Source organism: Altibacter sp. (genome assembly GCF_019913785.1).
GTDB lineage: Bacteria > Bacteroidota > Bacteroidia > Flavobacteriales > Flavobacteriaceae > Altibacter.
Genome location: NZ_JAIOHK010000040.1, coordinates 1 through 52,646 on the forward strand (window position 1 = coordinate 1; position 52,646 = coordinate 52,646).

Consider the following 52,646-nt stretch of genomic DNA (forward strand, 5'->3'; position numbering starts at 1 on the left):
CCAGATTCGGTTCCATAGATTTGCAAGCCGTTGAATACCTGACGGTAATACACGTGGCTTATGTTACTTACTCGGCTTACATTTTGATCTGTAATTGCCCATTGCGCATCCTGTGGAGTAAGTAACGTATTCTCCAAAAGTTGCTCCATTTGATTGTCAATGCTTTGCACTGCGTTTTGAGCTATCAGCTGTCCTGAAAAGACAAATAATATTCCCAAAAACAACCTGAAGGTAATTTTTTTCATTAGAATTTATAGTTAAAAGGTTAGTAATAAGTAGGTATTAATTTCTGTAAATCTATTAAATTAACACTAGTTCACAAACTTTTACAAGCAGATATCTCAATTTTAACAGTAATATACTGGCAAAAGTATAACGCAACCAATGTTCATTCTTATTGCATTTCACACAACTTATTTTTCCCTACTTTAGCAAATCAACAAGAGTTTTCTACATGGAACAACCCGATGCACTTATACTTAAAATGCAAAATAAAAATGAGATTGCATTTTCAAGAATTTATGCAATGTATTCTGATGCGACCTACGGTATTATACACAGTATTGTCTTAGATGAGGCTATTTCACAAGAGGTGCTGCAAGATGTTTTTATAAAAGTTTGGAACAATTCCGGGTCCTACGATAGTAAGAAAGGACGGTTCTTTACGTGGCTTCTCAATATTGCGAGAAACGCTGCTATTGACAAGACCCGATCCAAGGCGTATAAGAACAGTAAGAAAAACCTAAGCACTACTAATTTCGTAGATATACTGGCTACTAGTGATAGTTTAAATCAAAAAGTAAATGCGATTGGAATACAGAAATTTGTAGCTGCTTTAAAACCTGCCTGTATTAAAATAATCGATCTCCTTTTTTTTAAAGGATATACGCAGGTGGAGGCCGCAAAAACCTTGGATATTCCATTAGGGACCTTAAAAACTAGAAATAGAAATTGTATACAGGAGCTTAGAACCTTGGTTTTAGGGTAATTTAAAGATATGAGTGCAGAAGAAATTATAGCATCTGGCAAACTAGAATTATATGTATGTGGAACACTTCCTTCTGAAGAAATTTCAGAGGTAGAAGCAGCCATTGCAACCTATCCGGAAGTACAGCGCGAAATAGAAGCCATTGAAGCTTCCTTGCTTAGCTTGGCCGAAGCTGTGGCACCTACCTTGCCCGCTATGATATGGTCGTATATACTGGCTGCTACCCGTTCGGTTCGGAAAATAGACGGTAGTGCTCCGCGTACCAATTGGTCGGCCATCACAGGCTGGGCAGCTGCCATTCTTTGTATAGTGGGGCTATTTTGGATGTGGAAGCAGCATAATGGGTTACAAGATGATATTCAAATTACAACTACTGAAAACACCCAATTAAAAGAAAGAATACGTTTTACTGAAGGAGAACTCACCGATGCGAACAACTTATTAGCTGTGATTCGCTCTAAGGATTACAAAACCATTACGCTTCCGGGAAACCAGGCGGTGGCTCCCGAAGCATTTGCCAAAGTGTATTATAATCAAAAGGATAAGATCGCCTATATAGATGCCGGGGGGTTGCCCGTAGCGCCAAGTGGAAAAGTATATCAGGTATGGTCCTTAATATTGGATCCGCTGACCCCAACTAGTGTTGGATTGTTAAGTTCTGCAACAGGGACCGAAAATGGGGTCTTTAAGTTTGAGAATATCCCCAATCCGGAAGCCTTTGGAATTACCTTAGAACCTGAAGGAGGAAGTGAAACACCTACCTTATCACAGTTGTACACCTTAGGGGCTGTATCTCCTTAATTTCAATTTGAATACCTATTAATGCTTCTGAAAAAGACATTATGAAATCAATTATACTATTGATATTCCTATTTGTAGCGAATTCTACCTTGTTGGCACAACCGGAAAGCTATATAGGAAACTATACAAAACGAAGTGAGTCTACACAATCAAAATCTATTCTTGAATATTCGCTCACCCTAAATTCAGATAGCACCTTCCTAATTCATATTTATCGAAATCTAGACCCCAGTCAACCCGAAGAAAATTGGTTCGGAAAAGGAACTTGGAAACTCGAAGGAACGCACACACTTGTATTCTATTCGAACGAACAATCAGATTTGGACGAAAAGTATACCTTAAATTGTACTAACACCAAGGCTCGTAGTAATCGCAAATCACCCAGAAACACATCTTTGAAAGTGCAAAAAGAATCGCTTCGTTTTTTCCAATCTGAAATTTTATGGCTAAAAGGGCTGGAGCTTTTTAAAACTGAGTAAATCCGTTTGGTTTAGGCATTAAAAAGAGCGTCCTCCAATGGCAGACGCTCCAACTAACAAAAAAACTCTGAAACCGGTACCACCGGTTGTCAATTAGCTATCGGCTGTCGATAACCAACCGTTATACATTATATACGAAAAACCAAGTGGGATGGTTTTCAGTTTTTATAATTTTTCAATTTTCTCTGTAAGTACGGGTCCTAATTCAAACGCAGCCGTCAAAAGCTCCTTTTTAAGAGGCTTCACCATATCCGATTTTCCATTGGCTTTATACACCAAAGCCGAATAATATTGAGCCATGGGCTCAAACGTTTTGCCTGCAACAAAGTTTTCAATGGTCTGAAGTGCTTCGGCATTCATTCCCGCCATAAGTTGTGCATAAGCCAATAGTGAATAGGTTTCGGGAGTTGCTCTATTTTGAATTTCCTGAGTGGCCAAGGTTAGCGCTTTTTCAGGTTGGGATTCGGCATAGATTTCAATAAGGTAGGCATTGTACATATCGCCGTAATCGGCTTCGGAAGCATTATTTACAAAACTATCTATAAACACTTCTGCTTCGGAAAGTTGATTGTTAAATTCGGCCATTTCAGCTTTCAGCAAAAAATAATCGGGAACCTGGTGATGCACCATAACCGAATCTAATATCCGATTTGCCTCGGTCGTATTTTTTTCAGCAGCATAAGCAATCCAAGCTATTCCTTTTTTTGCGTAGGCATTATCGGGCTGTAACTGCAGTGTTTTTAAATAATGTTGATAGGACGCTTCAAGACGTCCGGCATGACCATAGAAATCGGCTAAATTCGAATAAGTCCACACTTTTAGAGCAATGCTTCCTCTGGACTCGGCAATGCTTTTGGCCTGTTCCATATACTTGATGGCGGCCTCGAGATCACCTTTGTAATCACTCCATTTTGCCAAACGAATTAAGTAATTATAGTCATTGGTATTTTTGATCTTTCCGAGGAAAGCATCTGCTTTATCATAATCTCCCAGCTCCATATATATATCGAAGAGCATCATTTCGGTAGCTCGCTTATTCGAAACACCGGCATAACTTTCCTCTAAAACAACCATTGCCTCCTTAAATCGGTGTTGTGAAATATACGTACGGGCCAAGCCCCTCGCATAATTATCCTTATTATTGGCAGAGATCTCCATCCCCTTTTTGTAGAGAGCTTCGGCTTTTTTAAGATTCTCAACAGCTCCGCTTGCTTCAAATATCCTTGTATAGGCCCCAGCCAGGGGACCAATTTCACCAACTCCAGACGTATCCGGTTTGAGTCTATTGTTCCAATAGTCTTTTTCAGAAATAGCACTTTTAAGACTTTCGTTATTGGAGGTATCCAAAAAAGTATTGTAATGGGCCGGATTGGTAATGACTAGCTTTTCCTCTTTTTTACAGGATGTCAAAAGCAGTACTAGCATACATAATATCAATGCTTTCATACATTTTCAGTATAAAAAAGAAAAGAGCAATTGCTTGCCCTTTTCTTATGATTAATTTGTTGTTTATTCATTGGGGGTTTCTAAATAAGGAAACCCAAGGGAGAAGTCTCGATCGCCCGCATCAACACCATCACTTGTAAGTTGTGGCGTTCCGTTGTTTCCGTCAAAACGTGTTCCACTGGTTCCTCCAAACATTAGGGTAAGTGAAATGTCTATCACATCGTCACCTAAGTTTCGACCGGTTAGTGCATTGGTACCGTCAAAATAGGTGGTTGGACCATTTGGAGCTACTTGTAGCGCATCGAATTGTGCCAATACCGTGGTAAAGGTTGGCGCATCCAATCCTAGAATGTTTGTCTCATAATCGAGGTCGGCAGGATCTATCCCCAATGATTGTGCATAGACATCGTGATATAGTTCTAACGTAGCCTCGAATGTAGGCTGAAAGGATGCTCTGTCACTTACGATACTCGTATTAAAATTATTCTTTACGTTGTCGCTTCCGCTGAACACGGTATTCACACCGGGTCTTCCCATGATGTCTTCTTGTGTATAGGTACCGCTAAAGTCCAATGTAGTGTCACATGGCGCACAGGCGGTTCCTCCACAATCCACACCTTCCTCATCTCCATTTTGGACACCGTCGTCGCAGGTCACTTGCATAATGATATTTCCATTATCGTCGTCGTCGGCACATTGCACAAACAACAGCGAGGTACAGATTGCAATAAATAAGATTCTTAATTTATATGTTTTCATGGTCTTTTCTTTTTTGAATTAATTATTGCTTTCTTTTTGTAGTTACCCATACATTGTATGCAGGAGGCAATCCGTTTATCCCAACCGCAGCACCAACATGTGGGGGTGCAGTTCCCAGCATCGAGTTTGGGACTTCAACGATTACGGCCAATACATTTAGTTCTTCAAAAAAGTCCTCTGCTTGACCGGGAGGTAAAAACCCTTCGGGGGCCACGGCTCCGGAGATCACCTCATTAAAACGGTTAAAATCAAAATAAAAAGCATCTCTACGAGGACCAGCAAAAAAGGTCATTCCATTATTTGAACTGGTTTGCACATCGGCACTGGTAGAAATTTTAACACTATTTCGTGCTACGGAAGTTTCAACAACACTTGAAAGTCCTGTTTGCGTAGGGCCTACCGGACCAAAGAAATACATAGAATCACCTCTTTTGATCGCCTGAATGACCAGATCTTCCACAAAATCACCGGTATTGTCAATATTGAACTCAACCATCACATCTTCATCAAATTGTGCATTATCGGTTACAGCACCCGGAATTAGGGGACCCTGTAAGGTTGCAATGAATACGGTTTTATTAGGATCATCACCTTCAAACGCATAGAAGTCGGCTATATCGGTAGTAGTACCGGCAACATCAGGTGCATCAATGTGATCTGCAGCAATGAGAAATACCGCAAGCATGGCTAATCCCAAGCCTCCGATTGCTGCAAAAAGTTTTGTTTTTTTCATAATTGAAGTTCTTTTTATTAATTATTTTTACTTGTTCATATTCATTTACGACGAAAGTACATAGTTGGTTTTTTTACAACAGTTAATCTTTTGTTAATGTAAATTTACAATTTAAAACCAACGCAAAGTTATCAAAACTAATGAACCCATCAGCAACCGATTGGATTCCGAAGTTTTTAAGTGGTTTAGAGAGGGTTGATCTCACAACAAAATTTAAAAACAGAACGAACTTTTATACCTACCTTAAGGAAACCGGATTTATATACGGTGTTTCTGTCAAGGCTATCCTGGACGAAACGGTGAGTAATTTGGATCTCACCAAGGAGGAATACACCAAGATCAATCTGTTTCATGCACTGCTCTATTTTTACTTTCAGTCCAATCCAAAAGGTTCTTTTGACGATGCCATCGGCTCTATTAATGAATTCTATAACAAGATAGACAAGGGAAAGACCGGGTTTTTAAGGAAGCTGACCCTTTCTCAGAGTAACAGTCAGCATTTAGAAAGTGTTTTGTCGTCACGCCTACAAGAGACCAATACGGCGCTCAAAAAAAACAATACCTCGATTCTTACCTATGCCCTGCTCTTTGTAGATGTGTTGGCCTATATTAAATGGCTGTCTAAACCCAGAGCGATAAAATCTTATGCCAAACAATTGGAAAACTCGGTGATCACCTGTTGTTTCTTTGCACTGAAGGCCAAACAGAATAAGAACAAATACGATCGATTGCTAATTGATCTATTCGAATCTTCCACAGAATATCTGATTGCCGATACATCGGCGCAGGATATTACCTCTTTGCAACAATTAAAGCGTATTTCAAATCGTAGTGATCTCGAAAAAAAATACATTCTGGATATCTGTATTATCGCCGTATGGGATGATCATGAAATGGACGCGAGCGAGTTTAACTTTTTACAAAATCTTACAACCAAGCTTAAACTACCCGAAAAGGAACTCACGACAAGTTTACAAGATCTTACTTCGTTTTCGGACAAGTACACCGAGACCATTCAACTTTTTGAATATTCCAATCCGGTAAAACTATTTTATAAGCAATCTGCTGCTACGGTAAAACTGCTTATACTTCGCAATAAAAAACGATTGATACGTGAATTAGAGGAAAGCGGTGAATTACTGGTGTTATTATCTCAGTCAACACTCAGAGACCTGAATCCGGAAGAAAAGCACAAAGTAAAGGAGCAATTGTTGGATGTGTGCAAAACGATCCCTTCGTTGACCATTTTCCTGCTCCCGGGAGGTACTGTGCTGCTGCCGTTATTAGTAAAGTTTATTCCAAAACTGTTACCTTCAGCCTTTAACGAGAATAGAATTCAGGATAAAAAGAATTGAAACTTTCCCAGGCATATAAAACATCCTTTTCGGCAGTACTGCATATTGCCGTACTATTGTGCTATCCATTGGTCGTTGTGGCAAGTTTGGGTATCGTGTTAATTCCATTTTTCAGGGCGTATTTGAAAGAGACCATTGGGTTTGGCCTGCTTACCGGATTGTTTATCGCTGTATTTTTTTTAGTGAGCAATACATCTTTTCGAAGGACTTTTTTAATCGTGTCATATTTGGTATTGGCTTTTTTAGCCTTTCTGAAACTTAGTTTTTATTATCATTATGGTGTAAAATTAAGTGCTTCGGCCTTATTTGTTATTTTTGAAACCAATACAACCGAAGCTTCCGATTTCTTATCAAATTACTTCGATTTAAAGATTATTTTGTTGTTGATACTGTTCTTATTACCATTGTTTTTCCTGCGTAAATTGTTCAGTTCCAAATCGAATCTTTTTAAGTTTAGGGAAGCATTCCAACTACGAACAAAATCATTAAAATTCAGGATACCCATACTCCTCCTAATAGTAATTCTTGGTTACGGAATTCAGTCAAAGTTTAAAGCTGAAAATATCTTTTTAACCTCTTTTAGTTCATACGAAGAGTATGTAATTACCAAAAATATCCTTAAAGACAATCTCGCAAAAAAGCATAGTGATGTTTTCTCGGATGTCACATCGGAAAAGGGTCGTCAAACCTATGTGATTGTGATAGGTGAATCAACTTCCAGTTGGCATATGCAACTTTACGGCTATCACCGGAACACCAACCCCTTATTGACCGAGATTAAAGATGAACTAACTATTTTCGACAGTATCATTACACCCGATGTACATACCATCTTGGCACTTGAAAAGATACTAACGCTTTCCGATGCAAAAGAACCCAATAAAAAAAGCAATGGTTCCATTGTACAATTGGCCAACCACGCAGGTTTTACTACCTATTGGTTATCCAACCAGAGACCTGTTGGCTTGCATGAGAGTGTTTCTACACTTATAGGCAATGCGGCAACTCAAAAGAATTTTATCGCCACGGATAACTATAACTACGATATCCACGATGAAAATTTATTTCCCTTTCTGGATCAAATTCTTAAGAATTCTATTGAAAAAAAGGTGCTTTTTATTCACCTAATTGGAACACATGGAACCTATAAAAAACGATACCCAGTAGCATACGAACGCTTTACTGAAAAGAGTCCCAATCTAAAGTATCATCATAAAAAGGCTATTTCCACAACGAATGATTATGACAATGCTGTTTTGTATAATGACTTTATTGTTCGAACCATAATTGAAAAGGTAAGAAATGTAGACGATAAGAGTTATGTTGCTTATTTCTCCGATCACGGTGATGAAGTATACGATACCATGGATTTAATGGGCCATAATAGTTATCACGCAACACCGCCCATGCACGAGATACCCTTTATCGTCTGGTTTTCTGAAAAATATAAGGCAAATCGGTCTTTCTCAACGCCAAAGGATTCGTTGTCCAAGAGGCGGTATAGTCTTGAAGATTTTATACATACGTTTTCGGAGATTAGCGACATTACCTTTAAAGAATTTGATCCTTCTAAGAGTATTTTTAACACCGAATTCATAAAGCGTACACGTTTTATAAAAACAGATGTAAATTATGATAAGCGGTAAAAAGTGGAAGTTTTTATTGGTGGGCACAGTATTTGTAATTAGCTGTGTCTTTCTATATCGGTTTAGTCCTCGAAAAATCGAATTTTTAGGATATTATCATAAAATTGGCGCGCATCGTGTAAACAGTCTCGAAAAATTGGAATCGGCACTTTGTTACTTCGATGCTATTGAATTGGATTTGGAATATATTGAAGGGCAAGATTATCTTGACGTAAATCATCCTCCTGCCTCGTCTATTCAGTTAGATTTTGAAACGTATTTGTCTCATTTTGAAATTGAGCAACAGCCTTTTATTTGGTTGGACATCAAAAATTTGAATTCAGGCAACAACAGACAAATTCACGACAAACTAATAGCGCTGCTGCAAGAGAAGTCATATCCGCTAGACAAAATATTGATTGAAACTCGCTATCCTGAAGCCCTGCCTATTTTTTCGGCCTCGGGATTTAAAACAAGTTTTTATCTACCTCAACATTTGTCGGCTAAGGATTCGCAGGTATTACAACAGGAAATAGTTAAAATTGAAAAGGTGTTGGAAGCGCAACCCGATCTTGGAGTTTCAACCACTTTTTCAGAATATGCTATTTTAAAGAAGTATTTTCCAGCTCGAACAAAATACATCTGGTCAATTAATCACTCAAAGCTTAAGGATTATCGTCTTTTACAGGAAATTCTGAAAGACGAATCGGTTCAATTAGTCTTAGTGAGCTATCGCGCTTTTAGAGGAAACAGATAATTGATAGCACAATTATTCCAACCAAATTTTAAAGTCCTTTACCCTCTCACGGGCTACAATGACCTCCTGTGCTTTGTAAGTGGTAAGTTTTAGCTGAAGTCTGGAATTTGTATACGAGATAATATCCTTGATTGCGTTTATATTGATATAATATTTCCGACTAATTCGGAAGAAGGTTTTCGGTTCCAGTTCGTCTTCTAATAGCTCTAAAGTGGTATCGAGTAAGTAATCACGACCATCAATTGTATGGGCATAGGTCCCTTTATTTTCGGAATAAAAACACTCAATTTCATCAACCGAAATCATTTTAATATGCTGCCCGATCTTTGTTGTAAAACGCTTTTTGTATTCTCGCTCTAGAGGGTTGGTCAACAGCTTCCTGATATCGTCGAAGTTAAGCTGAACGTTCTGAGTGGGTGGTTTTAAAGCTCTGTATTTTTTTACCGCAACCTCCAATTCGTCATCATCAATGGGTTTCAACAAATAGTCGATGCTATTCAACTTAAAGGCTTGCAGCGCATACTCGTCGAAAGCCGTTGTAAAAATAATAGCACTGCTCACCTCCACTACGTCAAAAATCTCGAATGACAAGCCGTCGCTTAGCTGTATATCCAAAAATATAAGATCGGGATGCGGGTTGTTTGAAAACCATTCGATCGCTTCAGTCACACTGTGCAGCATTTCGTGCGTACGAACGTCTAATTTTGCTAGCATCCGCTGCAATCGGCGAGCAGATGGTTTTTCGTCTTCGATGATGAGTACATTCATAGGTAGTGGGTTAATCCCATTTATTGGTTCGTTTTAAATCTTCTTCATCCTTCTCCATATACTCTTTGATCTTTCGCTCTTCCCAATTCTTAAAGAATGTGAATTTATCCTGAAATACATGCAACGCATGAAAGGCTAATCCAATACCCCAAAAGAAGGGTGTAGAGAGCATAGACCATGTGGGTGCCTCAAATCCAAATTCAAAAAAAGCCTTACTAAATAATCCCATTTGAATTAGTATCAGGAAAATATTTACTACCACATAGGCCGTCAGGTGTGAGTAAAACCCTTTTATTTCTTTGACCTTCTTTTTAGCCTTCTTGTATTTTTCATTTTCTATATCGTTCATAACTCTGTCTTTTAATTCCAACGTTGTTCGGACTCTTTTTCTTCTTTTTCTACCAAGTCTTTCACTTTCTTCTCTTCCCAATTCTTTAGTATTGTAACCTTATTTTGAAAAACCCATAAGCCATGGACTAGTAACACAATTCCCCATACAAGGGTAATTCCATAGGTATTCCAGTCCAGCCAACTTTGTATATTTGTATCTTCTGCGTTGATGTAGATAATTGGAATAAGCTCCAATCTAATTAGTAAGATGACCAAATTCACAATCAGGAAAATCGCAAGATGATTGTAAAATCCTTTTAGACAATTTACCTTTTTTTTGGCGCGTTCGTATTTTATAGTTTCCATATCTTTCATAACTTCTATTATTAGCTCCATCTATTCCCCGATGATGTATCGTTATCTTTATCCATAAACTCCTTGATCTTACGCTCTTCCCAGCTCTTGTTCATATACGGTAACCAGCGAAATGCCTTGAATGCCTGAATGACAATTCCTATCCCCCAACCAAATGCGGCCCATAAAAACCAGGGATAATCCCACCGATTGGTATAATAATTCAATGCAGCTAAAAAGCCTATAAACACTAAATAGAACATAAGGCTTGTGTAAAATTTCTTGATACAGGTAACACGTTCCTTGGCCTGTAAAAACTTGGCTTCTTTATCTAAATCTTTCATAATTAGTTCTCTTTATCCATAAATTCTTTCATCTTTCGCTCTTCCCAGTCCTTCCCTAAGAAGGGGTTGTAATTAAACACTTCCATCGCATGTCCCATCACCCCAAATCCCCAGCCTACGATTGGAAAGATAGCCCATGGGAACCCTGTCGATCTGAAATTCAAATAAATAAATACCGGGATCATGATAAGGTAGATGGTAATGTGAACGTAAAAGCCCTTTAACGCTTCTACTCTTTTTTTTGCACGTTGGTATTTTTTTTCTGAAATATAAGTTTCTTGTATTTGCATGGCAGTTGTTTCTTTAGTGAGCATTGGTATAGCAATGCTGAATTCTTTCTCGTTTTGCTGAATAGTAACCGGCCTGTTGGTCAATATATAATACCGCTGCCGAATATTCCGAAGCCCTACACCACTACTTTCCTTTAATACTTGTTTTGGTTGTACATTGTTCTTAATGACCAAATTCCCATTTTCTTCGGTAATGCTAATGTGTAATTTTTTTGAAGGGGTTACCTGATTGTGCTTTACCGCATTTTCCAGCAATAACTGAAGCGCCAGTGGTACTACCTTGGCTTCAGGATTTGAAATAGTATCGATAGTAAACACTATACTGTCTTCAAAGCGCATTTTTATAAGTGACATATATAGTTCGGCGAACTTCAATTCTTCAGCAACTGTCACCAAATCCTTGTTTTTTTGTTCCAAAACATAGCGATACACTTTGGACAATGAGGTGGTAAACTTGGTAGCAGCTTCCGGGTTTTCCTCTATCAAACTCGTTAACACATTCAAACTGTTAAATAAAAAATGTGGATCCAACTGATTTTTCAAGGCGTCAAACTTTGCCGAAGCCGTTCCGGCAATGATCTTCTGCTCCTTTACCTTTCGTTCCTGTGTGTATCGGTAGTAGTATACTCCGTAAAAAATCGCGGTTACCAAGGCCGATATAATAAAGGAAACATAATAGTATTGTATGTGTTCCCCGGCTACGAATTCAGAAAGGCTTTCCCCCTCAATGATTATCTCGGTAAATAACCGAAGGAAAAATAAACTCGCCACGGTGATGGCGATTCCACCTAAAATTCCTTTTGATAAATTATTCGTTTTAAAGAGCTCTCCTTTATATCGTTTTAGCAAGAAAATGATGAACAAGGCATTGGCCATATACAGTACCACCGAATACATTTGGTTGTACCCAAATTCGATAAGCAGTTGTTTCCCATCGGTGATTCTGTAGCCATTCATGTATCGGATAATACCCAACACAATAAAGACCAGTGCCCCTAAGGTCAATGCTTTACCAAGCTCTTTTATAAATAACTTTATACTCATTATTTACAGGTTTTTTCGGCGAGTTCTTTGGCGCGATTTTCACCATAACTCGGGTGAAACTCGGTCTCTGGTTTAAAGGTACTAAATAGTTCGATCGCTCTTTGCAAATCGGCACAGTAGGGGTCCAAAGGTTGTCCAAAAAAGCGAGCAGAACCCATATCCCATTCCGCCTTCCCGAAGACCACATGCGGATTGTCCGGCGCCAATTGTAAGGCTTGTTGGTACAGTTGTGCCACTTTCCCGGAATATTTCATTCCGTATTGCTGTCCGTCGTACGCAATCCACACGGTATGCCACAGGGCGTCTAGTACAAGAAGCTCGGCGTTGTCTTTGGAAATTCCTTTGGCTAAGTTTAAAAATTCCAGTGCCTTATCCATTTGTGCCTTCAATTTTGTTGCATCTTTCTCTTCAAAACTGTAGATCACGTTAATTTGCGCTACATAATAGGCCGGCAACCAGTTATCAACTTCGGCGGTCGAAATTCTCTCGAAAAGATTGGCGGCTTCCCATGGTTTTTCAGATCCCCAAAGTTCAAATGCTTTGCGCATGCCATCTTCGTACTTCGATTGACTAATTCCTATACAGGAAATCATCATAAAACAGAATAGTATTAACTTCTTCATTGGTTGTAGGTTTTTTAGTTTACATATGTATAATCAGCTGGCGGGTTTCACCGTTCTTTACTTCAAATTTAGCATCTTCCCATTTTGGTGGACCAAACATAGTCGGTGGGTTGTTTGAGGTTCCGTAGGATTCGGTGGGAAACATTCCCATAAACATATTCAATTTGCCATTACCGTCTTCGTCGTGATAGCAGGAAATCGCGTAAACTCCATCGGGAATATCGGTAAAAGTGACGGTCGCTTCCTTATTCTTAATTTTCGATGTGGCTGCCTTAAACGTTTCTTTCAGAAAATTTGATTCTTTGTCGTACAGCCCAATTTTAACCATCCCCTTATCGTTGTCGAAATCTTGAAAGCGTACTTCAATGGTGTTCTGGCCCTGAAGTATCACAGTTGTAAGTAATAAGGTCAAATATGTAATTATAGTTTGCATGGTCCGTTTGTTTTTTAATGTTGTATCAAATATCAGTTAATTATCAAGAATACTAAAAATAGCCTGACCCAATTGTAGTTTTTTAGTGATGAATTGTGATGTGACATATGGTATATCACACTATCGTTAGAGCTTGTCCAATTGATTATCGCTACCATCATCACTAATCGTCCAAAAGAATCCCACGAAAAAGAATTGATCGGCCGCCGGTTTTAGACTTCTTCTGGAAAAATTTCCCGAGGCATCGGGTGTACTGGCATATTGATACCCATTGACATTCTCAAAAGCGAACACATTATTAATGGAAAAATAAAGGATCTGCTGTTGCGAAATAAGATAGGCCCAATTGAAACTCGTACTGTGATAGTCCCTTGTTTTTTGCTGAAGAAATCCCGGCTCGTTAGGATTGGTGTAGGTACGGCCACTTCCGTATTGGTGGCTAAATCCTATCTGACTCTTCCAATCTTCAATCCAGTACTTTCCTACCACCGAAACATTGTGCGTATTCGCGAAAGATGGGACGGCAGCCGTTGGAAAATTCAGATAGTTTCGCTCGGTATCCAAATAGGAATAACTCACCCAATAATCCACATTTTTTATACTTTTATTATCGCGCCAAAACACATCGACTCCCTGCGCATATCCATCCCCCTCATTGGTAAAATTCGTATCGAATGAGGCCATTTCTGTATTGTACTTAATGAGTTTATCGTACTGCTTTCTATAGGCTTCGGCTCGGAAAATGCGGTTGTTGGCCGAATATTGATAATTCAAAATATAATGCTGCGTCTTTTGAGCTTCCAGCTTACTTTCAAATTTTAAAACATCGCTGTTTGGCTGCTGAAAAAAATCGCCATAGGCCAATGAGAGTTGGCTGTGTTGTCCGGTTTTATACGCCACCGAAACTCTTGGAGAAACGGTAAAGTCGTTGAACAACGCACTGTATTCGGCACGAGCGCCCAACTTCATCGCAAACTTTTTAGAAAAGATCAGATCCGTTTCGGCAAAGGCTGCCGAAATGTTATTCTGAAAACCATAGGTTTCAAAAATCGCTTCCTCCCGAAATGTTTCTTCAAAATCTGTTAGGAATTGCTCTGCCCCGAAACTAAGCTTCACCCGATTGCTAAAACGTTTCCGCAGCTTCAGTTTAATGTGCGCCGAATTTTCGATATCGTTCAAATCGGCGTCAAAAATTCCCAAATCGGTGTTCGAATGCGTAAAACTTCCGCCTCCGAACAATTTCCAACTATCACCTAAATTATCGGTATAGCTGGCATTGGTATAAAAATTTGAATTGTTCAGCTTAAAAGGGATTCCTTCAGAATAATCAATATCTTCCTGTGTCAATTCGAAATTAGTGCCATCGAAGGCCGCGTACAGTTTAAACAGTCCGTCTCCTATTTTTTGCCGAAAAACGGCTTCACCAGCATAGCCCTCAAAAGGTTTTTGCCAATCGTTTCTATCGGGGAGAATTGCTATATAGGGCGCTAGATTGATATAGGTAGCATTGATGCTCAAGGAACTGTTCTTCCACTTCTGCGTATTTCCGAGACCACCTCCTACTGTCATTATAGCAATATCGGTCTTTTCTTGATCGGGTTCATCGATGGTGTTCAATAAAAGAACTGAAGAAAGTGCTTGCCCATATTCGGCCGAATATCCCCCGGTTGAAAACGTAATTCCGTCGAATAAAAAGGGGCTATATCGTCCTCTGGTAGGTATGTTATTGGTGGTGGGTGAATAGGGCGTAAACACCCGAATGCCATCAATAAATATCTGCGTCTCCCCTGCATCACCACCTCGTACAAATAATCGGCCGTCTTCAGACACCGTCGTCGTCCCGGGAAGTGTTTGTAAGGCACCCACAAAATCGCCTAAAGCACTGGCGGTAGTAACTACATCCAACGGTTTCAACACGGAGACCTTACTGTTATCACTGGCTTCAAAGGTTCCGGCAGAGATCACAACGGTGTCCAACGAATTCACATCTTCACGTAATTTTATGGTAAGACGCTGCATCTTACCAACATCGGCAACCAAGGTGTAGGTTTCAAAAGAAAGAAATGAAACTACCAAGGTCTGAGTCCCCGTTTCGGAAGTCTGAAACGAAAAGTTACCATTATCGTCTGTGGACACACCATCATAAGTCCCTTCCAAATAAACATTTGCACCGGGAATGGACACGCCATTATTTTCAGTGACTTTTCCTGAAATTACAGTTTGTCCAAATACGCTTAAGGATAGGGTTGAAGCTAGAAAACTCAAACATACGATTATTTTAATTTGTGCTTTTAAATCTTTCATTGGTAAGCTGGTTATGAATTTACAGTTCAAAAATGCGATCCATGTTTGTCAATTCAGAAAAAATAAAACTGAAGTGTAAATTTAAGGGGGTGAATTGTAAAAAGTATCCAAAAAGAAAGTTGAATTAAGTATCTTAGAGAAATTAATTGCTTTTTTTATGAAAAAACTGACCGTACTTTTCTTCGTTTTTCTGCTTTCAACTATGGGTTTTGGTCAGGATACCTTTTCCATAATCGCTGTGGATCCGGTTACGGGCGAAATAGGCTCGGCCGGGGCCACCTGTATTTCCAGTACCGGTGGTAGTAATATTGCAGATATCATCACCGATATCATTCCCGGACAGGGTGGGGTGAATTCACAGGCCTATGTATGTATCCCAAATATAAATCTTCAAAATGCCATTCTACAAATGGAAGCAGGCCTGAGTCCTTCCGAAATCATCGACTATCTCATGGCAAATGACGCCTGTAATAGTCAGAATTTTGATCCCAACTATAGACAATACGGTATAGTCGATCTGGATGAAAACGGAGATCCAAGAGCTGCGGGATGGACCGGCAGTATGACCGATGATTATAAAGAAGACCGACAAGGCGCCACCTTTAGTATTCAGGGGAATATATTATTAAATCCATCGGTGATCGATCAAATGGAAGCCAATTTCAATACTACTTCCGGAACTTTGGCCGATAAATTGATGGCTGCCTTGCAGGGCGCTAATTTCCCGGGAGCCGATTCCAGATGCCTGGCCAATGGTACGTCTTCCCGTACGGCTTATTTATTAGTGTACAAGGCCGATGACGACCCAAACGACCCATATATAAAAATAGTGGTTCCTGTACAGGCGGTTGGTACCGAACCAATTGATATTCTACAAGACCTATACGATGCGTTTTTAAGTATTAGTGAACCTACTGTAAAAAGTAAGCTTCAGCTATTTCCGAATCCTACAAATAACAACCTCACCCTTGCTTTAGATCCATCGGTAACCTTGACGGCCTATGAGGTGTACGATATTACCGGAAAACGATTGATCAAACACACTTCTCACGAAATGAATTACAGGAGATATCAAGTTTCAGCCGCCAATTTGCAAAGTGGCGTATACTTTTTGAAGGTGACCACCGAGCAGGGTGAAGCGACCTTCAAATTTGTAAAACAATAATTTCTGAAATTAATAAAAACGGAATGAGCGATTCTGAAAAAGTAACGAAATACATATCCAAGCACAGTAAATGGAGTAAACAACTTGCTCAACTCCGAGAAGTTTTTCAATCGACAGCATTGAAAGAAGAGGTGAAGTGGGGTTCGCCTACCTATACACTCAATGGAAAGTTGGTAGCCGGAATGGCCGCCTTTAAAAATCACTATGCCCTGTGGTTTCACCAAGGAGTATTTTTAAAAGATGAGCATAAAAAACTGGTCAATGCTCAGGAAGGTGTTACCAGAGCTTTGCGACAGTGGCGATTTGAAGAAGACGATGTGATCGAACCGAAGATAGTGGCTCAGTACCTACAAGAATCCATTGAAAACTGTTTGGCCGGAAAAGAAATCAAACCCGAACGCAAGCAGGGGGTTCATATTCCACCATATCTGAAAAAAGCATTTCAGGAGGATTCAAAATTAAAAAATGCCTTCAATACGTTAACACCCGGTAAACAACGCGAATATGCGGGATATATTGAAGAAGCCAAACAAGAGAAGACCAAACTTACGAGATTGGAAAAAATTAAACCTATGATTTACGAGGGTAAGGGCTTGCACGATAAATATAAAAACTGCTAAAGCCTCATGAAATTCTTAAAGGATAGACGGTTTTGGTTTTACGTACGCCGTGCCGTATGGATATTTATTACCTGGGTCGTCATTTCCAATTTTATCTTCTTTTACGACTATATTACGCTGGTTAGTCAAAATGCGCTCGGCGCCGATTACGACTTTACCTCTTCTTTTACGGCCTATCTACTCGTAAGTGTCTGTGCGTCATTCATTGGCGGTGTATTTTCGGTAAACCTTATGGAATATTGGTTGCGAAAGTATGCCATGTGGAAGGCGCTATTGCTGATTATTGTAGTCTATACCCTTGTAGCAATATTTGTTGGATCTATTGGTAGTTTGTATATAAACAGCGAAAATATGGAATTACCTATGTTCCATCCTGATGTTATGGAAGAACTTCCGTTTTTTTATGGTAAGGCCATTTTTATAAAAAATTATTTCGTTTGGCTCTTTATCGTTTTGTCCACGCTTATTTTGGCATTGGTAAATGATAAATACGGACCGGGAGTGTTCCCTGATTATTTAATGGGAAGGTATTTTAAACCGAAAAAGGAACGCCGCATCTTTATGTTTGCCGATATAAAGAATGCAACGGGTATAGCCGAAACATTAGGCGAAGAAAAGTATTTTAATTTCCTGAAAGACTTCTTTAAGGATGTTGCCCCGGCCATTGTTCAAACCCGTGGTGAAATATATCAATATGTGGGTGACGAAATTGTCGTTTCCTGGAAGATGAAATGGGGTCTTAAAAACGCAAATGCCTTGCAATGTTTTTACAGTATGCAAGCCCTTATCGCAAAGAACTCGGATCGCTATCTTAAAAAATACAACCTGATACCAAAGTTCAAAGTAGGATATCACTTTGGATCGGTGATGGTGGGTGAAATTGGACAGGTTAAACGGGAAATTGCATTTTCGGGGGATGTCCTGAATACCACCGCCAGAATTGTGGCCCTATGCAATGACTTGGGTGTCGAAATTCTAGCTTCTAAGGAATTCGCCGATGTAGCCTATGAGCTGCCTGAAGGTGTTTCGATTGAGGAAGTGGGCATGGAAGAATTACGTGGTAAAGTGAAGAAAATGGCCTTGGTCACATACAATAGGAATGGTATTTGATTAGATTGTTTCAGTTAACTTTAAATATATCCTTATGAAAACCGATACTTACACAAAAACCCTTCTGACCATTATTGCAGTTTGTTTGACCATTAATTTGGCCAAAGAATTTGAGATTATTCCTTCAGCCCTTGCTTCAGAAAACAAAACCGTTCCCGAAAAAGCAACAAAATACCAGCTGGTTCCTATCAACGAAAGCAACACCATGGACGTGCGAATTGTCGATATCAATACCTACGACGAGCTAAATGTAAACCTGAAAAGCGTAGATACTTACGACGAAGTAAAGGTTAACATTAAAAGCATCGACACCAGTGATGAACTAGACATAAACATCGATGAAGTAGGTGGTAGTTGGGTGAGCAGCGGAGGTCCTTTGCGCGTCGAGGTAGAATAATTCCATGCTACTTTATTTTTACCTTAAACGGCCGAATAATAAGTCGGGCCGCCCGATCGTAATTGATATAATTATAGGTCCAATTAAAAAAAGTAACTACCCGGTTTCGAAAGCCCACTAAAAAATACAGGTGTACAAACATCCAAATAAACCACGCAAAGGCACCACCCAAATGCAGCTTGTAAATATCTGCAACCGCTTTATTCCTACCAATAGTAGCCAGTGTTCCCTTGTCGTAGTACTTAAAAGGAAGCATTTTCTTACCCGCCAACATGCGCTTTATATTCTTTCCTAAATTTCTTCCCTGCTGAATGGCCGGTTGGGCAACCTGAGGATGTCCATTGGGATACGATTTTGTCTTCATCAAGGCAATATCGCCCAGTGCAAATAGAGTTGGATGTCCCTCAATCCTATTATATTGATCTACCAGATACCGATTGGCCCTCGCGATCAAACTCACACCATTGATACCTTCAACCGGAGCACCGGTTACACCTGCTGCCCAAATAAAGGTTGCCGTTTGAAATGCCAGCCCATCTTTGGTCGTTACGATAGCCCCGTCGTAATCTTGCACAAAAGTATTTAGATGTACTTTGACGTCTAATTTTTGCAGTGCCTTGAGCGCCTTCTTCGAAGCTGCTTCACTCATAGGTCCAAGTACGCGATCACCTCCTTCAATCAGGTGTACACACATATCGGCTTCATTCAAATTGGGGTAGTCATTTTTTAGGATTCCCTTTCTGAATTCAGCCAAGGCACCCGCCAGTTCCACTCCGGTGGGGCCTGCTCCGGCAATCACGAAATTTAAAAATCGCTTGCGTTCTTCCGGCTTATCCGTGATATCGGCCGCTTCGATGTTTTGCAAAATCAAACTGCGCATATCCAATGCCTGCGGGACCGTCTTCATAGGCATACTGTTTTCTTCAATATTTTTATTTCCGAAGAAATTAGTGCGCGTGCCCGTAGCAATAACTAGGTAGTCAAACCTCAGATTACCAATGGAGGTCTCGACTATCTTTTTTTCGGTATCGATATAATTCACAGTGGCTAAACGGAAGTGAAAATGTGTGTGTTTCCTGAAAATCTTCCGAAGTGGATACGCTATGGAATCGGGTTCTAAGCCGGCTGTAGACACTTGATACAATAAAGGTTGAAATGTATGGTAGTTATGCTTGTCGAAAAGTACCACCTGTAGTTTGCTCTTCCGAAGCTGCTTAATAAGTGAAATACCTGCAAAACCCCCACCAATAACTACAATTCGAGGGAGTTGGGTTTCTGGAATGTTCATGAATGATTTTGTATATTATAAAGGTACTATTTGCAAGAATAAACAACTAGAATTCCTTTAATTTTTAAGAATTTTGTAACAAACCAGAGGGTCTAAACACTAATGCAGTAACCAACTAAAAGCCTTTGACAAAAGAACTTGAACATAGTTTTGTAAGCCAACTAGAAGAGAACCAAAACATTGTACACAAAATCTGTCGTTTGTACACCAATGATAGTGATGCACACAATGATTTGTTTCAGGAAATAACTATCCAATTGTGGCGTGCATTTCCCAAGTTTAGGGGTGATTCAAAGTTTAGTACCTGGATGTACCGAGTGGCTTTAAATACAGCTATTACGCTGTATCGAAAATCGAAACGGTCTATAAAGACTCAGGATTTTGAAGGGGTGAGTTTTAAAATAACGGCAGAGGTCTACGATGACACTGTCGAGGAACAGCTGAAATTAATGTACAGTGCCGTAAAAGATCTAAACGATATTGACAAGGCCTTGGTGTTTTTATACCTGGAAGACAAAAATTACAAAGAAATATCACAAACATTGGGTATTACAGAAGTAAACGCCCGCGTAAAGATGAATCGAATAAAAGAGAAATTACGAACTATATTAAATCCGTAATCCCTATGGATGAATTAGAATTATTAAAAAAGCAATGGCAGACGAGGGAGCAGGAGTTCCCCAAGTTGTCGTATAAGGATATTTACCAAATGCTCCTTAAGAAATCATCATCCATCGTCAAATGGATTTTCTTGATAAGTATTGGTGAAATCATCCTCTGGACCCTTTTGGCCTTTTTGGTGCCCGAATCGAGTAAAGAAATTAACAATGGTATTGGCCTCAAGACCACCTTCCTCATTATCAACATTATTAATTATGTAGTTTTTGCCGTATTTATATTCCTTTTTTATAAAAATTACCTCTCCATTAAAGTGACAGATTCGGTCAAAGGTCTTATGGAAACTATTTTAAAAACCCGACGTACCGTCAAGTACTTTGTTATCTATAATGTAGGAGCCTCTGTCTTATTGTTAATTGGAGTTAACCTATTCTACTATACAAAAAAAGAGCAACTGTATGAGTTAATGATCGACAACTATGAAGGGTATAGCGCCATACCGCCCGAGAGCTTTACATCGGTATTCTTTATTAGTCAGATAATTGGCGGCGTTATTATGATTGGGTTATTGCTACTTTTCTATCGACTCATCTATGGGATTTTACTGAAACGTCTAAAGAAAAATTATAAAGAACTAGAGGAAATTAACTTGTAGTTTGATTTATTTGGGGGTTCCCTAATACCTCCACTGACGTTGTTTATGCGATTCTTCTTTCGATTGAATTTCTTCGGCGGGAATCACCTTTAAGAAGGAAGGGTGTTGCTCAATGGCATATTCGAGTTTTTCGACAATTTGCTCCATGGTGTCATTTTCGTAATCTATGTCCAAAGGTGCTTTGATCTCCATGGACTGTAAAATACCTCGTTTTTTAATTCGAATCCCCTTTTTATCGAAGGATCGTCTAAAACCATCAATTACTATAGGTACTACAAGGGGTTTATTCTTTTTAATTATATGAGCCGTCCCTCTGCGTATAGGTTTCCAAGGCTTGGTTGTACCCTGCGGAAAGGTAATCACCCACCCATCTTTCAATGCCTTTGAAATGGCACTCACATCGCTCATCTTTACCTGTTTGTTCACCTCCTGCCCTTTTTCTCGCCAGGTCCGCTCAATACTAATCGAACCTGCATAGGCTAAGATTTTAGGCAACAAACCAGATTGCATGGTTTCCTTGGCGGCAACAAAATAGATATTAAGTTTTGGATTCCACAGATAGCCAATGTTCTTAATGCTATCCTCACGCCCGCTTAGGCTGGCATTGAATACGTGGAACATTGCAACTACATCGGCAAAATACGTCTGATGGTTTGAAACAAACAGTACATTATTATCAGGCAAGGTCTTTAGGATTTCACTGCCGTCAATCTCAAGCGTATTAAACCCTTTAAAGCGGCGATGTGTCAATGCCCCTAAAATTCGAATTAACCATCGCTTTAAAAATAATATATGTCCAAAAGGATTTCGTTTAAAAAGCCCCATACAATCTTTTCCTAATTTTAAAATACAGCTTGTTTTGAGTAAAAGCCGAAATGCAAAGATACTAAAAATAGCCCTTTATAGCAGTTGTTTCAATAATTCACGCACTTCACTCAGCATCATTGCTGTAGCTCCCCAAACCACATGTCCATTTAACAAGAAAGCAGGAACCTCGATATTGGTGGCATACGAAGTTGTCAAGGTTTTGGTAACTAAGACCGAATCGTCCATAAAATGCATTAGCGGTACCTCAATTAAGGCTTCCACCTCGTCCAATTGAGGTACAAAACTCGGAGTAAACGGTGTGATTCCTAAAAAGGGTTGTACAAAAAAATTACTGGGTGGAATATAGATTTCGGTGAGTTCTTTTAAAACTGAAATGGATTTTGAAGAAACTCCTACTTCTTCCTCTGTTTCACGCAGTGCCGCTTCTTTTAAATTGGCATCACCTAATTCTAATTTCCCTCCTGGAAATCCAACCTGAGCCGAATGCACGCCCTTATAGGTTTTCCGAAGGATTAGAATAAGGTGTGTTTCAAAGCTTGCCGAAGGATAAAACAGTGCCATGACTCCTGCCTTTCTCGGATTTTCCTGGCCTCTGGCGATCTTCTTCAACTCGAGTAATCGCTCAATAGGTGCCATTTGAAGCTGTATAGCCTCCCCCGGTAGTGCTAAATTTGCTACTTTTACAATCTGTTTTTCAAATTCCTGAAACTGCATCTATGAGAATTTCGTTACTAATCGTCTTAGCTATCTGTAGCATTTTTGCAAGTTGTGAAGATAATAAAAAGGCTTCCGAAGTAAAAACCGAAACCATTTCAAAAAAACTAAAAGATAGTGTGGTAACTCCAATTACTTCAGAAGCAGTGCAAAAGCAAGCCCCAAAAAGCAGTATTCAAGAAATTACCAATGAGAATGTGATTGCCTTTTTGACCGAATACGGAGCCGATAACCCGGAGACCAAAGCGCAAATCCAAACACAACACGGAGAATTAGAGATCGAACTCTTTACCGATACTCCCTTACACCGTGCCAATTTTATTTATTTGGTGAAAAACGGTTATTTTAACGGTACTTTTTTCCATAGGGTGGTGAAGAACTTTATAATACAAGGGGGAAATAGCGATGATGTTTCTACCGTACGTAAACGCAATAAATTGGGTAAAACCTACCTACTCCCTGCCGAAATTATCCCGGGAAGGAATCATAGCTATGGCACCATCAGTGGCGCTAAGGAGTATCGTGAAAATCCGGATAATCGATCCATGCCGTACGAATTCTTTATCTTTTTAGGTCCGCAAACCTCAACCAAACACCTCAATGGCAGCTATACTATTTTCGGGAAAGTCACCAAAGGCATGGATGTGGTGGAAAAAATTGCAAACCTTCCTGCCGATGAGGGCGATTGGCCGCTTCAGAATGTATACATCCAAGAGATTATTCTTCGGTAAGTTCCTTTTTTGAATAAATAGTTGGGAGTGACAAATTAAAATAGACAGCAAGTAATCGTACTATTATCACGATAGTGCCTGAAATAATGATAATAAAATCTTCGGTCAGCGGTGTTTTCAGCAATAAAAAATAAGCGATTCCACCCAAGATACAGGCTGTGGCGTAAATTTCCTTTCTGAAAATAATAGGTATCTCATTGCACAATATATCTCGAATTACACCTCCAAAGCAGGCCGACATTGTCCCCAGCGCAATACAAATGATAGGTGGGAAACCGGCAGCGATCCCCTTCTCTACCCCAACAACCGTGTACAGTGCAATTCCGATGGTATCGAACAAGAATAAGGACCTACGGATATATCCCAACCACTTTCTGAAGACCACCGCGAATACTGCTGCTCCTAAAATTACGTATACGAAAGTAAGATTGCGCATCCACGTAATATCGGCTGCGATCAATACATCACGCAGCGTACCCCCACCTACTGCCGTGACAAAGGCGATGATTAAGATGCCAAACGGATCCATCCTCTTATTCAAGGCAGTCAATACACCTGAAATTGCGAACGCAATGGTTCCTAAAATATCAATGATTAAAAATAAACTCACATGTTCTGGGTATAATAGTTATAATCCTTTATCACCTTGTCGATAAATGCTATAGGTGTTTCCTCTTCGGTAATATCCATCACTTTTGCAATGCGTTTTGACAGCTTTAAAATAACATTGTGATTGCCATTAAATTTCGCGCGGGTAAACACACTTTTGATGGTTTGCATTTCGGAATCGGTAAATACGGTCACCTGTGGGTAGGTGGGTTTGTAATCTTCGGGAATATCAGACAACAGCGTTTCTGAAAAATGAATCGTTTTCTTCTCCGTAATCACGGTTGTGGTAGCTGCTACATCTCCGAGGCGTTGTCCTTTTCCGTTTAGTAAAATGGTAACAACCGCCAACGCTCCACTAGTGACACTCACATCCACAAGGCGAATTAGCCACCGAATAAAATAATTTGAAAACGCCGGCTTGGAGCCATCCAGTTTCACAACGCGTAGTTTCATTGCAGCTTTACCCGGACTTCGACCGTTCCAAAAGGTTTCCCAAAGTAAATGATATACAAACACCGGGAGTCCGAAAGTCATAATGAGCAAGAAAATAAAGCCGTCATCAGACACATCTAACCAAGAAACTAATATCACAACTAAGATCACATAAATAACAATAATCGCCGAATCGATTAGGTAGGCCAAGATGCGTTCTCCAACCCCGGCTACATTTTGAACTATATTGACATTTTGAGCGGTTTCTATTTGAAAATTATCCATTAAATATGTTTCTTTGAGGCTAAACAACTACAATGCGATGCGCGAAGCTGCCTTTGCGAAACAAAATAAGGATAAATGGTTAAGATTTGAAAGTGTTCTGCGGAATAATGTTCAAATTCATCCCGATGAATTGAGTGCCCTGTATATTGAAATTACAGATCACCTAAGCTATGCGCAAACCTTTTACCCGAAAAGCAACACCCTTCGATATTTAAACAGTCTTTCTGTCCTAGCACATCAAAAGATCTATAAGTCGAAACGGGAGTCACGCTCGCGTTTTATTACATTCTACACCCAAGAATTTCCACTTTTTTTTTCGCAATACCACAAACAACTACTCATTGCCTTTGTGACCTTCGCATTATTTTCACTAATTGGTGCCTATTCGGCAGCTACAGATGGCAACTTTGTGCGACTTATCCTGGGTGACGGCTATGTAAATATGACCCTTGACAATATTGAGAAAGGAGACCCAATGGCTGTTTATAAGGAAATGGGCGAAATGAATATGTTCCTGGGCATTACCATCAACAACATCCGCGTAGCCCTTTTGGCCTTTGTCTTTGGGCTATTCTTAAGCTTGGGTACCTTGTTTATACTTATGCGGAATGCCATTATGCTTGGCTCTTTTCAGTACTTTTTTTACGATCAAGGCTTGCTTTGGGAATCGGCCCGAACGATATGGATTCACGGTACTATTGAAATTTCGGTGATTATAGTGGCGGGCTGTGCCGGATTGGTAGTTGGCAACAGTATTTTATTCCCGGGCACCTATACCAGACTGCAATCCTTTGTGCCTGGTGCAAAGGATGGAATAAAAATATTGATGAGTACCATCCCGTTTTTTATTATTGCAGGATTCCTCGAGGGGTTTGTAACACGACATACCGAGATGCCGGACTGGCTGGCCATACTTATTATTGGTGGATCCCTATACCTTATTCTATTCTATTATGTACTATACCCCATAAAACTAAAAAAGAAACATGAACGAAAAGCTAGAGTTTAAACAACAGCGTGAGCTGGGAACCATCTTAACCGATACTTTTAAATTTTTACGAATCTGTGGTAAACAATTATTCGGTCTCATTTTTAGAATAGCCGGCCCTGCCCTTGTAATATTAGTAATAGCCTATGTTTTCTATATGCAAACTGTTTTTGGCGGTATGGGAGGCAGTGGATTTGGAAGTTCTTTTGAAGATTTTACCGGTGGTTTCCTACTTTCCATCTTTTTACTTATGATTTCGGCAATGACCTATTACGCACTGTTATATGGTACCGTTTTGCATGCTATCAAATCGTATATTAAGAACGATGGGGTGATAATAAGGGAAGAAGTTACATCGGGCGTGAAACAAAACTTTTGGAGCCTAATAGGGTTGAGTATTTTGGCGGGTATCATGATAGGGTTTGGAATTGTGTTTTGCATTATTCCAGGAATATACTTGGCTGTTGTATTGGCCCTCACCTATTCCATACATATTTTCGAAAAGCGCGATGTGACAGATAGTATTAGCTATAGTTTTAATTTGATAAAAGGGGAATGGTGGATCACCTTCGCTACTTTCTTGGTGATTGGTATCTTGTATTATATTATTTTGATGATCTTTCAAATTCCGCAATACATTTACTTTTTCATTAAAGGATTCGCCATCGCCGAGACCATGTCGGCCGATCCCAGTGAAATGTTCGACTGGGTGTATATGGCGCTTAGTGCAATAGGAATCATTGCGCAATACTTGCTACAAGCCATTATGGTGATAACCACAGTCTTGATCTATTATAATTTGAACGAACGAAAAAATTTCACCGGAACGATAGAAACAATCGAATCTATTGGTGATCGTGAGGAATAACCTATGCCCATACTCCCTCTTTTAATTACTCTTGTCCTGTGTTTTTCTGAAGGAAAGGCGCAAGACTCACTTGAGGTTGCCCGGCAGGAAATCGTTCGGTACGACACCGACAGTGAGGTTTCTCCTATGGAGTTCAGCGAGGATCGAATTGAGTCATTAAAAAAAGACGAGGCCTTTGATTATACCGAAATTGAACCCGATGAAGATAACTGGTGGGAGAAATTCAAGCGTTGGCTTAGTGATCTTTGGTACCGCTTTTGGGATTGGTTGCTCCCCGACTATGCCGGTAGTCCGTTTTGGTCTTTTATTGTGAGTGCCCTGCCCTATCTTATCATTGCCGGAATTATTGTGTTTATCATCTGGTTGTTTTATCGCCTTAATCCCGGGGCCAAAATTCTAAAATCACAGGAGGCACCCGATGTGTTCTTTACCGAAGAAGAAGAGATTATAAAAACCAAGGATATTCAGAAATTAATTCAGAAAGCCTTGGAAAATCAGGACTATCGCCTAGCAGTGCGTTATTCGTATTTATTGATCCTAAAACGATTGAGCAATGCACATATCATTGAATATGAGTTTGATAAGACGAATAGCGATTATATAGCTGAAATCACTTCAGAAAATATCAACCAACAGTTTAAAAAAGTAACAACCCTATACGATTATATATGGTATGGCAGCTTTTCTGTGACACAAGCCGACTACCAAATAGCGCAAAATACCTTCAACCGATTAGAAACCCAAATTCCTGAAGCCCTTGACTAAACTACAAAAAATAGGGTTTCTTGGATTGCTGCTTATGGTGGCAGCCTTGGTCTATTTGGAGGCTACAAAACCACAGCCTATCAATTGGTTTCCCTCTTACTACAGTGAGGATAAAATTCCCTTAGGCACCTATGTGCTTCACGAGTTATTAGAAAATAGATTGCAGGATACATTGGAGAAGGTGTTACAATCCCCCTTCGAAAAATTAAAGGATACCACAGTAGCTGGAACCTATCTTTTTATCAATGACAGACTGCTATTAGATCGCACCGAAGTAGCGCGTTTGTATCAATGGGTTGAAAAAGGAAATACCGCATTTTTATCTGCCACCTATCATAGTGGAGACCTCTTGGACACCCTTCAGTTGGAAATGCAAAACGCCTGGCTTCCCAATAGAATAGGAACTCAACCAATGCTCAATCTAATTAATAAAAAATTAGCTTCGGAAACACCATATCATATAGAAAGGGATTTGATTGTCCGTTATTTCAAAGAAATTGACACCTTACATCAAACTGTGCTAGGTGTTTCACAGGCGTATAATGACACCGTGAAAATTTCGAGTCCAAAGGTAAATTTCATCAAAGCACCCGTTGGAAAGGGTACATTTTATATTCATAGTCAGCCCGAAATTTTTTCGAATTACTTTTTACTTTCAGAAAAAAATGCAGTCCATACCGAAAACGTATTGTCCTATATAAATAACGCTACGAGAATCTACTGGGATACTCATTATAAATCGGGAAAACCCGTCAATATTTCTCCGCTTTACATTTTGTTCAACAACAAATACCTAAAATGGGCCTACTATTTTGTTTTGATAGGAACTGTGCTTTTTGTTTTATTTGAAGGGAAGCGCAAACAACGCAGCATTCCTATTGTCAATCCGTTGACCAATAAAACATTCGAATACACCCGAACCATTTCGGGTATGTACCTCGACAAGCGAGAAAGCCACGAGATTGCCAAAAAACAGATTGTCTTATTTTTTGAGTTTATACGTACCCGACTGCGCATCCCCACCGAAATTATGAATAGTAGGTTCTTTAATGCCGTTGCATCACGAAGTGGCAATACGGTGGAAGACACTAAAAAACTCTTTACATTTATAGAAAAAGTACAAAATCAACAATTTACCTCTCAAGAAGAGCTCTTGCAATTGAATAAAGAAATTACCTTATATAAAAAGAAACTAGATGGAAAATCCTGAAGCACAAAACGAAGAATTACACTTTGACAATCGTATCCCATTAGACGATTTAAAGCTCGCTGTAGCCGGTATTAAAGAACAATTGGGGAAGATCATTATTGGACAGAATGATTTTATCGAATTACTTATCGTGAGTCTGCTGTCAAGAGGTCATGTGCTTATTGAAGGCGTTCCCGGAATTGCGAAGACCATCACTGCCAAACTATTTGCCAAGACCTTACAGACCGATTTTAGTAGGATACAATTTACACCCGATCTTATGCCGAGTGATGTATTGGGAACCTCCATTCTTAATATGAAAACATCTGAGTTTGAGTTTAAAAAGGGGCCTATCTTTTCCAATATTATATTGATCGATGAGATAAACCGCGCACCTGCTAAAACACAGGCTGCTCTTTTTGAAGTTATGGAAGAGCGTCAAATCACCATGGATGGGCATCGCTATACGATGGAATATCCTTTTATGGTGTTGGCGACTCAAAACCCTATTGAACAAGAAGGAACCTATGCATTACCCGAAGCACAATTAGACCGTTTTTTATTTAAGATCAAGGTGGGATATCCAACTTTGGAGGACGAAGTGATGATCTTAAAAACACACCACGATCGAAAATCGGAAGCGCCTCTAGACAAGATAGAAAGTATCCTCAGCCCCGAAAACCTAAGAAAATTCCGTGCGCAGGTGCAAGAGATTCTCATAGAAGATAAGATCTTCAGCTATATTGCACAAATTGTGGATAAGACACGTAACCACCCGCATTTGTACTTGGGCGGTTCCCCCCGGGCCTCATTGGCCATCATGAACGCTTCAAAGGCCTTCGCCGCTATCAGCGGGCGCGATTTTGTTACACCTGATGATGTTAAAAAGGCATTGGCTCCTGTCTTGCGGCATCGAGTGATCCTTTCTCCCGAACGTGAAATGGAGGGGATGACCCCGGAAACCGTAATCGATATGATATCACAATCCATCGAAATCCCACGCTAAGTGATCAAACTTCTAAAATCCTTATACCTAACACCCCGGTTCTTCTACGTACTGGCCGTCTTTGCCTTACTGTTTTTGGTATCGTACTGGATTCCGGCTTTGTACGGCATCGTGTGGATTTTGGTACTGGTCTTAGGAGTATCTCTATTGATTGAATTCAGTATGCTTTACAGTGCCTTCGGACTGGAAGCTGCACGTATCTTACCGGAAAAATTTTCGAATAGTGACGAAAATGAAGTGCTTATTCGATTGTATAATAAATACAGTTTTACCATTAGTATTGGTATTGTAGACGAATTACCGGTGCAGTTTCAGAAACGGGATTTCTTCAGAAAAATAACGATTCCGGGGAAAAACAGAAATACGTTCACCTACGGCGTTCGCCCGGTAGAAAGGGGCGAATATGTCTTCGGAAACCTAAATTGCTATGCTTCTTCTCGGATCGGTCTCCTTAGGAAGCGGTTTACCTTTAACAACGAACAAATGGTCAAGGTATATCCTTCGTTTATACAAATGAAGAAATACGATTTTCTGGCCATTGACAATAGATTGTCGCATATCGGACTCAAAAAAATACGTCGGATAGGACATACCATGGAGTTTGAACAGATAAAGGAATACGTGGTTGGAGATGATGTAAGGACCATTAATTGGAAATCGACTGCGAAGCATGCAGGCCTCATGGTGAATCAATATCAGGATGAAAAAATGCAACCGGTGTATTCGATCATCGATACCAGCCGTGTCATGAAAATGCCTTTTAACGGTTTGAAATTGGTCGATTTCGCCATCAACAGTGCATTGGCCTTTTCGAATATAGCGTTAAAGAAAGGTGACAAAGTTGGACTGGTAGATTTTTCGAATAAATTAGGCTCATACCTTCCTGCCATTGCTAAAAAAACCTACCTCAACAACATACTGGAAGTATTGTACAATGTAGATACTAAATTCTTGGATTCGGATTTTGGTGTATTGCAATCGTTGGTGAAACGAAAAATCACTCATAGAAGTTTATTACTCCTGTATACCAACTTTGAACATATTTCATCTTTACACCGACAAATGCCTTATTTACAGGCCATCGCGAAGAAGCATGTATTGGTTGTGATCTTTTTTGAAAATACCGAATTGAGGAGCTTAAGCGAAATGGAGGCCACTACGATTCCGGAGATCTTCGACAAGACCATTGCCCAACAATTTGAATTTGATAAGAAAGTAATGGTACGTGAGCTTCAGCAAAGAGGAATACAAACCATCTTAACACCGCCCGAAGCACTTACCGTAAATACCATCAATAAATATTTAGAGATCAAAGCCAAGGGGCTTTTATAGTCTTCAAAATTACAAATTCTACAATTCAGCTATAAAATAAGACAGTTCGGTTGTTTTAATTCTGAAATAAGGATTCAACGTGGCACCTTTACTTCATCAAACAGTAAAAACCATAAAAACGGAACTTATGAAAACTATTATTTTATCCATCACATTGACACTATCTGCATTTTTTGCATACGCACAGACTGATGCTGAAACCACGAACCTAGGAACAACCATAACGGTAACCGTCCCGGTACAAACTAACGAAGGGGAAGTCCTTTTTGGCCTATACGATGAAGCTACCTTTATGAAAACAGCTCCGATTCAAGGGCTGCAAAGTGATATTATAGACGGAATGGCCACAGTAACTTTTACAAATATCACACCGGGAATGTATGCTATCACGCTTTTTCACGACAAGAATGGAAACCAACAAATGGATTTCGACCTTAATGGGATGCCGCAAGAGCGCTACGGTGTTTCCAACAACATCATGAGCTATGGTCCTCCGCACTGGAACGATGCCAAATTTGAGGTTGCCAATGAACCACTTAGTATGGAGATCCGAATGTAAATTATAAGAATCCTATCCTATCCGCCCAATCCCGCCAGATTGGGCTTTTTTATAGATAAAAACTTAAATTTACCTATAAACTATAGATTATCTTGATAGAACATTGTATTTTTGAAGTAAATCAGTTTAGGATGACCATAACACAATTAAAATATGTACTTGCTGTAGCGGAACATCAAAATTTCACAAAAGCGGCACAAAAAACATTTGTAACCCAGCCCACCTTGAGTATGCAAATACAAAAGTTGGAAGAGGAGCTCGACATACTTATATTCGATCGCAGTAAAAAACCCATTGAACTGACTTCGGTAGGAAAAAAAATAGTGAACCAGGCGAAGAATATTGTCAACGAGTCGGAGCGTATGCAGGATGTGGTAGATCAGGAAAAGGGGTTTATTGGGGGTGAATTTAAGCTAGGGATAATTCCCACTGTAATGCCCACACTATTGCCGATGTTCTTAAAAACATTTACCAATAGGTATCCGAAGGTACACTTGAAGATTGAAGAACTTACGACCGATGAGATTATCCATAAAATAAAGGATGGCCATTTAGATGCTGCCATAGCCGCCACCCCGCTTAATCACGAAAAGATTAAGGAACGGGTCCTGTATTATGAACCCTTTGTAGGGTATATTCCCGAGAGTCATCGATTGCATTCAAAGGGGAAAATTGAAAGTAGTGATCTGGATCTCAGTGATATTTTATTGTTAGAAGATGGACACTGCTTTAGGGATGGCGTAATTAACTTGTGTAAAGCTTCAAAACTACATACGGGAGACTCCTTCCAATTGGAAAGTGGGAGTTTTGAAACCTTAATAAAACTATCGAATGAGGGGTTGGGAATGACGCTACTTCCGTATTTACATACATTGGATATTTCTGAAGTACAGAAAAAGCACCTACATTATTTTACAGAACCATCACCGGCACGGGAGGTAAGTATCATTTATAACAAAAGTGAATTGAAGCTGCAAATTATTACCGCTCTTTACGATGTGATAGCAGCAGTAATCCGAGGAGCGATTGCATTTCAGGATGTAAAAATTATAAGCCCAACCAAATAAGGACCAAAATTAAAAAGACCCGTTTACACGGGTCTTTTTTTATGGATTTAGATAGATTAAACATTTATTTAATTGGGGGTTCTGTTTGATAAGAGAATCAATCCAGATTTTAAGCTCCTCTATTTCATAGGGAAGCAATCTCGTCATCGCCTTTTTCAACTCTTTACAGAACAAATTTACATCAAAGCTAACTTTTGCAAGTACAGCCTTAGTGTAGTCAAACATTGCTCTAGCCATAGTTAAACTGTATTTAATTATAGGTTAAGTATTTTTAAACAATAGGCAGTGGGTTTTAGATTAAGCTGTCTAAAGATAACAAAAAAATGTGTTGAAAATTCTATTTAACAGAATTTTTGGTGTTAAAATCGGTTGTCACCATCCAATAAATCACCCAAACCTCCTAAAATACTACCTTCTCCCTTATCCTTACCCCCTCCTTTTGGAGCAGCCGCCCACACTCTTTTGGCAAGTCTGCTAAAGGGTAATGATTGGATATAAACTGTTCCGGGGCCGGTCAAAGTGGCAAAAAATAATCCTTCTCCCCCAAATAAGGTGTTTTTTATACCACCAACGAATTCTATATCGTAGTCTACCGTATGATCAAATCCAATAATACAGCCTGTATCGATCTTAAGTTTCTCTCCGGGTGCTAATTCCTTGGTTGCCGTGGTCCCTCCGGCATGAACAAAGGCCATTCCATCGCCTTCCAATTTTTGCATAATAAAACCCTCTCCGCCAAAGAGACCGCGTCCTAGTTTCTTGGAGAATTCAATTCCTATAGAAACACCCTTTGCGGCACAGAGGAACGCATCCTTCTGACAGATAAATTTTCCGTTAAATTTCTCGAGATCTATCGCGATAATTTTTCCCGGATAAGGCGATGCAAAACTCAGCCGTTTTTTTCCGGATTCTACATTATAAAATGCCGTCATAAATAGGCTTTCACCGGTAAGCAATCGTTTTCCGGCACCAAATATTTTACCCATCACGGTATTGTCATTGGCCGAACCATCCCCAAAAATGGTTTCCATCTTAATCCCATTGTCCATCATCATAAAACTACCCGCTTCGGCCACTACTCCTTCATTGGGGTCCAGTTCGATTTCTACATATTGCATTTCTTCACCGTAGATGGTGTAATCTATTTCATGTGCTCTCATAATAGTCTTTGTGTTGTTTTGTTGATTTTCTTATGCTGCTATATGTTTATTCAGAAAAGATTTTGTTACAACAAATAAGAACTATTCGTTAAATTCTAAGCACAAATCAACTTTTTCTTTTTACCGTCCATTCAAACTCAAAGTGAGAAACCACATCGCCTTTGGCATCTTTGCCCTCTGCTTTCATCCAACAGGTTTGTCCTTCGCCGTTGGCAAGTGTTGCTTCAATGGCCTTTTTTATAAGTGCACCATCAGAACAGGAAAAATAGATTCTTCCTCTGGCCTTTTTTAAGAAAGTAGCCTTATTATTAGCCACTAGCATGGAGACAGGCGTGCCGCTTTCCTTGATATAACTCATTACTAAAGCCCCTGTGCTCAACTCAGCCGCCATGCCTTGAACCGCCCAAAACATTGACTTAAACGGGTTTTGGTTGATCCATCGGTGTTTTACGGTGGTGGTACAGGATGTTCCTGAAATGCTTTTTAATCGCACCCCACAGAAATAGGCTGAAGGCAGTTTGAATAATAAAAAAGTATTTATCTGACTGGGTTTTAGAGGCATTTGTTAGGTGCTAAGAAGTTATGACTTAATGAATCTTTTCGTGGTACTACTACCATCAGAAATAATTTCCACAAAATAAACACCTTCGAAAAGCTGTGATATATCTATTTGTTTTGTTTGCAAAAATTCTTCCACCAATACACCTTGAATGGAATAAATTCGCACACTATCAATTTTTTGTTCTGTTTGGATATTTAAGGTGTAAGTAGCCGGATTAGGGAATAAAACGATATTAGGAATGGAAAAATCTGCAACACCTAGCTCACAAAACTCGCTGTAACTAGCAATTGTATCTTTGCACCAGCCTGTAAAGTAAGGAAAGTCTGTTAGATCGCCACAAACTTGTTCATTAGCGAAGATTTCATCATCTACTTGTATACAACCAAGGTTGGGGTTACCAAAAGCAGTAAACTTTGTAATGCTATTGTTATTATAATTACTAATATTTAAATTCTGAAGGTAATTATCATTTACCAATATCTCAGTTAAATTTAAGTGATTTGAAAAATCTAAATTAATCAAGTGGTTTTCATGACCCCAAACCGCTGTAAGATCTAAATTATTTGATAGATCAATATTTGAAATATAATTTTTATAGAAATATAATTCAGTAAGTAACGGGTTTTGATTGGTGTTCAAATTAATTAAATTATTATCGCTGCAACTTAAAAAGTTCAAATTTGGCACTCCTGTTATATCTAATTGGCTTAATTGATTTCCTCTAACATGAATATATGCTAAACTTTCTGAATTGGGGAGTACTAAGCTTGTCAATTGATTTTCATAACATAATAGTTGATATAGGTTGGTGCTATTAGAAAGGTCTAAGCTTTGTAGGTTATTTTGCCCACAATCTAAAGAGGTTAAATTCAAGTTCGTGGATAAGTCTATATTCTCTAATTGATTTATTGGAATACTAAAATATTCAAGGCTTGGGCACCCACTAATATTTAAATTTGAAATTAAGTTATCTCCAGCTTGAATGTTAGTTAATAATGGATGGTTCCCCAAGACCAATTCTTCAATTAGATTATTATGACATTCTAAGAAATCTAAATTTTGATTTTGTGATACATCTAAAAAAGCAATATTATTGTACATAGCCAAAATGTCAGTTAGGTTTTCATTTTGAGACAAATTAAGAACAGATATTTCATTATGTCTACAACTAAGAACTTCTAGATTACTATTTTGAGATAAATCCAAATTTATCACTTCATTGAAATCAATATTTAACACTTCTAAATTTATAAAGTATTCAATACCAATCATTGAAACTATTCCATAGCCAATATTAAAATTATCCAAATGAAGCCATTTTACATTTTCAGCCTCTGAAGCTTGAATTTCTCCGTCATTATTACTATCTACATCCTGCCATCCACCTCCTACAAATAAAGCAGCAACCGGCTCATTCACCAACGCATTCTTAAAATTGGCGTCCGGGATATTTACAATCTGTGCTTTTGAAAAAAAACTCACAAAAATTAAAATCAATAATAAATAAAATGATTTTGTTGTCATAGGTTTGTATTTATAGGATTTCTCCAACTATTAAAGACAAAGATATTCAATTTAACCAACTATCTATTTGTTAATATTTTGTTAATATTTAGTACTATGCGTAACATATTACCTTTTTTTGTACATATATTTGCATAAGAAATTAATAGACAATGGAAACAACCGTTTCAGAAAATCAAAAAAACCTAGGTGCTTTTATCCACCTTTCTACTTTTCTAAAGTACTTTATCCCTTTCGCAAATTTCTTTGCACCACTGTTATTGTGGACCTTAAATAAGGAAAAGGAATTTGTAGATAATCACGGGAAGCAGGCCATTAATTTTCAGTTAAGTATTTTGCTGTATGTTTTAATCCTCGCCTTACTATGTGTACCATTCTTTATTGTATTTGCAACCGATTTTATTTCGCTTGTAGAAATTATAGATCATCATGCCCGTGAGGTGCGATTTTCAGAAATTAAGAATTTGAGCGGCTATGTGGTACTGTTCTGTATAGTAGCACTACTAGTATTTGGGCTATTCGTTTTAGAACTATACGCCGTTATTTCAGCAACCGTTAAGGCATCGAAAGGCGAGCTCTACAAGTATCCATTTAGTATTCCATTTATAAAAACAACCATAAAAAAGCAATCAAAAGATGAGCACACTAGTTAGTATTTTGTTGGCCATAGTCATGAGCGTACTTTCAGCTGGGGGTATTCAGCGAGAATCGAAAACCATCTCTGAAGTAAAAACCATTCACTGTGAAAGCAGTTTACAAAGCATGGATGCTCATTTCATTATCAAAGACGAACAGTTATTTCAAACAAAGTAAGTCACCTTAAGAAAGGAACCTTAAAGATCCCTAATCAAGATCTAGACACAGGCAAATTTCGACCCAAGTTCTGGGAAAGGCCTTACACAATTAAAACAGGAAAGACAGATGAAAATCGAAAACACAAAAGCGCAAATGCGAAAAGGGGTACTGGAATATTGTATTCTTTCCATCCTAAAAGATGGCGAAGCATATACAAGTGATATTCTTGAGACCTTGAAAGACGCAAAACTGCTTGTGGTAGAAGGGACTATTTACCCCTTGTTAACCCGCCTTAAAAATGCCGGGTTGTTAAACTACCGTTGGGAAGAATCCACCGGCGGTCCACCGCGCAAGTATTATGACCTTACCGAAACCGGTAAATTATTTTTAAAAGAATTAAATTCAACCTGGAGCGATTTGCAACAGGCAGTTAATAGAGTAACTAGCGAAAAAACTACAAAATGAACAAGACAGTAAACATAAATTTAGCAGGCACGTTTTTCCATATCGACGAAGACGCTTTTGGAAAATTATCACGCTATTTGGAGGCCATAAAAAAGTCGCTATCCGATCCGCAAGGCAGTGATGAAATTATACGTGATATAGAAGCCCGTATTGCTGAACTCTTTTCAGAAAAATTAGAAAGCAGTTCGCATGTGGTAACCATCAAAGAAGTGGATGCCGTTATTAAAGTAATGGGGCAACCCGAAGATTATATGGTCGATGAGGAGATTTTTGATGACACGCCTGTAACGGCTAAGTCACGTAGATCTTCATCGTATAAGCAACTCTTCAGAGATATTGACAATAAATTTATTGCCGGTGTATCCTCAGGACTAGGTCACTATTTAGGCATAGACGCAATCTGGGTTCGACTACTCTGGGTACTGTTAACGGTATTCTCCAGCGGATTCTTTATTATTGTATATATACTATTCTGGATATTAGTTCCGGCAGCAGAAAGCACTTCAGATAAATTAAAAATGACCGGAGAACCTATCAATATTTCCAATATTGAAAAAAAGTTCAAAGAAGGGTATGACAATGTCGCGGATAAGGTAAAAAACGCTGACTATGACAAATACGGGAAGAAAGTAAAAAGCGGTGCTTCCGGTTTTTTCGACACACTCGGTAGTATCCTTCTAGCCATTCTTAAAATATTTGTCAAATTTCTCGGTGTCTTATTAATTATCATCTCACTTTCCACCTTGGTAGGCCTTATTATTGGCTTGTTCACTTTTGGGTCAATCGACCTCTGGGGACATGGTGAGGTAATGGATTATATATCGTTAGTAGATACCACCAGTGCACCTATCTGGCTTATCTCGCTGCTAGCCTTGTTAGCGGTAGGAATTCCGTTCTTTGTATTATTTATATTAGGACTGAAGCTACTCATCGACAATTTAAAGTCGATTGGAACACCGGCCAAGATCGTTTTACTGGTGTTGTGGTTCTTATCAATCGTTGGTTTAGGGATACTTGGCATACAGCAAGCTACAGAACAAGCCTATGACGGAGAAGCCGTTGAAGAAATAGTACTTCCTGTACGGGTGGATGATACATTGCGAATTGCAATGCGAGCCAATTCCCAGTATGAGTATACAGTTCGACGAAGTGGTGGCGTGGAAATTAAATATACCGAAAATGACGAAAAGATCATATATTCTAACGATATCAGATTGATTGTGCGTTCTACGAACGATTCCATTGGTAAAATGGTGATAGGCAAAACCGCCGAAGGCAAAAACCTGCTAGAGGCAAAAAAACGTGCCGAGGCCATCGATTATAATTATACTATGGAAAATAACACACTCACCTTGGACGGCTATTTCTTGACCGATATCGAAAACAAATACCGTAATCAGGAAGTTGAGATTATCTTGTACTTGCCGGTAGGTGCTGTTATTTATGCAGAAGAAAACACCTATTCGTTCCATAGAAATAATTCGCATTATCGCGACATCTTAAACAATGGAGACGAAGCCCATTTCATTCGAATTCTCCATAACAAAACCGAATGTCTTGACTGCCCATTAAACGAGACCAACGAATGGGAGTCAAGCTCAAGTACTGAAGGTGACAATTGGGAACAACAACTGGAAGAAGAATGGAGTGATGATGAGCCACACATCATTGTCTTAGATTCAGACGGCGTTAAGATAAATCACGGCAACGACAAAGACACACTAAATATTAAAATTGGAAACTAACACGTAAAGGATTACACCATGAAAACAATTAAAATTCTAATCGCCCTTTTGGTGGCAACTACACTTACCTCCTGCCATTTTGATATCAATCTGGGACAGGAAGATGGCAACGGCAATGTGACAACCGAAAACAGACCTGTTACCGAAGATTTCGATCAGGTAAAAGGAAGTGCCGGTATCGACGTTTTTTTAACGGAAGGCTCCGAGAACAAGATCGTTGTAGAGGCTGATGAAAACCTTATGGAATTCATTGAAACTGAAATTCACAACGGAAAACTCACGATTCGAACTTCCAACAACAAGAGTATTGGTAGATCAAAGGCAAAAAAGGTGCATGTTACCTATGTGAAGCTAAGTAGTATTGCCGCAAGTAGTGGTGCCGATGTGATCGCAAATTCAGTTGTGAAGAATGAAACAATTACCCTGGATGCGAGCAGTGGTGCCGACTTAGAAGTAGAAGTTTTTGCGAAGGAAGTTTATGCCGAGACCAGTAGTGGCGCCGATATGAAAGTATCGGGGAAAGCATCAAAGCTAGTAGCAGATGCTTCCAGCGGAAGCGAACTTAACGCCAAGAACTTGCTGGTGTTAACCTGCACTGCAGATGCATCAAGTGGCGCTGATATTACAGTGAACGTAAAGGACAAATTGAGAGCGGAAGCATCCAGCGGGGGTGACGTAAACTATTATGGTGATCCTGCTGCGGTGACCAACAATGGAAGTCGCTCCGGAAGCGTTCGAAAAATGTAATCGTTGGTTTTCAGAGTAACCAACCTTTAAAACTCCGAGGTTTTCCATGGCCTTGGAGTTTTTTGAATATTAAATAGTTACCTATGAAAACAAGTACACTATTCATCTTTCTATTATCAACAAGTATTTTTGCGCAGGTTTCTGAAACATCCGAGCTATTCAAAACCTTGAAGACTAAGGACAGCCTATTGTTTGAAGTTGGCTTCAACACCTGTGACATCGCACAGTTTGAAGCTTTGGTTACCAATGACCTTGAGTTTTATCACGACCAAGGTGGTATTTTGAAATCAAAAGCAGCATTTCTTGAAATTACTAAAAACGGAATTTGCAAATCGGATGCATTTGTTTCCCGAAGAGAATTGGTAGCAGAAAGTTTGGAAGTCTTTCCATTGTACAACAATGGTGTCCTATATGGTGCCCTTCAGAAAGGAATTCACCAATTCTACGAAAAACCAAAAGGAAAACCCGAAAACAAAGGTAGTATTGCCAAATTTACCCATCTATGGCTTCTGAAAGATAGTCAATGGTATCTTGCTAGAATATTGAGCTATGATCACAAAAATCCCTAGTATTATACAATTACTTTTTTATAAAATAATAAGTGCTGTTAAATCTATAGGCATCTAATTTTACAAAATACATTCCTGACGCCAAGCCAGTCAGCGATATTTTATTCGAAAAACCAAAATGTTCAAAGAAAATAGTTTCAATTAAACGGCCGTTGATATCAAAAAGGGTTATTGTAAGATTTGGTATATCATTTATACTATTAAACAAGAGTTCTTCGTCAGCAGGTACTGGATACATAACAACGCCATCATCACCCCTTGGTGGTATCGCATTTATAGAAAGTTTAAAAGAACAAGAAAAGTCATTACCCGCATGATCAACGGCACTTAATACAACTTGATGGATTCCCGGATTAATAAACGAACCAATAACAGGCACTTGTGTCATGGTAAGAGCAATACTGCAATCGTCTGTTGCGGGATATTGTATGATGTAATTAGGAACTTCATATTCGTAGACCCCTTCGGGTAAGTTTATTACAATATTATCTGGACAATATATTTCAGGTGCAACTGAATCATACCTAACTACAAACTGCTCTTGCGCAATTGAAGCATCCGTACAGGCACTGTCAAATATTTCATAGCTAACCGTATGTGTTCCAATCCCTGCTGCTTCCGGATCCAAAGTATAGGTGTCTCCATTTCCATCATCTGTAATTCCGGGACCACTATACACGCCTCCTCTTGGTGAGCCACCGCTCAAAGAAGTTTGGACTCCAGAGTCTATGCAAAAATTATTCTCTGCCAAAACAAACTCAGCTATTCTTGGAGGGACAATAAACGATTCTGTTCCGTCATATACATTACTTGAATCACCTTGCAGCGCCAAAAAACCAAGACCCCGTTTGGCAAAAGGCTTCCAAAGCACACAATCCAAATCAAGACCATAGATCGATCTACTTGCTTGAAAAATAGCATCTCTCGCATCGACAAATCCAGGTCTACAGGGTGTAAACTTTAGCGCTTCTGTTACTATGGCCATGGCCATCACATTTCCGGCATCACTATTAATATCTCCCGTAAAATTATCAATGTTAGGATCGAACCCGTAATTCGCGATTAATTCCCAAGTCATCTCCCAAAGCATTGTGGCCCAAACAGTCCCTATATGATGAATGGCATCATTTTCTTTTATCGAATCGTATGTCAAAGGATTTACCGCCATATCGGTGGTGTAAGGATATGCTCTCACTCCTTGGCCGTCAGGCCCTGTTCCTTTTAAATAAGTTGCAATTGTTCTAGGCCTTTCGGGCACATCACCCGGCACCATAGTCAAGATTACACCATACCAATCTGACCAACCCTCACCCATTTGTTCGGCATTAAAAAGACAACTTGGATTCATAGGTCCGCCAACACTTCGAATGGTGACTCCATGAGAATATTCATGGATGCTCACTATATTATCAAAACTTCCATCTTTATCTCGGCAAATATTCATTCTCATAAGGGGTCTAACACCATCTTTGGTGATACTAAAATTTCCGTTACAATGGTTTAATTCATTCTGCCCCATTGCCATAACCGAATCTCCACCAAATCCTCCCTTGCCGTAATTATTCTCTTGAAAATTTCCGGCTTGTTCGTCAAATCCGAACGTATAAAATTTATCATGTAAGGTATTACACCAATAAAACAAATTGGTAAGGGAAGCTTTTTCGTATAGATTTTCCGCAGTGACATCTTGGTCAAATGGGTAACCAGTAAAATCCAATTCCTGTCCACCATTGGGTTGAAATCCGAAATGCTCAGGATTTCCAATCTTAGCTTCTACATTATTACCGGTGGTTACTAGGTATTCGGGCCCTGGGATACCATTCGTATCATGCCAACCAAATGGAGATGCAGTTGGGTTATACGGACTTTCAACTATGGTTCTTTCACCGTAATAGGGGCTTTCCAATGGAAATTCAATTACTTCATAGCATTCGGTACAATTGCTTGGTAATACGGAGTTAATTTCGTGATTTGAAATTTCGATTTCCTTGCGAGTAGTGTACTCTTCTTTCACAGTAGCACAGGTTTCATTGTTGCTATTGTTCAGCATTCTGTCAATTTTAGAGATGATGGCCCCACTATGGGCTGCTATGCTATATTCCCAATGATGCTGATAATCCAAAGTGCTAATTAAAATTTTCCATACCAAGACCATTTTATTTTTGTCATTTATTTGATATACCAAACTCACAGGGACCTCAACCAATGAAATTTTATCTGCACGGAATAAGAAATCATTATGAAGGTTCGTTTTGCCTCTTTTTATTTCAACCGGAGCTACCGAAGTATACCCTAGGTCGAATGCACTTCGCCTGATGGCATCGACAGCCGATAAACTTGGTGAAGGTGGGTCAATGGATCTTTTTCTAAAATTCTTTAAAAACTTATTGTTAGATGAAATTATTTGATTTTCAGAAGAAATATGAATACTCGATTCAGTTCCTTTTATTGGAATGTCATGCACAGCCTGATTAAAATAAATGTGTCGAACCTTGCTCATGCTACTCGTAAAATCAGAAGATATAACCCATTGCCTGTCAGCGCTTTCTATTTTATTTTCGTTTTGAAATTGTTCCAAATATACTCTTACATAATCTGTATTCTTTTGGGCTGAACAAAGGAACGGTGCCAAACAAATAAATAGAAAGAGAGTATATTGCATGAATAACTTCATAGTGATGGTTTTATGGTATTTGGTCTACTGAAGGTACACAAATTAATTAAACATGCCATAAACCCGATAAACTCTTACCATCCTTTTCAATTATTAACAAGATTTATATACTATAAAATTGACTCGCTCGTTACTCAATACAAAACTCCCCATGAAAAAGATAGTTGTACTCTTAGCTGTACTAATTTTTGCCGCGTGTAACTCCAACGATGATCCAACAAATCCCGTAAATCCGAATGCCAATATTGTGACCGACCTGCCACAGGGAATGTGGAAGATCTCCTATTATTTTGATAATAATACGAACCAGACCAATACCTTTTCAAGTTTTATTTTCGATTTTAACAGTAATGGTACCGTCAATGTATCCAACGACATTTTCAGTGACATAGGTACTTGGCAGTATGAAGATGCCTCAAACGACGCATCCGATGATGACAATATTGATAATGACGAAGAACTTGTTTTGTTGTTTTCAGACAGCACCTTTTTTGGTGAACTGTCGGACGACTGGCATATTACTTCAGCCAGTGCCAATAAAGTTGAATTATTTGATGAAAGTGGCGACGGCAGTATGCAATTTCTCACCTTTTCCAAGCAATAAAAAAGTCCGAAGCAAAACACTTCGGACATTTATCTAATACTAAATTTTAACGGTATTAAGCAGTCACTTCGCTTTCAACAGTGGTTAGATAACGCTCCGCATCCAACGCCGCCATACAGCCCGTACCGGCTGCTGTTACCGCTTGACGATATTCTTTATCCTGCACATCTCCACTGGCAAAAACTCCGGGTTTATTAGTTTTCGTTGATTTGCCTTTGGTAATCACATATCCTGTTTCATCCATATCCAATTGTCCTTTGAAGATATCGGTATTTGGTTTATGTCCTATGGCGATGAAAAGTCCTGTGATTTTAATTTCTTCTTTCTCTCCGGTTACATTATTTTTCATTCGCAAGCCTTCAACTACTGTATCACCTAATACTTCATCTATTTCGGTATTGTACCGAAGGTCAATATTCTTTGTTTCTGTGACTCTATGCTGCATTGCTTTAGACGCCTTTAAATAATCCTTGCGTACCAGCATCGTTACTTTATTACAGATATTTGCGAGATAGGTAGCTTCTTCGGCTGCGGTATCTCCTCCTCCAACAATGGCTACATCTTGTCCTTTATAGAAAAACCCATCGCAGACTGCGCAGGCTGAAACACCTCCACCGCGTAAGCGCTGTTCGCTTGGCAATCCTAAGTATTTAGCAGTGGCTCCTGTTGCAATGATAACGGTTTCGGCTTCAATTTGTGTGGTATTATCCACTGTGATTTTATGAATGCCGCCCACCTCATTACTGAAATCAACTGCGGTCACCATGCCTATTCGCACTTCGGTTCCAAAACGTTCTGCTTGTTGTTGTAAGTGCACCATCATGGTTGGACCGTCAATCCCATCGGGATATCCAGGAAAATTATCCACTTCGGTGGTGGTAGTTAATTGCCCTCCCGGTTCTAAACCGGTGTACATAACAGGTTTTAAGTCTGCTCTTGCTGCATAAATGGCTGCCGTGTAACCTGCAGGACCCGAACCAATGATAAGGCATTTAATTCTTTCAATTGTATCTGACATAACGATTTGTTTCAAAAATAATTTAGGTTGTAAAAGTAGTAACTTTCAACAAAACCTTACAGTAAAAGTTATTAAGATTCCCTATAGGTTTATTAAGAGCTGTGATGGTTTTTCTTCGGAAAAAAACGCCCAGTACGTTTTTTGTAATTTTTATAATCTGAAAAGTGCTTCAACAAGTCCTTTTCCTCCTGTTTCGATTTAAAATAGAGCAAGATCACCAACAATATAGTAGCCGCTAATTTAATTAGTGAAAGGACATATATTGCATATGAAAACATGACAATTGCGATTCCTATATAAATAGGATGCCGAACATACTTATAAATTCCTCCGAAGTATTCTCCGGTCTTCTTATTTCTGTCGGAGTTAGAAACAGCCAGTCCGCTAAGATTAACTATCCCGAAGAGGATGATTAAAATTCCGAAAATGATGCCTGCGATTAAAACATAGGACAACCAAGGTGGCAATACCCAATCCAAATCATTTTCCCAGGATACAAAATACAATGTAAAAAGCGCGAATTGAAGTAGTAGGTATATAAAATCTTTTTTCAAGAAAAATAATTTTTAATGAATGTTATTTTCTTGGGGAACCCAAAAATACTATAATTTAAATTATCCCAAAGTTTTCTGTATATAAATCCCTACATAGTGAAAACCTCAAAAAAATTTAATACTTTGTTAAGACTATTGTAGTCTACTTTTGACTAGCTTCTAGAGAAGCCCTTTTTTAAGAATTATGAAAACTCACTTATATTTTTGCGCCCTGTTTATTTTTACTACTACTTTTTCTGGTATATCCCAGAAACTAAGTAATGAATACGTAAAAGAACAAATCAATACCTATAAAAATGATGTACGTGGTCCCTATCGGGATATTCGATGGTTTTGTACCGATGGCAGCATTCGCCAACCCAAGGATCCCTGTCCACAGAATATTGGCCCCGGTGTACAACATGCTAGATACAAAGAAAGTGTTGAAAATATCGGTAAGAAAAATCATATCTATCTCGGACAAATACTGGCCTACACCAAATCCGAGGACCTTTGGGACAGCTCACACAGCCAATCTCGCCTAAAGCAATATCAACTAGGGAAATACTTAAGTTCTGTTGACAACGGATGGATTCTCGAAAAAGCCCAATTTTACAGAGGTGCCATCCAGTCTGAAGATGAAGAAAAGGCCGGAATCGATTTTTATAAGTGGTTATTGTCAAAAGATGATGAACTCAATAAGAATTTCTTCCTAATTCGACAATCTCTAAAAGATGTACCCCATAGTGGCGATGACAATCTGGCACAGCTCATGCGAAGCCAATCCAAAGTAGTTAGTGATGTATATCCCGCCTTTATGGATCTTCGGATTAAGATTCACGGGCAACCAGAAGCTTCGGATATACGCAAAGTAATTGATTTTAAGAACAAGCATGCTTCAAAAACATCTACTTCGGTTTCCAACCAATTGTCTGAATTAATTACAACGATGGAACAATTCTACAAACCCATCGACATAAGTACGTTGCTCAAAAAGAACAGCAACCTAAAAGGAACTGCTTTAGGAAATCTGATCGAAGCCTATATTTCAAAAAATAAAAATACCACAGAAGCGGCCACCCTTATTCCCGAATCATCCCAACTTCTTATGGAGATTCGCAAAGGGCTACTCGCCGAAAAACGGGCATCTGCCCGATTACAACTGTTGGATATCTCCTTAAAACTGGAAGAAATTATCTTTAAGAATGAGCCACAATGGAACCCTAAGACAGTAAAAGAGTTACAACATAAAATATATTTTCTGGGAATGGGAACCGCCGCTGCAGGCTATATTGAACTGTGGGAATGGCAACAACTTAAAAAATCATTAAAACCTCAAGAGGTGAATAGTCTCACCCTAGGTGAGCTTACACAGGTGTTGGCCAACGCTCGCTGTGAAGTGGAATGGAGCGCCGGGATGGTAAAGGCAGTCTATGAAGAGATCGTAAATGAATACACCGCTTTCGAACCTAAGGCATATGGTTTTATAGATGATAGGATACGTGGTTCTATCGCGCTACATCTGGGAAAAAGTGTGGGTGAGCTAGGCGATTTTATTGCGGCCGAATCGTCACTGACCAATAAGGTGCTGGATATTTCAAATCAAAGCACCATACGCGGTCTTAACCCGGGCTATGCCTTTGGCGAATTGGTGGTAGTGGCTGGTTCTTCGGAAGACATTGAAGTGGTATCAGACAAAATCTATGTGTTTCAACGACCTCCATCCGATCTAAAACCGATTGCTGGGATTGCTACCGTTGCGGAAGGAAATATGGTGTCACACGTACAATTGCTGGCGCGTAATTTGGGCATTCCGAATGCGGCACTATCTGATGAAAACCTACAAAGTCTAAAAAAATACGATGGACAGCGTGTGTTTTATGCGGTTTCAAATAAAGGGAATGTCATCATAAAAACGGAAGCACAAATGACTTCGGAAGAAGTGGCGTTGTTTGCCAAAAAGGAACGAAAGGATGAAAAAATAGCGGTACCCATCGAAAAGATTCGATTGGATCAAAAAAACGTATTAAACCTGCGCGATGTAGACGCGAGTGCTTCGGGAAATCTTTGTGGGCCGAAAGCAGCCAACTTGGGGCAGTTGAAAAAAATGTTTCCTGAAAATGTGGTAGAAGGACTGGTAATTCCGTTTGGTATTTTTAGGGAACATATGGATCAAACCATGCCGGGGCAAGGCAAATCGTACTGGACTTTTTTAAACGATATGTTTTCTGAAGCGGAAAAAATGCGCACCGAGAATATTTCTGAAGTAGCAGTGGAAAGCTATCAGCTTCGGGAATTGGAAACCCTTCGCGCCGCCATTAAGAAAATGACGCTGAAACCGGAATTCGTTTCAGAAATGGAAAAGGAATTCAAAGCAATTTTAGGCAAACCCATGGGGCAGATCCCCGTGTTTTTGAGAAGCGACACGAATATGGAAGATCTGAAGGATTTTACCGGTGCCGGACTTAATCTAACCCTGTTCAATGTTGCAGATAGAACTAAAATTCTGGATGGAATAAAAGATGTTTGGGCTTCGCCTTACACCGAACGAAGTTTTAAATGGCGTCAAAAATATTTATCGAATCCAGAGAATGTATTTCCTTCTATTTTAGTGATTCCAAGTGTCGATGTGGATTACAGCGGTGTTTTAATCACCAAAGGAATTAGTTCAGGCATTTCCAACGACCTCACCGTTGCCTTTAGTCGGGGTGCCGGCGGGGCCGTAGATGGGCAATCGGCCGAATCATACCTAATACGCATGGACGAAACCTATGAGCTATTAGCTCCGGCTCGGGAACCTTACTACAACAGCTTGCCTCTTTCCGGCGGAACTCAAAAAAAGAGTGCCACTTTCGAAGAGCGCGTACTTACTGAAGCCGATATCAAACAAATCTGCGAACTGGCCGAAAAAATCCGGGAAACGCTTCCGAAAGAAACCCACTCAGATTATGACGGTGCCTACGATGTCGAATTAGGCTTTAAGGAGGGCAAACTGTGGCTTTTCCAAGTTCGTCCCTTTGTGGAAAACAAAAAGGCACTCAGCTCGGGGTATTTAGAATCTATTACACCGGTGGTCAATACCAAAAAAGAAATTTCACTTTCAACAAAGTTATAATGAAAAAAATTATAGGATTACTCGCCATATTAGTTTTAACTGCAGCTTTTACCACTGCAACGCTCTACCCAATTGACGGCTATGAGTATACCGGGATCAAACGATTAAAGCGCCTCGAACTCATTAAAAGCGGTGAGCTTAAAGACGGAACCACCCTGCCTCCGGGAGCCATGAAGTCGTATTTAGACATTCAGCTAAATTTATTTGAACGGCATCAGGACAGTTTGTCTCAGTTTATGACGATAGACCCTGCATTTCAGGAAGAGATCAATGGTTTATTTCGAGGTTTGGACCGAAGCTATTCATTAGCCATTATCGATTTCACCGACCCGAAGAATACGCGTTATGCCGAGCGTAATTCAAGTGCAGGGTATCAACCCGGGAGTGTGGGGAAACTCGCTGTATTGGTTGGACTGTTCGATCAATTGGCGAAGATCTATCCCGACTCTTTTGACGATCGTATCGCTTTGTTAAAATCGAAAGTAGTAAAATCGGGGCCTTGGGGATTAACCGATGTGCATACCATTCCCATTTACAATATGGAGACAAAAAAATTGGTGAAACGACAGGTGATTCCAAGTGATGAGTTCAGCTTGTTCGAATGGGCCGATCATATGCTCTCTGTGAGCAATAACGGTGCAGCGAGTATTGTTTGGCGTGAAACCTTATTGATGGCCGCTTTCGGTAAAGACTACCCAACCTTAACACAGGAACAAGCGGACGCCTACTTCAAAAATACGCCAAAGCAACAGATCACTGATCTGGGTAACGACGTGGTTAATTTACCCCTTCGGGAGTTGGGAATTACTCATGATGAATGGCGTTTGGGAACTTTTTTTACACGAGGTGCAAACCCGTACGTGGGCGCAAAAGGAGGAAGTACCGGCTCTCCAATTGGGTTGATGAAATTCTTGGTGCAATTAGAACAAGGCAATATTATCGATGCCAAATCGAGTCTCGAAATGAAGCGTCTTATGTATATGACAGATCGTAGAATTCGGTATGCTCAATCCCCTGCTTTGAAAGAAGCGGCCGTTTATTTTAAATCGGGAAGTCTCTATAAATGCGACCGTAGCAAAGGGGAAGGATGTGGAAAATACATGGGGAATGTACAGAATTTTATGAATTCGGTGGCTATAATTGAGCATCCGGATAATCATTGTTATATGGTGGTGCTTATGACGAATGTGCTTCGGAAAAATTCGGCCACGGATCATATGAATTTGGCCTCCAGTATTGATAAGATTATCAGAAAATAGTTATTTCTGAAATTGATGTAGTAAGTCTGAAGCTTTATTTCTAATTTTCTCATTAGAATCCTTACTGGCCATCTTTACAAGTGGGAAGAACTTCTTATCGTTGGTTTGTTCAATAAGATACAATACGGCCTGTTTTAGCTTCAGATCCTTTCTGGAAAGCAGTTCGTAATAACACTCTTCTTCACTGTAGACCTTAAGGTTTAATTTTTTGATCTTTTCTTCAGAAATAGTATCCAATAAGACAGATTCGGCAACGGGAATGAGTTCTTTTTTAAGTTGATTGTCTAAGATATTATCTAAGAATTCTATGGCGTGAATTCGCTGTTCCTCCTTTCCTTTTAGGATGGTATTGAGGATGGGATCCACGTCATTGGGCGGGTATTTGATCCCAAGAAATCTAAAAATTCGCTGTAATTGGCGGTCCAATCGTTGTTCCAGCAAATGTATGAGTCCTTTACGGGCTTCCCCCTCTTCGGAAGATTCGGATAATTGGGTTTTTTTTTTGTACTGAATAACAATCTGTGAATGAATAACAGACAGCGTATTTTGGTATAAATGACATTCGTCCAAAATCTTATCGATCACGAATCGGTCTTTAATTCGCAAGTGTGTATGTTTCCATTTTAGGCGTTTTATAGCGTCGATGGCTTCAATCTTTATCGCATGTTCGGTGCCATCCGTTAGCTTCAGCAAGGTCTTAATTGCCTTCTGGGAGGCAAATTTCTCTATGACCAACACGGCCTGTATAGCGTCTTCATTCTCCACTGTTTCAGCAACAATCTTTTCGTATAAATAATGTATGATTGGGTCACCAAAATGAAAAAGGGCGTTGATTGCTGTTTGTCTCACCTCTTTGACACTAAGTTGTGCGATAATAGGATCTATAAATTGTGGATCCAGTGTATTTCCGGCACTAATCAAAGCCATATCGCGCAGTTCAAGATCGGCAGCCGTAAGTTGTTCGTGAACAACCAAATAAAAAGGCGCTAATCTCGCATTCCCTATAACTTCCAAGATGGTTAGCAATTTGTATTTCCTTGCTGCTTCAGTCTGAGGCTCTGACAATTCACCTAATTTACGTTCAACTCGGACCAGAAGGTTGTGTTGATCTTGAAGCTTTTTATTGTTTCTCAATTCGAAGGACAAACCAATTAAGGCGGCATTTGCTATGGTCGCATCCTTGCTATCAAGGTAGGTGTTGAACAAGGCAACCGTATCGGTATTGTTGTTTTTTAGCAGATATCGAAACGCTGCTGTGGTTACCTCTTGATCCTTGTCGTTTACCATCAATTCAATACTGGGACACATATTCTCTGTAGTCAAAAAATAGAGGTTCTCGATGGCCAATGCGCGTACTTTCGCCGAAGGATGCGCCAATAGTTTTCTAATTGCGGCAAAAAAGCGTTCATCTTTTACGGTTAGGGTCTTCTGAAGCATATGCAGGATCTGCGATTCGGATCCTTGCTCAAGCACTCTATTAACAGTACTAACTATAGACGTAATAGGAATTTCCTTCTTAACTGCCTTTTCTTTTTTAAGGTCTGAGGTCTCCAACAACGACTTAAACGCAACAATGTACGCCTTCCGTAAGTGATAAATAAAATACAGCCACAGTAAGATTAGCACTACAATAATCAAGCTGATATAGGTGGAAGCGATATCGAGTCCGTTAATAAAAAAGATCAATATGAACCCTGCCAAGCCGGTAGCTATACTATCTACTACTACATCGGTAAATGTTTTGGTCTTTTTTTTAGTCTCGATTGGGATGGGTATAGATAGTAATTCGGTTGCTGCTTTATTAACCGATTGCTTCAAACTACCATCTACAACTTTGATAAATACAATAACCCATAGTTGGGGTAAAAATAGAAGTAACAGCGAACCAATAAGAATTCCTGATGGCAACCAAAGTAGTGATTTCCCCACTCCAAACGTCCCAACAATACGTTTGGTGAGAAACAGTTGAATAGCCAAGGAGATTACACTTAGCGTCGAAAACCAAAATCCAAAAAAGGACGCAAGTTCTTCGGGGTCTTCAATAAATCGTGAAGCATAGTCACTGTACTGGTAGTCCACCAGTTTTGCAATTAGCACGGATATCCCTATTACCACGGCGATAAGGCTGAGCAATTTGGATTGTCTAATTAGTTTGAAGGGGGAATCGGCCTTTGGATTTGAACGAATTGAAACCTGAAAGGTATTCAATGAAACAACTTCATTTTTCCATATATATCTGGTAATAGGAATACATCCGGCCAATAAAACAGCCGCTACAAAGAGTAGGTTTTCAGTATTTATAATACTCGTTAATAGCGAGGTTAAGTACCCTCCAAAGATCCCTCCAGCAATCGCTCCGGCACCAATAAAACCAAACACTCGTTTTGCCTCGCGCACATTGTACACCAAATTCGCCAGGATCCAAAACTGGGATGCTGTCAACAGGCCGAAGATGGCCACCCAGATATAGGGTATATAGAGAAGAAGGCCGTTAGCCAGATTGAAATTAAATGCAATACCAAAAAGAACCAAGGAAATGACCGAACCCAGGATGGTTCTTTCGGTGATTAATTTCAGACTATACCTTTCAAGTGCTTTATTGTAAAAATAGGACCCTAGTATGGCCATGATGGCTGTAAGCACATAACCTACCGGTAACGCATCTGATGTAAGCTCGGAAAGAAATAAGGAGTTTATGGTGGGTTTTACAATGAGTAAAGTGGTAATCAGTAAAAATATATTGAGCTGAAGTAATAGGGTTTTATGAAGTTCTTCTTCTTTTAAATCAAAAACCCGTAAAATATACTTTTTGATTGTACTAAGCTGCAGCATGCATTCAATACTTATTGATTGTAGTTCCTATAAATTATGGTCCATAAAGTGAAATCAATTAAAATAAACAAATCGAATTTCACTCTATAAAGGTAAATTAATTTTGGTTCGGACAGCTGCAAAAAAAAGGAGATTGAAAAAATCTCCTTAATCGCTAATGCTTCTAGAATGTATGATGCCGAATCAAAATTCTTATTTCATACTTATAGCCGGGCGTTTCTTTAATACCTTTTCTACAGGTTTCACTAAACTTCGTATAATATTTTCTCCGTTGGGGTCGTCAATTAACGCAACTAATATATAGCGTCGATTAGGTTCTTTTCCCCATACCAGAATAGAATCGGAATGGTAATTCTTCCAGGAGCCCGATTTTCTGAACAGGCGC

The 52,646-nt window shown here is 39.4% G+C and carries 55 protein-coding genes and 1 pseudogene; 30 read left to right on the plus strand and 26 right to left on the minus strand.

Translation table 11 applies throughout. The annotated features are described in order from the left end of the window. On the minus strand, window positions 1-245 hold a 245-nt coding region (locus K8F54_RS06685; protein WP_290788814.1), incomplete at its 3' end, for a hypothetical protein. A gap of 209 nt (window positions 246-454) precedes the next feature. On the opposite strand from K8F54_RS06685, the gene K8F54_RS06690 reads away from it, so the two are divergent. The 3 genes from K8F54_RS06690 to K8F54_RS06700 are packed head-to-tail and all read left to right on the plus strand — an operon-like array spanning window position 455 to window position 2,268. Continuing rightward, window positions 455-988 carry a sigma-70 family RNA polymerase sigma factor gene (locus tag K8F54_RS06690; RefSeq protein ID WP_290788816.1) on the plus strand — a complete coding sequence of 178 codons (534 nt, stop codon included), beginning with the start codon at window positions 455-457 and terminating at the stop codon, window positions 986-988. Window positions 989-997: 9 nt separating this feature from the next. Beyond that, window positions 998-1,789 carry an anti-sigma factor gene (locus K8F54_RS06695; RefSeq protein ID WP_290788817.1) on the plus strand — a complete coding sequence of 264 codons (792 nt, stop codon included), beginning with the start codon at window positions 998-1,000 and terminating at the stop codon, window positions 1,787-1,789. 41 nt (window positions 1,790-1,830) lie between these two features. After that, entirely contained in the window at window positions 1,831-2,268 is a 438-nt protein-coding gene (locus K8F54_RS06700) for a hypothetical protein (RefSeq protein ID WP_290788818.1), read from the plus strand. A gap of 165 nt (window positions 2,269-2,433) precedes the next feature. On the opposite strand, the gene K8F54_RS06705 is transcribed toward K8F54_RS06700, so the two are convergent. From K8F54_RS06705 to K8F54_RS06715, 3 genes are all read right to left on the minus strand, one after another. Continuing rightward, window positions 2,434-3,714, minus strand: a complete 1,281-nt coding sequence (locus K8F54_RS06705) for a hypothetical protein (protein ID WP_290788819.1) — start codon at window positions 3,712-3,714, stop codon at window positions 2,434-2,436. Window positions 3,715-3,777: 63 nt separating this feature from the next. After that, window positions 3,778-4,473 (minus strand): DUF4331 family protein, encoded by a 696-nt coding sequence (locus K8F54_RS06710; RefSeq protein WP_290788820.1) that lies wholly within the window; start codon window positions 4,471-4,473, stop codon window positions 3,778-3,780. Between the two features lie 22 nt (window positions 4,474-4,495). Continuing rightward, window positions 4,496-5,206 (minus strand): DUF4331 family protein, encoded by a 711-nt coding sequence (locus K8F54_RS06715; protein ID WP_290788821.1) that lies wholly within the window; start codon window positions 5,204-5,206, stop codon window positions 4,496-4,498. Between the two features lie 140 nt (window positions 5,207-5,346). On the opposite strand from K8F54_RS06715, the gene K8F54_RS06720 reads away from it, so the two are divergent. Genes K8F54_RS06720 through K8F54_RS06730 form a run of 3 tightly spaced genes read left to right on the plus strand, consistent with a single transcriptional unit; the run spans window position 5,347 to window position 8,943 of the window. Continuing rightward, window positions 5,347-6,561 (plus strand): LETM1-related biofilm-associated protein, encoded by a 1,215-nt coding sequence (locus K8F54_RS06720; protein ID WP_290788823.1) that lies wholly within the window; start codon window positions 5,347-5,349, stop codon window positions 6,559-6,561. Then, a complete protein-coding gene (locus tag K8F54_RS06725; RefSeq protein ID WP_290788824.1) occupies window positions 6,558-8,207 on the plus strand; it encodes a sulfatase-like hydrolase/transferase in 1,650 nt (549 codons plus the stop codon). Before K8F54_RS06720 ends, K8F54_RS06725 begins: the two co-directional genes overlap by 4 nt. Continuing rightward, on the plus strand, window positions 8,194-8,943 hold the full coding sequence (locus tag K8F54_RS06730; protein WP_290788825.1) for a hypothetical protein: 750 nt from the start codon (window positions 8,194-8,196) through the stop codon (window positions 8,941-8,943). The genes K8F54_RS06725 and K8F54_RS06730 overlap by 14 nt, the downstream gene beginning before the upstream one ends. Window positions 8,944-8,955: 12 nt before the next feature. Here K8F54_RS06730 and K8F54_RS06735 read toward each other — a convergent pair whose 3' ends face one another. From K8F54_RS06735 to K8F54_RS06770, 8 genes are all read right to left on the minus strand, one after another. After that, window positions 8,956-9,711 carry a LytTR family DNA-binding domain-containing protein gene (locus K8F54_RS06735; RefSeq protein ID WP_290788826.1) on the minus strand — a complete coding sequence of 252 codons (756 nt, stop codon included), beginning with the start codon at window positions 9,709-9,711 and terminating at the stop codon, window positions 8,956-8,958. 10 nt (window positions 9,712-9,721) lie between these two features. Continuing rightward, window positions 9,722-10,060 carry a 2TM domain-containing protein gene (locus K8F54_RS06740; protein WP_290788827.1) on the minus strand — a complete coding sequence of 113 codons (339 nt, stop codon included), beginning with the start codon at window positions 10,058-10,060 and terminating at the stop codon, window positions 9,722-9,724. Window positions 10,061-10,071: 11 nt separating this feature from the next. Next, window positions 10,072-10,416, minus strand: a complete 345-nt coding sequence (locus tag K8F54_RS06745) for a 2TM domain-containing protein (protein ID WP_290788828.1) — start codon at window positions 10,414-10,416, stop codon at window positions 10,072-10,074. A gap of 11 nt (window positions 10,417-10,427) precedes the next feature. Beyond that, window positions 10,428-10,739 carry a 2TM domain-containing protein gene (locus tag K8F54_RS06750; RefSeq protein ID WP_290788830.1) on the minus strand — a complete coding sequence of 104 codons (312 nt, stop codon included), beginning with the start codon at window positions 10,737-10,739 and terminating at the stop codon, window positions 10,428-10,430. 2 nt (window positions 10,740-10,741) lie between these two features. Beyond that, the gene (locus tag K8F54_RS06755) at window positions 10,742-12,073 is read right to left on the minus strand and encodes a 2TM domain-containing protein (protein WP_363299418.1); all 1,332 of its coding nucleotides are present in this window, start codon (window positions 12,071-12,073) and stop codon (window positions 10,742-10,744) included. Next, window positions 12,073-12,696 (minus strand): hypothetical protein, encoded by a 624-nt coding sequence (locus tag K8F54_RS06760; protein ID WP_290788831.1) that lies wholly within the window; start codon window positions 12,694-12,696, stop codon window positions 12,073-12,075. Before K8F54_RS06760 ends, K8F54_RS06755 begins: the two co-directional genes overlap by 1 nt. 19 nt (window positions 12,697-12,715) lie before the next feature. Continuing rightward, window positions 12,716-13,129, minus strand: coding sequence for a DUF2141 domain-containing protein (locus K8F54_RS06765; protein ID WP_290788832.1), 414 nt, complete (start codon window positions 13,127-13,129; stop codon window positions 12,716-12,718). Between the two features lie 126 nt (window positions 13,130-13,255). After that, entirely contained in the window at window positions 13,256-15,433 is a 2,178-nt protein-coding gene (locus K8F54_RS06770; protein ID WP_290788833.1) for a TonB-dependent receptor, read from the minus strand. 157 nt (window positions 15,434-15,590) lie between these two features. On the opposite strand from K8F54_RS06770, the gene K8F54_RS06775 reads away from it, so the two are divergent. The 4 genes from K8F54_RS06775 to K8F54_RS06790 are packed head-to-tail and all read left to right on the plus strand — an operon-like array spanning window position 15,591 to window position 18,725. Next, a complete protein-coding gene (locus K8F54_RS06775; RefSeq protein ID WP_290788834.1) occupies window positions 15,591-16,598 on the plus strand; it encodes a DUF1028 domain-containing protein in 1,008 nt (335 codons plus the stop codon). A gap of 23 nt (window positions 16,599-16,621) precedes the next feature. Further along, entirely contained in the window at window positions 16,622-17,218 is a 597-nt protein-coding gene (locus K8F54_RS06780; protein ID WP_290788835.1) for a DUF1801 domain-containing protein, read from the plus strand. A 6-nt stretch (window positions 17,219-17,224) separates the two neighbouring features. Beyond that, entirely contained in the window at window positions 17,225-18,328 is a 1,104-nt protein-coding gene (locus tag K8F54_RS06785) for an adenylate/guanylate cyclase domain-containing protein (RefSeq protein WP_290788836.1), read from the plus strand. A 34-nt stretch (window positions 18,329-18,362) separates the two neighbouring features. Beyond that, window positions 18,363-18,725: a hypothetical protein gene (locus K8F54_RS06790; RefSeq protein WP_290788838.1), complete on the plus strand. Its 363-nt coding sequence runs from the start codon at window positions 18,363-18,365 to the stop codon at window positions 18,723-18,725. 7 nt (window positions 18,726-18,732) lie between these two features. Here the strand turns inward: K8F54_RS06790 and K8F54_RS06795 are convergent, their stop codons facing one another. Continuing rightward, the gene (locus K8F54_RS06795; protein WP_290788839.1) at window positions 18,733-20,013 is read right to left on the minus strand and encodes an NAD(P)/FAD-dependent oxidoreductase; all 1,281 of its coding nucleotides are present in this window, start codon (window positions 20,011-20,013) and stop codon (window positions 18,733-18,735) included. A gap of 125 nt (window positions 20,014-20,138) precedes the next feature. Here K8F54_RS06795 and K8F54_RS06800 point away from each other — a divergent pair, with 125 nt between their 5' ends. Together K8F54_RS06800 and K8F54_RS06805 are read left to right on the plus strand one after the other, a co-directional pair. Beyond that, window positions 20,139-20,633, plus strand: a complete 495-nt coding sequence (locus K8F54_RS06800) for a sigma-70 family RNA polymerase sigma factor (RefSeq protein ID WP_290788840.1) — start codon at window positions 20,139-20,141, stop codon at window positions 20,631-20,633. A 5-nt stretch (window positions 20,634-20,638) separates the two neighbouring features. Beyond that, window positions 20,639-21,286, plus strand: a complete 648-nt coding sequence (locus K8F54_RS06805) for a hypothetical protein (RefSeq protein WP_290788841.1) — start codon at window positions 20,639-20,641, stop codon at window positions 21,284-21,286. 21 nt (window positions 21,287-21,307) lie between these two features. On the opposite strand, the gene K8F54_RS06810 is transcribed toward K8F54_RS06805, so the two are convergent. Both K8F54_RS06810 and K8F54_RS06815 read right to left on the minus strand, forming a co-directional pair. Then, entirely contained in the window at window positions 21,308-22,111 is an 804-nt protein-coding gene (locus K8F54_RS06810; RefSeq protein ID WP_290788842.1) for a lysophospholipid acyltransferase family protein, read from the minus strand. Window positions 22,112-22,186: 75 nt separating this feature from the next. Then, window positions 22,187-22,828 carry a CoA pyrophosphatase gene (locus tag K8F54_RS06815; protein ID WP_290788844.1) on the minus strand — a complete coding sequence of 214 codons (642 nt, stop codon included), beginning with the start codon at window positions 22,826-22,828 and terminating at the stop codon, window positions 22,187-22,189. A 2-nt stretch (window positions 22,829-22,830) separates the two neighbouring features. Between K8F54_RS06815 and K8F54_RS06820 the strand changes: the two genes are divergently transcribed. Continuing rightward, on the plus strand, window positions 22,831-23,559 hold the full coding sequence (locus K8F54_RS06820) for a peptidylprolyl isomerase (RefSeq protein WP_290788845.1): 729 nt from the start codon (window positions 22,831-22,833) through the stop codon (window positions 23,557-23,559). Here K8F54_RS06820 and K8F54_RS06825 read toward each other — a convergent pair. Then, a complete protein-coding gene (locus K8F54_RS06825) occupies window positions 23,546-24,169 on the minus strand; it encodes a trimeric intracellular cation channel family protein (protein WP_290788846.1) in 624 nt (207 codons plus the stop codon). The genes K8F54_RS06820 and K8F54_RS06825 overlap by 14 nt on opposite strands. Continuing rightward, the gene (locus K8F54_RS06830; RefSeq protein ID WP_290788847.1) at window positions 24,166-24,885 is read right to left on the minus strand and encodes an RDD family protein; all 720 of its coding nucleotides are present in this window, start codon (window positions 24,883-24,885) and stop codon (window positions 24,166-24,168) included. The genes K8F54_RS06825 and K8F54_RS06830 overlap by 4 nt, the downstream gene beginning before the upstream one ends. A gap of 37 nt (window positions 24,886-24,922) precedes the next feature. Here K8F54_RS06830 and K8F54_RS06835 point away from each other — a divergent pair, with 37 nt between their 5' ends. From K8F54_RS06835 to K8F54_RS06870, 8 genes are all read left to right on the plus strand, one after another. Beyond that, window positions 24,923-25,894: a stage II sporulation protein M gene (locus K8F54_RS06835; RefSeq protein ID WP_290788881.1), complete on the plus strand. Its 972-nt coding sequence runs from the start codon at window positions 24,923-24,925 to the stop codon at window positions 25,892-25,894. Further along, entirely contained in the window at window positions 25,872-26,741 is an 870-nt protein-coding gene (locus tag K8F54_RS06840; protein ID WP_290788848.1) for a hypothetical protein, read from the plus strand. Before K8F54_RS06835 ends, K8F54_RS06840 begins: the two co-directional genes overlap by 23 nt. A gap of 3 nt (window positions 26,742-26,744) precedes the next feature. Next, the gene (locus tag K8F54_RS06845; RefSeq protein ID WP_290788849.1) at window positions 26,745-27,506 is read left to right on the plus strand and encodes a DUF4129 domain-containing protein; all 762 of its coding nucleotides are present in this window, start codon (window positions 26,745-26,747) and stop codon (window positions 27,504-27,506) included. Next, the gene (locus K8F54_RS06850; protein ID WP_290788851.1) at window positions 27,499-28,716 is read left to right on the plus strand and encodes a DUF4350 domain-containing protein; all 1,218 of its coding nucleotides are present in this window, start codon (window positions 27,499-27,501) and stop codon (window positions 28,714-28,716) included. The genes K8F54_RS06845 and K8F54_RS06850 overlap by 8 nt, the downstream gene beginning before the upstream one ends. Beyond that, a complete protein-coding gene (locus K8F54_RS06855; RefSeq protein WP_290788852.1) occupies window positions 28,703-29,701 on the plus strand; it encodes a MoxR family ATPase in 999 nt (332 codons plus the stop codon). Before K8F54_RS06850 ends, K8F54_RS06855 begins: the two co-directional genes overlap by 14 nt. Further along, window positions 29,702-31,033, plus strand: coding sequence for a DUF58 domain-containing protein (locus tag K8F54_RS06860; RefSeq protein WP_290788853.1), 1,332 nt, complete (start codon window positions 29,702-29,704; stop codon window positions 31,031-31,033). 127 nt (window positions 31,034-31,160) lie between these two features. After that, on the plus strand, window positions 31,161-31,592 hold the full coding sequence (locus tag K8F54_RS06865) for a DUF2141 domain-containing protein (protein WP_290788854.1): 432 nt from the start codon (window positions 31,161-31,163) through the stop codon (window positions 31,590-31,592). A gap of 131 nt (window positions 31,593-31,723) precedes the next feature. After that, window positions 31,724-32,659 (plus strand): LysR substrate-binding domain-containing protein, encoded by a 936-nt coding sequence (locus K8F54_RS06870; protein WP_290788855.1) that lies wholly within the window; start codon window positions 31,724-31,726, stop codon window positions 32,657-32,659. Window positions 32,660-32,698: 39 nt separating this feature from the next. On the opposite strand, the gene K8F54_RS06875 is transcribed toward K8F54_RS06870, so the two are convergent. The 4 genes from K8F54_RS06875 to K8F54_RS06890 form a co-directional block, all read right to left on the minus strand. Further along, complete coding sequence (locus K8F54_RS06875; RefSeq protein WP_290788856.1) at window positions 32,699-32,896, minus strand: hypothetical protein; 198 nt, start codon at window positions 32,894-32,896, stop codon at window positions 32,699-32,701. Between the two features lie 122 nt (window positions 32,897-33,018). After that, on the minus strand, window positions 33,019-33,819 hold the full coding sequence (locus K8F54_RS06880; RefSeq protein WP_290788858.1) for a TIGR00266 family protein: 801 nt from the start codon (window positions 33,817-33,819) through the stop codon (window positions 33,019-33,021). Between the two features lie 106 nt (window positions 33,820-33,925). Next, window positions 33,926-34,381, minus strand: a complete 456-nt coding sequence (locus K8F54_RS06885) for a DUF4442 domain-containing protein (protein ID WP_290788859.1) — start codon at window positions 34,379-34,381, stop codon at window positions 33,926-33,928. Window positions 34,382-34,399: 18 nt separating this feature from the next. After that, window positions 34,400-35,905 carry a T9SS type A sorting domain-containing protein gene (locus tag K8F54_RS06890; RefSeq protein WP_290788860.1) on the minus strand — a complete coding sequence of 502 codons (1,506 nt, stop codon included), beginning with the start codon at window positions 35,903-35,905 and terminating at the stop codon, window positions 34,400-34,402. 152 nt (window positions 35,906-36,057) lie between these two features. On the opposite strand from K8F54_RS06890, the gene K8F54_RS06895 reads away from it, so the two are divergent. The 6 genes from K8F54_RS06895 to K8F54_RS06920 all read left to right on the plus strand — a co-directional run bounded on the left by K8F54_RS06895 (window position 36,058) and on the right by K8F54_RS06920 (window position 40,226). Continuing rightward, window positions 36,058-36,558 carry a DUF4870 domain-containing protein gene (locus tag K8F54_RS06895; protein ID WP_290788861.1) on the plus strand — a complete coding sequence of 167 codons (501 nt, stop codon included), beginning with the start codon at window positions 36,058-36,060 and terminating at the stop codon, window positions 36,556-36,558. Continuing rightward, entirely contained in the window at window positions 36,542-36,718 is a 177-nt protein-coding gene (locus K8F54_RS06900; RefSeq protein WP_290788862.1) for a hypothetical protein, read from the plus strand. The genes K8F54_RS06895 and K8F54_RS06900 overlap by 17 nt, the downstream gene beginning before the upstream one ends. 108 nt (window positions 36,719-36,826) lie before the next feature. Beyond that, window positions 36,827-37,165, plus strand: a complete 339-nt coding sequence (locus K8F54_RS06905) for a PadR family transcriptional regulator (RefSeq protein ID WP_290788863.1) — start codon at window positions 36,827-36,829, stop codon at window positions 37,163-37,165. After that, window positions 37,162-38,910, plus strand: a complete 1,749-nt coding sequence (locus tag K8F54_RS06910) for a PspC domain-containing protein (protein WP_290788865.1) — start codon at window positions 37,162-37,164, stop codon at window positions 38,908-38,910. The genes K8F54_RS06905 and K8F54_RS06910 overlap by 4 nt, the downstream gene beginning before the upstream one ends. 18 nt (window positions 38,911-38,928) lie before the next feature. Further along, window positions 38,929-39,657, plus strand: coding sequence for a head GIN domain-containing protein (locus K8F54_RS06915; protein WP_290788866.1), 729 nt, complete (start codon window positions 38,929-38,931; stop codon window positions 39,655-39,657). An 83-nt stretch (window positions 39,658-39,740) separates the two neighbouring features. Continuing rightward, entirely contained in the window at window positions 39,741-40,226 is a 486-nt protein-coding gene (locus tag K8F54_RS06920) for a nuclear transport factor 2 family protein (protein WP_290788867.1), read from the plus strand. 10 nt (window positions 40,227-40,236) lie between these two features. Here K8F54_RS06920 and K8F54_RS06925 read toward each other — a convergent pair whose 3' ends face one another. Then, complete coding sequence (locus K8F54_RS06925; RefSeq protein WP_290788868.1) at window positions 40,237-42,900, minus strand: M36 family metallopeptidase; 2,664 nt, start codon at window positions 42,898-42,900, stop codon at window positions 40,237-40,239. 151 nt (window positions 42,901-43,051) lie between these two features. Here K8F54_RS06925 and K8F54_RS06930 point away from each other — a divergent pair, with 151 nt between their 5' ends. After that, a complete protein-coding gene (locus K8F54_RS06930) occupies window positions 43,052-43,504 on the plus strand; it encodes a hypothetical protein (protein WP_290788869.1) in 453 nt (150 codons plus the stop codon). 55 nt (window positions 43,505-43,559) lie between these two features. On the opposite strand, the gene trxB is transcribed toward K8F54_RS06930, so the two are convergent. Both trxB and K8F54_RS06940 read right to left on the minus strand, forming a co-directional pair. Further along, window positions 43,560-44,522, minus strand: coding sequence for a thioredoxin-disulfide reductase (trxB, locus tag K8F54_RS06935; protein ID WP_290788870.1), 963 nt, complete (start codon window positions 44,520-44,522; stop codon window positions 43,560-43,562). A 92-nt stretch (window positions 44,523-44,614) separates the two neighbouring features. Further along, window positions 44,615-45,076, minus strand: a complete 462-nt coding sequence (locus tag K8F54_RS06940) for an isoprenylcysteine carboxylmethyltransferase family protein (RefSeq protein WP_290788872.1) — start codon at window positions 45,074-45,076, stop codon at window positions 44,615-44,617. Window positions 45,077-45,260: 184 nt separating this feature from the next. Between K8F54_RS06940 and K8F54_RS06945 the strand changes: the two genes are divergently transcribed. Both K8F54_RS06945 and K8F54_RS06950 read left to right on the plus strand, forming a co-directional pair. Beyond that, complete coding sequence (locus K8F54_RS06945) at window positions 45,261-48,170, plus strand: PEP/pyruvate-binding domain-containing protein (RefSeq protein WP_290788874.1); 2,910 nt, start codon at window positions 45,261-45,263, stop codon at window positions 48,168-48,170. Continuing rightward, a complete protein-coding gene (locus K8F54_RS06950) occupies window positions 48,170-49,429 on the plus strand; it encodes a serine hydrolase (RefSeq protein WP_290788876.1) in 1,260 nt (419 codons plus the stop codon). The genes K8F54_RS06945 and K8F54_RS06950 overlap by 1 nt, the downstream gene beginning before the upstream one ends. On the opposite strand, the gene K8F54_RS06955 is transcribed toward K8F54_RS06950, so the two are convergent. Further along, window positions 49,430-52,261 carry an Npt1/Npt2 family nucleotide transporter gene (locus tag K8F54_RS06955; protein ID WP_290788877.1) on the minus strand — a complete coding sequence of 944 codons (2,832 nt, stop codon included), beginning with the start codon at window positions 52,259-52,261 and terminating at the stop codon, window positions 49,430-49,432. A 192-nt stretch (window positions 52,262-52,453) separates the two neighbouring features. Continuing rightward, window positions 52,454-52,646: pseudogene (locus K8F54_RS06960) on the minus strand (hypothetical protein); the annotation flags it as partial.

Coding starts and splice junctions, on each gene's coding strand:
- K8F54_RS06775 (WP_290788834.1), top strand. CDS start 15,591: ATGAAAAAACTGACCGTACTTTTCTTCGTTTTTCTGCTTTCAACTATG.
- K8F54_RS06810 (WP_290788842.1), bottom strand. CDS start 22,111: ATGGGGCTTTTTAAACGAAATCCTTTTGGACATATATTATTTTTAAAG.
- K8F54_RS06715 (WP_290788821.1), bottom strand. CDS start 5,206: ATGAAAAAAACAAAACTTTTTGCAGCAATCGGAGGCTTGGGATTAGCC.
- K8F54_RS06690 (WP_290788816.1), top strand. CDS start 455: ATGGAACAACCCGATGCACTTATACTTAAAATGCAAAATAAAAATGAG.
- K8F54_RS06880 (WP_290788858.1), bottom strand. CDS start 33,819: ATGAGAGCACATGAAATAGATTACACCATCTACGGTGAAGAAATGCAA.
- K8F54_RS06755 (WP_363299418.1), bottom strand. CDS start 12,073: ATGAGTATAAAGTTATTTATAAAAGAGCTTGGTAAAGCATTGACCTTA.
- K8F54_RS06695 (WP_290788817.1), top strand. CDS start 998: ATGAGTGCAGAAGAAATTATAGCATCTGGCAAACTAGAATTATATGTA.
- K8F54_RS06895 (WP_290788861.1), top strand. CDS start 36,058: ATGGAAACAACCGTTTCAGAAAATCAAAAAAACCTAGGTGCTTTTATC.
- K8F54_RS06830 (WP_290788847.1), bottom strand. CDS start 24,885: ATGGATAATTTTCAAATAGAAACCGCTCAAAATGTCAATATAGTTCAA.
- K8F54_RS06845 (WP_290788849.1), top strand. CDS start 26,745: ATGCCCATACTCCCTCTTTTAATTACTCTTGTCCTGTGTTTTTCTGAA.
- K8F54_RS06815 (WP_290788844.1), bottom strand. CDS start 22,828: ATGCAGTTTCAGGAATTTGAAAAACAGATTGTAAAAGTAGCAAATTTA.
- K8F54_RS06745 (WP_290788828.1), bottom strand. CDS start 10,416: ATGAAAGATATGGAAACTATAAAATACGAACGCGCCAAAAAAAAGGTA.
- K8F54_RS06720 (WP_290788823.1), top strand. CDS start 5,347: ATGAACCCATCAGCAACCGATTGGATTCCGAAGTTTTTAAGTGGTTTA.
- K8F54_RS06905 (WP_290788863.1), top strand. CDS start 36,827: ATGAAAATCGAAAACACAAAAGCGCAAATGCGAAAAGGGGTACTGGAA.
- K8F54_RS06840 (WP_290788848.1), top strand. CDS start 25,872: ATGAACGAAAAGCTAGAGTTTAAACAACAGCGTGAGCTGGGAACCATC.
- K8F54_RS06770 (WP_290788833.1), bottom strand. CDS start 15,433: ATGAAAGATTTAAAAGCACAAATTAAAATAATCGTATGTTTGAGTTTT.
- K8F54_RS06765 (WP_290788832.1), bottom strand. CDS start 13,129: ATGCAAACTATAATTACATATTTGACCTTATTACTTACAACTGTGATA.
- K8F54_RS06760 (WP_290788831.1), bottom strand. CDS start 12,696: ATGAAGAAGTTAATACTATTCTGTTTTATGATGATTTCCTGTATAGGA.
- K8F54_RS06870 (WP_290788855.1), top strand. CDS start 31,724: ATGACCATAACACAATTAAAATATGTACTTGCTGTAGCGGAACATCAA.
- K8F54_RS06920 (WP_290788867.1), top strand. CDS start 39,741: ATGAAAACAAGTACACTATTCATCTTTCTATTATCAACAAGTATTTTT.
- K8F54_RS06730 (WP_290788825.1), top strand. CDS start 8,194: ATGATAAGCGGTAAAAAGTGGAAGTTTTTATTGGTGGGCACAGTATTT.
- K8F54_RS06865 (WP_290788854.1), top strand. CDS start 31,161: ATGAAAACTATTATTTTATCCATCACATTGACACTATCTGCATTTTTT.
- K8F54_RS06835 (WP_290788881.1), top strand. CDS start 24,923: ATGCGCGAAGCTGCCTTTGCGAAACAAAATAAGGATAAATGGTTAAGA.
- K8F54_RS06930 (WP_290788869.1), top strand. CDS start 43,052: ATGAAAAAGATAGTTGTACTCTTAGCTGTACTAATTTTTGCCGCGTGT.
- K8F54_RS06820 (WP_290788845.1), top strand. CDS start 22,831: ATGAGAATTTCGTTACTAATCGTCTTAGCTATCTGTAGCATTTTTGCA.
- K8F54_RS06790 (WP_290788838.1), top strand. CDS start 18,363: ATGAAAACCGATACTTACACAAAAACCCTTCTGACCATTATTGCAGTT.
- K8F54_RS06740 (WP_290788827.1), bottom strand. CDS start 10,060: ATGAACGATATAGAAAATGAAAAATACAAGAAGGCTAAAAAGAAGGTC.
- K8F54_RS06750 (WP_290788830.1), bottom strand. CDS start 10,739: ATGAAAGATTTAGATAAAGAAGCCAAGTTTTTACAGGCCAAGGAACGT.
- K8F54_RS06945 (WP_290788874.1), top strand. CDS start 45,261: ATGAAAACTCACTTATATTTTTGCGCCCTGTTTATTTTTACTACTACT.
- K8F54_RS06875 (WP_290788856.1), bottom strand. CDS start 32,896: ATGGCTAGAGCAATGTTTGACTACACTAAGGCTGTACTTGCAAAAGTT.
- K8F54_RS06910 (WP_290788865.1), top strand. CDS start 37,162: ATGAACAAGACAGTAAACATAAATTTAGCAGGCACGTTTTTCCATATC.
- trxB (WP_290788870.1), bottom strand. CDS start 44,522: ATGTCAGATACAATTGAAAGAATTAAATGCCTTATCATTGGTTCGGGT.
- K8F54_RS06710 (WP_290788820.1), bottom strand. CDS start 4,473: ATGAAAACATATAAATTAAGAATCTTATTTATTGCAATCTGTACCTCG.
- K8F54_RS06955 (WP_290788877.1), bottom strand. CDS start 52,261: ATGCTGCAGCTTAGTACAATCAAAAAGTATATTTTACGGGTTTTTGAT.
- K8F54_RS06925 (WP_290788868.1), bottom strand. CDS start 42,900: ATGAAGTTATTCATGCAATATACTCTCTTTCTATTTATTTGTTTGGCA.
- K8F54_RS06915 (WP_290788866.1), top strand. CDS start 38,929: ATGAAAACAATTAAAATTCTAATCGCCCTTTTGGTGGCAACTACACTT.
- K8F54_RS06885 (WP_290788859.1), bottom strand. CDS start 34,381: ATGCCTCTAAAACCCAGTCAGATAAATACTTTTTTATTATTCAAACTG.
- K8F54_RS06700 (WP_290788818.1), top strand. CDS start 1,831: ATGAAATCAATTATACTATTGATATTCCTATTTGTAGCGAATTCTACC.
- K8F54_RS06705 (WP_290788819.1), bottom strand. CDS start 3,714: ATGAAAGCATTGATATTATGTATGCTAGTACTGCTTTTGACATCCTGT.
- K8F54_RS06785 (WP_290788836.1), top strand. CDS start 17,225: ATGAAATTCTTAAAGGATAGACGGTTTTGGTTTTACGTACGCCGTGCC.
- K8F54_RS06795 (WP_290788839.1), bottom strand. CDS start 20,013: ATGAACATTCCAGAAACCCAACTCCCTCGAATTGTAGTTATTGGTGGG.
- K8F54_RS06890 (WP_290788860.1), bottom strand. CDS start 35,905: ATGACAACAAAATCATTTTATTTATTATTGATTTTAATTTTTGTGAGT.
- K8F54_RS06780 (WP_290788835.1), top strand. CDS start 16,622: ATGAGCGATTCTGAAAAAGTAACGAAATACATATCCAAGCACAGTAAA.
- K8F54_RS06855 (WP_290788852.1), top strand. CDS start 28,703: ATGGAAAATCCTGAAGCACAAAACGAAGAATTACACTTTGACAATCGT.
- K8F54_RS06735 (WP_290788826.1), bottom strand. CDS start 9,711: ATGAATGTACTCATCATCGAAGACGAAAAACCATCTGCTCGCCGATTG.
- K8F54_RS06900 (WP_290788862.1), top strand. CDS start 36,542: ATGAGCACACTAGTTAGTATTTTGTTGGCCATAGTCATGAGCGTACTT.
- K8F54_RS06950 (WP_290788876.1), top strand. CDS start 48,170: ATGAAAAAAATTATAGGATTACTCGCCATATTAGTTTTAACTGCAGCT.
- K8F54_RS06805 (WP_290788841.1), top strand. CDS start 20,639: ATGGATGAATTAGAATTATTAAAAAAGCAATGGCAGACGAGGGAGCAG.